The organism is Paenibacillus cremeus (assembly GCF_007786445.1).
In the GTDB taxonomy this organism is placed as follows: Bacteria; Bacillota; Bacilli; order Paenibacillales; family NBRC-103111; genus Paenibacillus_G; species Paenibacillus_G cremeus.
In genome coordinates this window covers 1-57671 of sequence record NZ_VNJI01000020.1, presented here as the reverse complement: position 1 = coordinate 57671, position 57671 = coordinate 1, and the positions used below count along the sequence as shown (strand labels likewise).

51 protein-coding genes and 1 other annotated feature (1 of these 52 running past the window's edge) are annotated in these 57671 nt (G+C 54.1%); of the genes, 10 read left to right on the top strand and 41 right to left on the bottom strand.

All coding sequences use genetic code 11. The features are described 5' to 3' along the window. From pknB to FPZ49_RS16850, 15 genes are all read right to left on the bottom strand, one after another. Positions 1-37, bottom strand: partial view of a Stk1 family PASTA domain-containing Ser/Thr kinase gene (gene pknB / locus FPZ49_RS16920; RefSeq protein WP_144848948.1) — the 5' portion only. 2153 nt of this gene lie to the left of the window's left edge; the window shows 37 of its 2190 coding nt (coding positions 1-37); it begins with the start codon at positions 35-37; its stop codon lies off the left edge, out of view. A gap of 7 nt (positions 38-44) precedes the next feature. Then, positions 45-815 carry a Stp1/IreP family PP2C-type Ser/Thr phosphatase gene (locus tag FPZ49_RS16915; RefSeq protein WP_144848945.1) on the bottom strand — a complete coding sequence of 257 codons (771 nt, stop codon included), beginning with the start codon at positions 813-815 and terminating at the stop codon, positions 45-47. A gap of 8 nt (positions 816-823) precedes the next feature. Beyond that, positions 824-1918: a 23S rRNA (adenine(2503)-C(2))-methyltransferase RlmN gene (gene rlmN / locus FPZ49_RS16910; RefSeq protein WP_261381458.1), complete on the bottom strand. Its 1095-nt coding sequence runs from the start codon at positions 1916-1918 to the stop codon at positions 824-826. A gap of 137 nt (positions 1919-2055) precedes the next feature. After that, a complete protein-coding gene (gene rsmB / locus FPZ49_RS16905) occupies positions 2056-3528 on the bottom strand; it encodes a 16S rRNA (cytosine(967)-C(5))-methyltransferase RsmB (RefSeq protein WP_144848940.1) in 1473 nt (490 codons plus the stop codon). Between the two features lie 23 nt (positions 3529-3551). Beyond that, positions 3552-4481, bottom strand: a complete 930-nt coding sequence (fmt, locus tag FPZ49_RS16900; RefSeq protein ID WP_144849135.1) for a methionyl-tRNA formyltransferase — start codon at positions 4479-4481, stop codon at positions 3552-3554. A gap of 20 nt (positions 4482-4501) precedes the next feature. Next, a complete protein-coding gene (gene def, locus FPZ49_RS16895; protein ID WP_144848938.1) occupies positions 4502-4984 on the bottom strand; it encodes a peptide deformylase in 483 nt (160 codons plus the stop codon). 182 nt (positions 4985-5166) lie between these two features. Then, positions 5167-7665 carry a primosomal protein N' gene (gene priA, locus FPZ49_RS16890; RefSeq protein WP_144848935.1) on the bottom strand — a complete coding sequence of 833 codons (2499 nt, stop codon included), beginning with the start codon at positions 7663-7665 and terminating at the stop codon, positions 5167-5169. Next, positions 7650-8876, bottom strand: coding sequence for a bifunctional phosphopantothenoylcysteine decarboxylase/phosphopantothenate--cysteine ligase CoaBC (gene coaBC / locus FPZ49_RS16885; RefSeq protein ID WP_144848932.1), 1227 nt, complete (start codon positions 8874-8876; stop codon positions 7650-7652). The genes priA and coaBC overlap by 16 nt, the downstream gene beginning before the upstream one ends. A gap of 68 nt (positions 8877-8944) precedes the next feature. Further along, positions 8945-9163, bottom strand: coding sequence for a DNA-directed RNA polymerase subunit omega (gene rpoZ / locus FPZ49_RS16880; protein WP_144848929.1), 219 nt, complete (start codon positions 9161-9163; stop codon positions 8945-8947). Continuing rightward, positions 9163-9804: a guanylate kinase gene (gene gmk, locus FPZ49_RS16875; RefSeq protein WP_144848927.1), complete on the bottom strand. Its 642-nt coding sequence runs from the start codon at positions 9802-9804 to the stop codon at positions 9163-9165. Before gmk ends, rpoZ begins: the two co-directional genes overlap by 1 nt. After that, entirely contained in the window at positions 9794-10054 is a 261-nt protein-coding gene (gene remA / locus FPZ49_RS16870; protein ID WP_009672664.1) for an extracellular matrix/biofilm regulator RemA, read from the bottom strand. Before remA ends, gmk begins: the two co-directional genes overlap by 11 nt. Positions 10055-10086: 32 nt before the next feature. Then, the gene (locus tag FPZ49_RS16865; protein WP_144848924.1) at positions 10087-10968 is read right to left on the bottom strand and encodes a YicC/YloC family endoribonuclease; all 882 of its coding nucleotides are present in this window, start codon (positions 10966-10968) and stop codon (positions 10087-10089) included. A 28-nt stretch (positions 10969-10996) separates the two neighbouring features. After that, the gene (locus FPZ49_RS16860; RefSeq protein WP_144848922.1) at positions 10997-12877 is read right to left on the bottom strand and encodes a bifunctional homocysteine S-methyltransferase/methylenetetrahydrofolate reductase; all 1881 of its coding nucleotides are present in this window, start codon (positions 12875-12877) and stop codon (positions 10997-10999) included. Between the two features lie 33 nt (positions 12878-12910). Then, complete coding sequence (dapF, locus tag FPZ49_RS16855) at positions 12911-13747, bottom strand: diaminopimelate epimerase (RefSeq protein WP_144849132.1); 837 nt, start codon at positions 13745-13747, stop codon at positions 12911-12913. Between the two features lie 186 nt (positions 13748-13933). Then, positions 13934-16720, bottom strand: a complete 2787-nt coding sequence (locus FPZ49_RS16850; RefSeq protein WP_144848919.1) for a calcium-translocating P-type ATPase, SERCA-type — start codon at positions 16718-16720, stop codon at positions 13934-13936. A gap of 268 nt (positions 16721-16988) precedes the next feature. On the opposite strand from FPZ49_RS16850, the gene FPZ49_RS16845 reads away from it, so the two are divergent. Beyond that, positions 16989-18785, top strand: coding sequence for an Rqc2 family fibronectin-binding protein (locus FPZ49_RS16845; protein WP_144848917.1), 1797 nt, complete (start codon positions 16989-16991; stop codon positions 18783-18785). A 74-nt stretch (positions 18786-18859) separates the two neighbouring features. Here the strand turns inward: FPZ49_RS16845 and FPZ49_RS16840 are convergent, their stop codons facing one another. From FPZ49_RS16840 to FPZ49_RS16815, 6 genes are all read right to left on the bottom strand, one after another. Beyond that, positions 18860-20173, bottom strand: coding sequence for a UDP-glucose dehydrogenase family protein (locus FPZ49_RS16840; protein WP_144848914.1), 1314 nt, complete (start codon positions 20171-20173; stop codon positions 18860-18862). An 8-nt stretch (positions 20174-20181) separates the two neighbouring features. Then, on the bottom strand, positions 20182-21057 hold the full coding sequence (gene galU, locus FPZ49_RS16835) for a UTP--glucose-1-phosphate uridylyltransferase GalU (RefSeq protein WP_144848911.1): 876 nt from the start codon (positions 21055-21057) through the stop codon (positions 20182-20184). Next, entirely contained in the window at positions 21044-21907 is an 864-nt protein-coding gene (locus FPZ49_RS16830) for a PHP domain-containing protein (RefSeq protein ID WP_144848908.1), read from the bottom strand. The genes galU and FPZ49_RS16830 overlap by 14 nt, the downstream gene beginning before the upstream one ends. Before the next feature lie 108 nt (positions 21908-22015). Then, on the bottom strand, positions 22016-22927 hold the full coding sequence (locus FPZ49_RS16825) for a selenium metabolism-associated LysR family transcriptional regulator (RefSeq protein WP_144848905.1): 912 nt from the start codon (positions 22925-22927) through the stop codon (positions 22016-22018). Between the two features lie 94 nt (positions 22928-23021). Continuing rightward, the gene (locus FPZ49_RS16820; protein ID WP_144848902.1) at positions 23022-23465 is read right to left on the bottom strand and encodes a hypothetical protein; all 444 of its coding nucleotides are present in this window, start codon (positions 23463-23465) and stop codon (positions 23022-23024) included. 189 nt (positions 23466-23654) lie between these two features. Beyond that, the gene (locus tag FPZ49_RS16815) at positions 23655-23921 is read right to left on the bottom strand and encodes a YlbG family protein (RefSeq protein ID WP_144848899.1); all 267 of its coding nucleotides are present in this window, start codon (positions 23919-23921) and stop codon (positions 23655-23657) included. Positions 23922-23971: 50 nt separating this feature from the next. Between FPZ49_RS16815 and FPZ49_RS16810 the strand changes: the two genes are divergently transcribed. Then, positions 23972-24997, top strand: a complete 1026-nt coding sequence (locus FPZ49_RS16810) for an asparaginase (RefSeq protein WP_144848896.1) — start codon at positions 23972-23974, stop codon at positions 24995-24997. Between the two features lie 16 nt (positions 24998-25013). Here the strand turns inward: FPZ49_RS16810 and FPZ49_RS16805 are convergent, their stop codons facing one another. From FPZ49_RS16805 to FPZ49_RS16795, 3 genes are all read right to left on the bottom strand, one after another. Next, a complete protein-coding gene (locus FPZ49_RS16805; RefSeq protein ID WP_144848893.1) occupies positions 25014-25460 on the bottom strand; it encodes a YlbF family regulator in 447 nt (148 codons plus the stop codon). 85 nt (positions 25461-25545) lie between these two features. Continuing rightward, a complete protein-coding gene (locus FPZ49_RS16800) occupies positions 25546-27585 on the bottom strand; it encodes a helicase-associated domain-containing protein (protein WP_144848890.1) in 2040 nt (679 codons plus the stop codon). Between the two features lie 27 nt (positions 27586-27612). Further along, entirely contained in the window at positions 27613-29301 is a 1689-nt protein-coding gene (locus FPZ49_RS16795) for a DNA repair helicase XPB (protein WP_144848887.1), read from the bottom strand. A 137-nt stretch (positions 29302-29438) separates the two neighbouring features. Here FPZ49_RS16795 and FPZ49_RS16790 point away from each other — a divergent pair, with 137 nt between their 5' ends. Then, positions 29439-29969 (top strand): thermonuclease family protein, encoded by a 531-nt coding sequence (locus FPZ49_RS16790; protein ID WP_144848885.1) that lies wholly within the window; start codon positions 29439-29441, stop codon positions 29967-29969. Between the two features lie 56 nt (positions 29970-30025). On the opposite strand, the gene FPZ49_RS16785 is transcribed toward FPZ49_RS16790, so the two are convergent. The 3 genes from FPZ49_RS16785 to FPZ49_RS16775 form a co-directional block, all read right to left on the bottom strand. Then, on the bottom strand, positions 30026-31189 hold the full coding sequence (locus FPZ49_RS16785) for a Gfo/Idh/MocA family protein (protein ID WP_144848882.1): 1164 nt from the start codon (positions 31187-31189) through the stop codon (positions 30026-30028). Between the two features lie 168 nt (positions 31190-31357). Further along, entirely contained in the window at positions 31358-31792 is a 435-nt protein-coding gene (locus FPZ49_RS16780) for a CBS domain-containing protein (protein ID WP_261381457.1), read from the bottom strand. A gap of 110 nt (positions 31793-31902) precedes the next feature. Further along, positions 31903-33090, bottom strand: a complete 1188-nt coding sequence (locus FPZ49_RS16775) for a M20 family metallopeptidase (protein WP_144848880.1) — start codon at positions 33088-33090, stop codon at positions 31903-31905. Positions 33091-33345: 255 nt separating this feature from the next. Between FPZ49_RS16775 and FPZ49_RS16770 the strand changes: the two genes are divergently transcribed. After that, positions 33346-33693 carry a YugN family protein gene (locus FPZ49_RS16770; RefSeq protein WP_144848877.1) on the top strand — a complete coding sequence of 116 codons (348 nt, stop codon included), beginning with the start codon at positions 33346-33348 and terminating at the stop codon, positions 33691-33693. 14 nt (positions 33694-33707) lie between these two features. Further along, a complete protein-coding gene (gene ftsW, locus FPZ49_RS16765) occupies positions 33708-34850 on the top strand; it encodes a putative lipid II flippase FtsW (RefSeq protein WP_144848874.1) in 1143 nt (380 codons plus the stop codon). A 37-nt stretch (positions 34851-34887) separates the two neighbouring features. Here ftsW and FPZ49_RS16760 read toward each other — a convergent pair whose 3' ends face one another. Then, positions 34888-35274, bottom strand: a complete 387-nt coding sequence (locus tag FPZ49_RS16760; protein WP_144848871.1) for an Asp23/Gls24 family envelope stress response protein — start codon at positions 35272-35274, stop codon at positions 34888-34890. Between the two features lie 298 nt (positions 35275-35572). On the opposite strand from FPZ49_RS16760, the gene cax reads away from it, so the two are divergent. After that, positions 35573-36625 carry a calcium/proton exchanger gene (gene cax, locus FPZ49_RS16755; protein WP_144848868.1) on the top strand — a complete coding sequence of 351 codons (1053 nt, stop codon included), beginning with the start codon at positions 35573-35575 and terminating at the stop codon, positions 36623-36625. A gap of 44 nt (positions 36626-36669) precedes the next feature. On the opposite strand, the gene FPZ49_RS16750 is transcribed toward cax, so the two are convergent. The 4 genes from FPZ49_RS16750 to FPZ49_RS16735 all read right to left on the bottom strand — a co-directional run bounded on the left by FPZ49_RS16750 (position 36670) and on the right by FPZ49_RS16735 (position 39263). After that, a complete protein-coding gene (locus FPZ49_RS16750) occupies positions 36670-36957 on the bottom strand; it encodes a YlaN family protein (protein WP_144848865.1) in 288 nt (95 codons plus the stop codon). A 209-nt stretch (positions 36958-37166) separates the two neighbouring features. After that, complete coding sequence (locus FPZ49_RS16745) at positions 37167-37415, bottom strand: HPr family phosphocarrier protein (RefSeq protein ID WP_144848862.1); 249 nt, start codon at positions 37413-37415, stop codon at positions 37167-37169. Positions 37416-37514: 99 nt separating this feature from the next. Continuing rightward, positions 37515-38633, bottom strand: coding sequence for an aminopeptidase (locus tag FPZ49_RS16740; protein WP_144848860.1), 1119 nt, complete (start codon positions 38631-38633; stop codon positions 37515-37517). Positions 38634-38687: 54 nt separating this feature from the next. Continuing rightward, positions 38688-39263, bottom strand: coding sequence for a TVP38/TMEM64 family protein (locus FPZ49_RS16735; protein WP_144848857.1), 576 nt, complete (start codon positions 39261-39263; stop codon positions 38688-38690). A 421-nt stretch (positions 39264-39684) separates the two neighbouring features. Between FPZ49_RS16735 and rpsD the strand changes: the two genes are divergently transcribed. Then, positions 39685-40284 (top strand): 30S ribosomal protein S4, encoded by a 600-nt coding sequence (rpsD, locus tag FPZ49_RS16730; protein ID WP_144848854.1) that lies wholly within the window; start codon positions 39685-39687, stop codon positions 40282-40284. Between the two features lie 80 nt (positions 40285-40364). Here rpsD and tyrS read toward each other — a convergent pair whose 3' ends face one another. Then, positions 40365-41624 carry a tyrosine--tRNA ligase gene (gene tyrS, locus FPZ49_RS16725; protein WP_144848851.1) on the bottom strand — a complete coding sequence of 420 codons (1260 nt, stop codon included), beginning with the start codon at positions 41622-41624 and terminating at the stop codon, positions 40365-40367. A gap of 63 nt (positions 41625-41687) precedes the next feature. Continuing rightward, positions 41688-41988, bottom strand: a binding site (T-box leader). Positions 41989-42177: 189 nt separating this feature from the next. On the opposite strand from tyrS, the gene FPZ49_RS16720 reads away from it, so the two are divergent. Further along, positions 42178-45336, top strand: coding sequence for a transglycosylase domain-containing protein (locus FPZ49_RS16720; protein WP_144848848.1), 3159 nt, complete (start codon positions 42178-42180; stop codon positions 45334-45336). 66 nt (positions 45337-45402) lie between these two features. Here FPZ49_RS16720 and acsA read toward each other — a convergent pair whose 3' ends face one another. Further along, positions 45403-47127 carry an acetate--CoA ligase gene (gene acsA, locus FPZ49_RS16715; RefSeq protein ID WP_144848845.1) on the bottom strand — a complete coding sequence of 575 codons (1725 nt, stop codon included), beginning with the start codon at positions 47125-47127 and terminating at the stop codon, positions 45403-45405. A gap of 166 nt (positions 47128-47293) precedes the next feature. Here acsA and FPZ49_RS16710 point away from each other — a divergent pair, with 166 nt between their 5' ends. Together FPZ49_RS16710 and FPZ49_RS16705 are read left to right on the top strand one after the other, a co-directional pair. Beyond that, complete coding sequence (locus FPZ49_RS16710; RefSeq protein ID WP_144848842.1) at positions 47294-47926, top strand: GNAT family N-acetyltransferase; 633 nt, start codon at positions 47294-47296, stop codon at positions 47924-47926. Positions 47927-48004: 78 nt separating this feature from the next. Beyond that, entirely contained in the window at positions 48005-49180 is a 1176-nt protein-coding gene (locus FPZ49_RS16705; RefSeq protein ID WP_144848839.1) for an acetoin utilization protein AcuC, read from the top strand. A gap of 61 nt (positions 49181-49241) precedes the next feature. On the opposite strand, the gene FPZ49_RS16700 is transcribed toward FPZ49_RS16705, so the two are convergent. The 7 genes from FPZ49_RS16700 to FPZ49_RS16670 all read right to left on the bottom strand — a co-directional run bounded on the left by FPZ49_RS16700 (position 49242) and on the right by FPZ49_RS16670 (position 57354). Further along, complete coding sequence (locus FPZ49_RS16700) at positions 49242-50627, bottom strand: glycine--tRNA ligase (RefSeq protein WP_144848836.1); 1386 nt, start codon at positions 50625-50627, stop codon at positions 49242-49244. Between the two features lie 84 nt (positions 50628-50711). After that, positions 50712-51413: a 5'-methylthioadenosine/adenosylhomocysteine nucleosidase gene (locus FPZ49_RS16695; protein WP_144848832.1), complete on the bottom strand. Its 702-nt coding sequence runs from the start codon at positions 51411-51413 to the stop codon at positions 50712-50714. Positions 51414-51450: 37 nt separating this feature from the next. Beyond that, positions 51451-52470 (bottom strand): catabolite control protein A, encoded by a 1020-nt coding sequence (gene ccpA / locus FPZ49_RS16690; RefSeq protein WP_144848829.1) that lies wholly within the window; start codon positions 52468-52470, stop codon positions 51451-51453. Between the two features lie 147 nt (positions 52471-52617). Continuing rightward, positions 52618-53034 (bottom strand): hypothetical protein, encoded by a 417-nt coding sequence (locus FPZ49_RS16685; RefSeq protein ID WP_144848826.1) that lies wholly within the window; start codon positions 53032-53034, stop codon positions 52618-52620. A gap of 108 nt (positions 53035-53142) precedes the next feature. Continuing rightward, entirely contained in the window at positions 53143-53676 is a 534-nt protein-coding gene (locus FPZ49_RS16680) for a type 1 glutamine amidotransferase domain-containing protein (protein ID WP_144848823.1), read from the bottom strand. A gap of 11 nt (positions 53677-53687) precedes the next feature. Further along, on the bottom strand, positions 53688-55472 hold the full coding sequence (gene ptsP / locus FPZ49_RS16675; RefSeq protein ID WP_144848820.1) for a phosphoenolpyruvate--protein phosphotransferase: 1785 nt from the start codon (positions 55470-55472) through the stop codon (positions 53688-53690). Then, positions 55465-57354 carry a glucose PTS transporter subunit IIA gene (locus FPZ49_RS16670; RefSeq protein ID WP_144848818.1) on the bottom strand — a complete coding sequence of 630 codons (1890 nt, stop codon included), beginning with the start codon at positions 57352-57354 and terminating at the stop codon, positions 55465-55467. Before FPZ49_RS16670 ends, ptsP begins: the two co-directional genes overlap by 8 nt. Positions 57355-57671: the final 317 nt, after the last annotated feature.

The following is a 57671-nucleotide window of genomic DNA, read 5'->3' as shown; positions in this document are numbered from 1 at the left end:
TAATCTCGTAACGTCCTCCAAGCTGTCTACCGATCATTCAATCCTCACCTCGCTTCTCCATCGTTATGTAGGTGGCCGCCCTCGACATTAGCGAGCAAAACGACCGTAATATTATCGTCGCCCCCGGCCTCGAGCGCATCATGAACAAGCCGCTGGACCTTAGGCTCCAGCTCCCCGCCGCCTGCGACCTGCTGCACCATCTGCGCCGGCTCAACCAAGTTGCTGAGCCCGTCGCTGCAAATCAGCAGCAGATCGCCGGACTGCCAGTTTATTTGCTGCACGTCCACTTCAATCGTAGGCTCTGTCCCGAGCGCACGCGTCAACACGTTGCGTCTCGGATGATGGATTGCTTCCTCACGGCTGATCTGACCGCTGCGAACGAGCTCATTGACGAGCGAATGGTCCTCCGTAATCTGCTCAATACTCTCGCCGCGAATCAAATACGCCCGGCTGTCGCCAATGTGGCCGATGACCGCATGCTCATCATCCGCCAGCACCGCCACCACCGTCGTGCCCATGCCGTGATAATTGTCCCGCTGGGCCGCAAATTCAAAAATTTTCTCGTTAGCGGTTTCGATCGTTTCCCGCAGCAGCGTTTGCCGCTCCTCCCACGGTACCTCAGGATGGAGAGACTGAAGCCCCTGCTCAATGAGTTCCACCGCCATACTGCTAGCCATGTCCCCGGCTTGATGCCCGCCCATCCCGTCTGCCACGATGGCGAGCGTGAGGCCGCTCAGATTTTCCTGAACGACCGCACGGTCCTCGTTAATCATTCGCACACGCCCGATATCCGTTTGGTAGGCCGCTCTCCGCATCCCTTGTTTCACCTCGCACCCGATTCCATATGCTTCGCCCGTAGCTGCCCGCAAGCGGCGGCAATATCGCTGCCCTGCTCCCGGCGTATCGTGGCGTTGACCTTACCCCGTTCCAATATGCGTTGGAAGGTAAAAATATCGTCCCGCTCCGTGCGCACAAAATTGCGTTCGGACACGAAGTTGACCGGGATCAAATTCACATGCGCATGGGGGAACACCTTCAGCACCTTCGCCAGCTCCTCCGCATGCTCCGGCTGATCGTTCACACCACCCATCAAGGCATATTCGAACGTAATCCGCCGCCCCGTCTTCGCAATGTAGTATTGGCAAGCCTCGATCAGATCCTTGAACGGGAACCTGCGGTTGACCGGCATCAACTTTGAGCGCAGTTCATCGTTCGGCGCATGAATCGAGATAGCCAGGTTAATTTGCGTATCTTCATCCGCAAATCGGTAAATGTTCGGCACGATCCCGCTCGTTGACACCGTAATGTGGCGCTGGCCGATGTTGAGTCCCTTCGGATGAATCATCACCTTGAGGAACTTCATCACCTCATCGTAGTTTTCGAACGGCTCGCCGATCCCCATGATGACGATGCTGCTGACCCGCTCCCCGGTTTGGTCCAGCATTTGCTGCGCCTTCACCACCTGAGCGATGATTTCCCCCGCCGACAGATTCCGCTTCAGTCCGCCTAGCGTCGAGGCGCAAAACGTACAGCCGATCCGGCAGCCCACTTGCGTGGTTACGCAAATGCTGTTGCCGTAGCTATGCTTCATCACGACGGTTTCGATCGCGTTCTTGTCGTTCAGCTCGAACAGAAACTTCACGGTACCGTCCTGCGACCGGTAATGCGCCACTTCCGTCAGCGTCACAAAATCAAACTGACCGACGAGCTTTTCCCGCAGCGACTTGGGCAGGTTCGACATTTGGTCGAAGCTTGAAACTCTTTTCACATACAGCCAATCAAAAATTTGGCCTGCCCGAAAGCCGGCCTCCCCATTGCCTTTAACCCATTCCTGCCAATCCTCCAGCGTCAAATCGTAAACATACGGCTTGCCGTTGTTGACCGGCGCTTTGCTTTTGGGCATGTCCTGTAATTCCATAATCCATATCACAACCTGTTTATATGCTATAGTGCAAAGATGGACCTTTCGCGAACGCTTTCGGCTCGGAAAAGGCCACATCTAGTTTACCACAATCTATGTCATTATGCTCGTTTCAGCGCCTGAATTCAGGCTTTTTATGCATGGCGGCGCTTGAGTCTGGCGATGAAAAATCCGTCGGAGCCAAACTCGTACGGTAAAATTTGCACGAACGCAGGTGCGTCACCGCTTGCCGACTGCTCCGGAACCCGCCTTGGCGGAGCGTCCAGCTCAAACTCGGGATGCCGCTGCAAAAACCCGCGAACCATCTCCTCATTCTCCGCCGCCTCGATGGTGCAAGTGCTGTAGACCAGCACCCCGCCCGGCTTCAGCAGCGGATAAACCGCCTCCAGCAAATCATGCTGAACCACGCAGATGTCAGAGAGCTCCTGCTCGGTTTTCTCCCACTTCATATCCGGCTTGCGCCGGATGACGCCAAGACCGGAGCAAGGTGCGTCCAGCAAAATGCGATCGAAGCTCGCAGGAGGAAAATGCTCCGCCAGCTTGCGGGCATCCGCTGTCAGCGTGCGAATGGACTTTAAGCCGAGCCGCTGCGCCTGGTCGCTAATCAGCTTCTGCTTATGCTCATGTACATCGCAAGCCACGATCTCGCCGCGGTCGCCCATCTTCTCCGCCAGATGCGCCGTCTTCCCGCCAGGCGCGGCGCAGCAATCCAGCACCCGCTCGCCCGGCTGCGGGTCCACCCATTCCGCGACGAGCATCGAGCTCTCGTCTTGCACCGAAAACAGGCCTGACGCATACTCCGGCGTCAGGGCCATATTGCCGCCGCCGCGCACGGTCACGCCGGCGGGGGCGACCTCGGAGGGCTCCGCATCGAGCCCTCCTTGGCGAAGCCGCTCGGCCAGCGCGTCGCGGCCGAGCATCAAGGCGTTCGCGCGCAGGCTGACGCGCGGCGGGGTGTTGTTCGCCGCGCAGATGCGTTCCGCCGTCTGCTCGCCGAACTGGCGGATCCAGCGCCGCACCAGCCATTCGGGGTGCGACTCGGCCAAAGCGATGCGCTGCGCCGCCGGCAAATCGGCGGGCAGCGTAAGCTCCGGCTTACGGCGGATCACACTGCGCAGCACGCCGTTGACCATGCCGGAGATGCCCTGGTGCCCGCGGCGCTTGGCGATGTTGACCGCTTCATTCACCGCAGCATGGTCGGGGATGCGGTCCAAGTAGTACAGCTGATAGAAGCTCAGCCGCAGCAAGGCCCGCACCCAAGGCTCCAGCTTGCGCAGCCCCTTAGTCACAAGCGGCTCCAGAAAGTAGTCAATTGTATTCAGCCGCTGAATCGTGCCGTAGACCAGCTCGGTCGCAAGCCCCGCGTCGGGCTTGTCCAGCTGATGCTTCTGCAGCGTCTGATTCAGCAGCAAGTTGCTGTACGCATGATCCTGCTCGATGCGGACCAGCACGTCCAGCGCGGCTTCCCTAGCCGATGGCGTCCTCTTCTTTGCAGCCGCGGCAGCAGAGACCGGTCCCCTAGCTTTTGATGAGGGACCCCCGCCGCTCTTGGGAGGCCTACCCGTCCGTCGAGCCGGTGCGGCACCTTGATGTTTTCCGTTCGTCACGATATGTCTTATCCTCCGATCCGTTATCCCAGCACCGTGCCGGGAGCCAGCTGTCCGCCACGGGCCAGCTGCGCCGCTTCCATCGCTTTTTTCCCTGCGGGCTGCAGCTCCTTGATCCACAGCAAGCCCTGGCCGGTCGCGACAGCAACGCCCTTGTCTCCGGCTTCCACCACAGCGCCAGGCTGCGCCTTCGCCGGCGCGGCTTCAGCTGCGTCCGGCTTTGCACATGTCCACACCTTCAGCACCTCGCCGTTCCACAGCGTAAACGCACCTGGACGCGGATGGAGTGCGCGTACCAGATGCCAGATCCGATCGGCTGGCTGCGTCCAATCGATCTGCTCCTGCTCCCGCTGAATATTGGGCGAATAGACGGCTTCCGCATCGTTTTGCGGCACGGCCTCCAGGTCGCCTGCCAGCAGCTTCGGCAGCGTATCCTCGAGCAGCTCAGCTCCGGCCACGCTCAGCTTCTCAAACATCGTGCCGGTCGTGTCCTCGTCGCCGATCGGAACCACGATCTTACTGAGCATGTCCCCGGTGTCGAGGCCCTCGGCCATGTACATGATCGTAACGCCGGTTTCGGCGTCCCCGTTCATCACGGCGTAATGGATCGGCGCGCCTCCGCGGTATTTCGGCAGCAGCGACGCGTGGATGTTAATACAGCCGAAGCGCGGCAAGTCCAGCACCGACTTCGGCAAAATTTGTCCATACGCCGCCGTAACGATCAAATCCGGCTGCAGCGCCCGCAGCGCTTCCACCGATTCCGGCCGGCGAAGCCGCTCCGGCTGAAGCACGGTCAGCCCGTGCTTCTCCGCTTCGACCTTCACCGGCGTAGGCGTCAGCACCCGCTTGCGTCCCACCGGACGATCCGGCTGGGTAACGACGGCCACAACCTCGACCTGCTCACTGCCGAGCAGCTTGTGCAAAGAAGGCACGGCGAAGTCCGGCGTGCCCATAAAGACGACTCTGACAACACTCATGCTTCACCACGGTCCCGCGGCTCATCCTTGTACATGGCTTCCGCCAGATCGGTATACAGCACGCCGTTCAAGTGATCCACCTCGTGCTGAATGCAGCGAGCGAGCAGCTCCGTTCCCTCGATGACGATCTCTTCGCCGTCGCGGTTCAATCCCTTCACCTTCACGCGGGCAGCGCGTCTGACATCGCCCGTAAAGCCCGGGATGCTAAGGCAGCCTTCCGGGCCAAGCATCTCGCCTTCCCGCTCAATGATCTCCGGATTGATCAGCTCGATCAGCCCATGCTCATCGCCTACGTCCATCACAATAACGCGCTTCAGAATACCGATTTGCGGCGCTGCGAGGCCTACGCCCGGCGCGTCGTACATCGTATCGGCCATGTCCTTCAGCAGCTTATGGATGTTCGGAGTAATTTTCGATACCGGCACGCATTTCTCGCGCAGCACCGGATCCGGATCTTTGACAATGATTTTAATCGCCATAATGTGGACACCATCCTTTTTGTTAAGCAACCCATGGGAATGAATGATTTCAGTAAAATGCTAATTCTATGTATATTCCAGCCGCTCTCACGATGACAACCGCCACCCTTGAGAAGCCGCTGCACCGGTACCGGCACCACCGTCTGCTAAAACAACCTTAACCATGACCGGCGGTAACCGTGTTACATCAGCAATTGAGGATCCACGTCGACCGAAACCGTCAGCTTCTGCTGCTTGACCGTCTCATCGAGCACAGCCGTGGCTTGCTCTACAATGGCCGTAATGTCCGTCTCTCCCCGATATTTTATCATGCATTGAAACCGATATCTATCTTTGATCCGTGAGATCGGCGAAGCGACGGGCCCCAGTACCTCGAGCTGTGCACCGGCCTCCTCGAGCGGCTTCGCGAGCTCCTTCAAGCGGGTGGCGAGCATCTCGCCCGCACGCAATAGCATCGGCACCTGTTCATGCGACAGTGTGACGAGCACGAGCCGATGGAACGGCGGATAATTATGAAAATGACGCAGCTGCATCTCTTTGCGCATGAAGCTCATGTAATCATGATGGCTGGCACTGATGATGCTGTAATGCTCTGGAGTATACGTCTGCACGAATACCTCACCGGGAAGCTGGTGCCTCCCGGCCCGCCCAGCCACCTGCGTAAGCAATTGGAACGTGCGCTCCGCTGCCCGAAAATCAGGCAGGTTCAGCACCGAATCGGCCGCCAACGCGCCCACGAGCGTCACCTGCGGAAAATCCAATCCCTTAGCCACCATCTGCGTCCCCAGCAGCACATCAGCTTGCTGGTTGCGGAACATCGTCAGCCATTTTTCGTGCGAGCCCTTTTCCGTCGTCGTATCGACGTCCATGCGGATGACGCGGATGCCGGGGAACAGCTTGCCCAGCTCCTCCTCCACCCGCTGCGTCCCAGTGCCGAAATGACGGATGTGCTCGCTGCCGCAATCCGGACAAAGCGTCAGCTCCCGTTCGGCGTAGCCGCAATAATGGCAGCGGACCGCCTTCGAGCTCTGGTGATACGTCAGCGAAATGTCGCAGTGCGGACAGTCCGCGACATAGCCGCAGCTCCGGCACATGACGAACGTGGCGTACCCGCGCCGATTCAGCAGCAAAACGGTCTGTTCTTTCTTGTGTAACCGTTCTTCGATCGCTTTATACAGCGCCCGGCTGAACATGGAGCGATTGCCGTTCTTCAGCTCCTCCCGCATGTCGACAATATTCACCCGAGGCAGCGGACGGCCTTCTACGCGAGTCGGCATCGACAGCAGCTCAAAAGCCGGGCGTTCCTCCGTCGCTTCCTCGACCGCTTGACGCATCGTGCGGTACATGCTTTCCAAGGATGGCGTTGCCGAACCGAGCACGACCGCGGCCCGATGCTCGAACGCTCTGGCGATCGCCACATCCCGTGCATGGTACTTCGGACTCTCTTCCTGCTTATAGGTTGTCTCGTGCTCTTCATCGATAATGATCAGACCGAGCCGCTCGAACGGGGCAAACATCGCCGAACGCGCCCCAATCACGAGGCTCACTTCCTTGCGGACGATTTTACGCCACTCATCATACCGCTCGCCATTGGAAAGCCGGCTGTGCAGCACCGCCACCCGATTGCCGAAGCGGCCTTTGAAGCGCTCGACCATCATGGGCGTTAGCGAAATCTCAGGCACCAGGACGATCGCTTCGCGTCCACGGTCGAGGCACTCTTGAATCGACTGCAGATACACTTCCGTCTTCCCGCTTCCCGTCACACCGTGCAGCAAAAAGACCCGCTGCTCGTGAGCGACCACCGCATCCCGGATCCGCCCGAACACCTGCTGCTGCTCCGGTGTGAGCGGCAGCGGCGAGGTCAGCTGAAACGTCCGCGAGGCATACGGATCCCGCTGCACCTCAACCTCCTCGATGCGCAGCCAGCCCCGCTCGGCCAATCCCTTGACCGTTCCCGCACTGATAGATAGCTGTGTCAGCAACTCGGTCAGCTTGATCGGCTCGGGACGCTCGATAAAATGCTGCAGCACTTCCTTCTGCTTGGCGGCTCTAGCCGGAAGCTCCGCCAACCATGCCTCCAGCTGATCCGGTTCATCTGGCGGGAAAACGGTCAGCGCTTTTTTGGCGGTCATGCGGTCCTTGACCAGTTGAACCTCCGACAGCAGGCCTTCACTCATGAGCTGCTTCACCAGCAGGCCGTCCGAAGCATACCGCTCCAGCAGCGCTTCCAGCTCCACCGATTCGCGTGACCGGACGTAGTCGACAATTTCCTGCTGCTTCGGGAGCAGCATCGCATGCTGACCCTCGCTCCCCTCCGCGTAAGCTTCGCTCACTTGAACGCGGCGCTCGTACTTCGCTTTGAGCGCGCCCGGGATCATCGCCTGCAGCGCCGTAATTTCGTGGCACATATACGTTCGGCTCATCCAGCGCGCCAGCTTCACCAGCTCCGGCGTCAGCGGCGGGGTCAAATCCAGCACTTGCTCAATCGGTTTGATCTTGCTGGTGTTCAGCTCGGTTCCTTCGTGCAGCTCCACGACAAAGCCTTGAAGCGTCCGCGGACCGAACGGCACGCTGACCCGGCTGCCAACGGCAATCCAATCGCGGAGCGCCTTCGGCACCGAATAATCAAACGCCCGGTTCGTTTGCTTGGCGGGGACATCGACGATTACTTTTGCGTACATTCGTCAGTGCCTTCCCCCTTTGCCAGCCGCTCTGCTGCAAGGGTCAGAAGCCGCTCGGCCACCTGCGCCTTCGTCATCATCGGCGGCGCTTCCAAGAGTCCATGTTGGTCAAAAATTTTCACCACATTCGTATCCGTTCCGAAGCCTGCGCCCTCCGCCGTTACATCGTTTGCCACGAGCAAGTCGCACTTTTTGCGCTTCAGCTTGTCCATGGCAAAGGCGTCCAGATTGTGCGTCTCCGCAGCAAATCCGATCACAAATTGCTTGGGCGTTTTTCGCTCGCCGACAGCCTGAAGGATGTCGGGGTTTTTCACCAGCGTCAGCGTGAGCTCCTCTTCTTTTTTCTTGATCTTCTGCTCCGCTCGCTCCACCGGCCGATAATCCGCCGGGGCCGCCGCTTTAATAATGAGATCCTGCTCCGGCAGCCGGGAAAGCACCGCCTCCATCATATCCAGCGTGGATTCCACTCGTACGATCTGCATTCCTGTCGGAATCGCAGCAGATGTCTTCGCAACGACCAGCGTCACATCGGCACCCATCAGCCTAGCCTGCTCGGCGATTGCGAAGCCCATTTTGCCGGACGAGTCGTTCGTCAAATAGCGAACCGGATCAATCCGCTCCACTGTCCCACCGGCCGTTACCAGCACCTTTTTCCCGCGAAGCAGCTGCTGTTGGGCAAAAAACTGCCCGATCGCTGCGACGATGTCTTCCGGCTCGGCAAGCCGGCCTTTGCCCACGTAACCGCAGGCCAGCAAACCGACCCCTGGCTCCACATACCGGACTCCGCGGTCCGCCAGCGTTTGCATATTGGCCTGAACTGCCGGGTGCGCATACATATGTACGTTCATGGCCGGGGCGATCATCACCGGAGCCTCCGTCGCAAGCAGCGTCGTGCTCAGCATATCGTCCGCGATCCCGTGCGCCAGCTTGCCGATCATGTTCGCTGTCGCCGGAGCGATGACGACCAGATCTGCGCTATCCGCCAGGTTAATGTGTGAAACGACGGACGGGTCCTTCTCATCGAACGTATCGATCGCCACCTCATGCCTCGACAGCGTTTGGAATGTCAGTGGAGCCACGAATTTGGCCGCCGATTCCGTCATAATGACGCGCACCTCGGCCCCTGCCTGAGCCAGCTTGCTGCACAGGGCAGCCGCTTTAAAGGCAGCAATGCCACCGCATACCCCGAGTATGATCGTTTTTCCTCTCATTCTGCACTTCCCCTCCTTCCAATCGCTGAAGAACCTTAACGAAAAAAATAACAACCGCTAAGGGTTGTTTATTTTTTGTCGGTTTCTTTGGTTTGCAGCTTCTCGTACGAAATGTGATCTTCATAAATCTCTTCCAAAGCTAAGCCCACGTGCTTATGCGATCTCTTTTGGCGAACCTCGGATTTCGCTCCGTCACGCAGCAAACGCGCGCGCTTCGCAGCCGCTACCACCAAAGAGTATTTGCTGTCTACTTTATCAAGCAAACGGTCAATCGAAGGATACAACATTATTTTTTCACCTCTGCCATCCAGTGTTGAATTTTGGAAACCATCCGATCTTTGCGGCAGCGTTCTGCTGTAAGAATGGACCGGATCCGCTGACAAGCTAGGTCGACCTGATCGTTCACGATCGCATAGTCGTAGTGCTCCATCAAGGCAATTTCTTCGACGGCTACGGACATGCGGCTTCGAATGACATCCTCTGTTTCCGTTCCACGGCCGACAATCCGGCTTTCCAGCTCGGTCAGGGACGGCGGTAGGAGGAATATAAAAACACCTTCCGGAAACTTCTGCTTTACCTTCAGTGCACCCTGAACTTCAATCTCCAGGATAATATCTTTTCCGGAAGCGAGTGTGTCTTCCACAAATTTACGCGGGGTGCCATAGTAGTTTCCTACATACTCCGCCCATTCTAGCATTTGGTCCTGCTCGATTAACTGCTGAAATTGTTCCCTGCTCTTGAAAAAATAATTCACGCCGTCGACTTCACCTTGTCTCGGCTCCCGAGTCGTGGCCGACACGGAGTAGATAATATCGCTCGAGCATTCGCGAAGCGCTTTGCACACGGTACCTTTACCGACACCGGAAGGTCCCGAAAGCACGATTAAAATTCCTTTTTCAGCAGAGGAAATACTGACATTACTCGTCATGATCATCGTCCTTATTGGAAAGTCGATGCGCCACCGTTTCCGGTTGGACCGCAGATAAAATAACATGGTCGCTGTCCGTAATAATTACGGCCCGCGTACGTCGTCCATACGTTGCATCAATCAGCATATGGCGGTCACGCGCTTCTTGAATAATCCGTTTGATTGGCGCCGATTCCGGGCTGACAATGGATATGATTCGATTCGCAGACACGATGTTCCCGAAACCGATGTTGATAAGTTTGATCGCCATGTATGGTTTCCCCCTGGAATGGTGTAGGTTCGTTACTCGATATTTTGGATCTGCTCGCGCATCTTCTCCAGCTCCGCCTTCATATCGACGACAAGAGCGGTCAGCGATGCGTGATTCGCCTTGGATCCGATCGTGTTCACTTCGCGATTCATTTCCTGAACGAGAAAATCCAGCTTGCGGCCCACCGGCTCCCGGCTGTGCAGCAAACCCTTGAACTGCCCGCAATGACTGTGCAGACGAGTCAATTCCTCGTCGATCGCGACGCGATCCGCGAATACCGCGACCTCCATGGCCAGACGGCTTTCATCCGGAGCTTCCTGCTGCAGCAGCTCTTGAATGCGCGTCCGCAGCTTCTCCGCATGCTCTTTCACGGCTTGTGGGGCTAATACAGCTGCTTCCTGACGCGAACGCTCCAGTCCAGCCAGCCGCTGCTCCAGATCCGCCAGCAAAAATGCGCCTTCACGCGCTCTCATCTCCAGGAGCTCTTGCGCTGCTTGCGTCGCGCAGGCGACAATCGCCTGCCGCATATGCTCATCGCCGGTATCAGGCAGCTCTTTCATAGCTACCAAATCCGGCAGGCTAAGAAGATCCTTCAGTGTCAGCTGGTCGGTTAGTCCGAACCGCTCCCGCAGCTGCTCCGCTGCTTGCATGTAGCCGGCAGCGAGGTCCCAGTCAATCTCGATGGCTTGAGAGGACTGCCGTTCCCGTTCGATGGTGACAAACGCATCCACACGGCCGCGTTTGACCAGCTGCAGCACCGCTTGCTTCACCGCATCCTCATAACGCGCCCATTCGCGAGGCATCCTTACGGCCACTTCGCAATAGCGGTGATTGACCGATTTCAGGTCGATTCGTAATTGGAATCCGGCGACGGAAACGGAAGCTTGTCCGAACCCGGTCATACTGAGAACCATGTCTCTCACCTTTCCAATCTATTCTAATTCATTTTGAAAGAGGGTACAAGTGGGAATCCTGCCGTCCGGTTTTCTCCCAAACGTAGTTTGTAAGCTGAACCGTCATCTCATAGGCGAGGAACGGCGTCATCAAATAAATGCCGTTAAAATAGCGCATCGCCGCATCAAGCAGCTCCTTAGCAATCGCCACGCCCATCGCTCGGCCCTCTTCCCCCTTCAGTCCGCTCATGCGCTGACGCACTTCATCGGAGAGCTGGATGCCCGGCACTTCATTGTGCAGATACTCCGCGTTATTCCCGCTGGCCAGCGGCATGATGCCGAGGAAGATCGGAACATTCAGATGCTTGGTCGCTTCATGAATTTTCTCGATCAGCTCCGTATTATAAACCGGCTGTGTCATGATATAGTCCGCGCCCGCTTCAATCTTGCGCTCCAGGCGCTGCACCGCTTTGTCCAAATATTTGACGTTCGGATTAAACGCTGCACCGACGATGAAGTTCGCTTTCTTCTTCAGCGGCTTCCCTGAGAAAGCCACCCCGTCATTGAGCTGCTTGATCATGCGGATCATCTCAAAGGACGTCATGTCGTACACGGAGCTTGAGCCCGGCAAATCGCCGAAGCGCGCCGGATCTCCGGTAACGGCAAGCACGTGATCGATGTCCAGCGCGTGGAGTCCCATCATATGCGACTGCGTGCCGATCGAGTTGCGGTCGCGGCAAGCGATATGAATCAGCGGGCGAATGCCTACTTTTTCCTTCACCAGACTGCCCAGTGCCAGATTGCTCATCCGCGTCACGGCAAGCGAGTTATCCGCCATCGTGAGCGCGTCGACTCCCGCATCCTTAAGCGCCTGCGCGCCTTCGAGGAATTTGGCGATATCGAGGTCCCGGGGCGGGTCCAGCTCGACGATGACCGTATGCCGCTCTTTCGCCAGATCGACGACCGACGGCTGGACCGAAGCCTTTAAGTCAGGGACAGCCGGTGCAGTAACCGATTCGAGTACGCCCGTGCTCACCGGGCTGATCGCCTGTGGATTCGGGATATACCGCTCCAGCGACTTGGCAATGGCTGCGATGTGCTCCGGCGTCGTGCCGCAGCAGCCTCCGACAATCTTCGCGCCAAGGTCGGCAAACTTCCGCGCGGTTTCACCGAAATACTGCGGTGTCGCCGCATACGTATATCGGCCGTCCACATAATCCGGGATCCCCGCATTCGGAAAAATCGAGAACGCAGGCGCACCTTCCATCCCCGCTACCTTCTCCAGCGATCGGAGCAGGCCGTTCGGACCGCTGCGGCAGTTGAAGCCGACCACATCCGCGCCGCTGTCTACCAGCATGCGGAATGCCTCCGGCAGCGCTGTGCCATCCTGCGTCGTGCCTGCGCCTTCCGTTGCGAATTGGCAGATAACCGGCAGCGAGCTGGTTTTTCGAATCAGCTTCAAGGCGATGAGCATCTCCTCCAAATCGTAAAACGATTCGAGCAGCAGCCCGTCCACCGGCGTATCCAGCAGCACCTCGATTTGCTGGCGCAAATCTTCTTTGACCTTCGCCGTGCGGATATTTTTCCGCCTTCCAGCCCGGATGGAGCCGATCGCTCCCACGACATAGGCGTCGTATCCGACTGCCTTGCGGGCAAGCGCAACCCCAGCCCGGTTGATCGCTTCCACTTCATGCTCCAAGCCGTATTTGGACAGCTTCTCCCGGTTGGCCGAGAACGTGTTCGTTTCAATAAGACGGGCACCCGCATCAAAGTATCGGCGATGCACACTCTCGATGACATCCGGCTTCAGCAAATTCAATTCTTCATATGAAATGCCGACGGGAAAACCCATTTGGTACAAGAACGTACCCATGGCGCCGTCTCCTACCAATACCTGCCGCCTAAGCGCGTCCCTCAAATCAGGCAACAAACGGGGCTCCCCCTTTCTATCCCATGATAAACATTAAAGCGTTCCTTTAAACACCGTCGCCGCAGGTCCGGTCATATAAACATGATTGTCGGACTCGTCCCATTCGATCAGCAGGTCGCCGCCCTTGAGCGACACGGTGCCCTTCCGATCCATCCGGTCGTTCAGCACCCCTGCCACCAGCGTAGCGCAAGCACCTGTACCGCAGGCCAGCGTCGGTCCCGCACCGCGTTCCCATACGCGCATATCGGCGTAATCCCTGCTTTTCACCGTCACAAACTCCACATTGATCCGGCGAGGAAACAGCTCGTGATGCTCCAGCTTCGGGCCCCATGCGAACAAGTCCATCTGAACCGCATCCTCGACGAAAATGACGCAATGCGGGTTGCCCATCGACACCGCAGTAAACCGGAACTCGCGTCCTTCCACCTCTACCGGGTGAGCGACAACCGGATTGGCATCGACCGTCGTAGGAACTTGCAGCCCGTTCAAGATCGGAGCGCCCATATCAACGCGAACCTTCGTGACCTCCCCGTTCTCCACCGTCAACTGTACCGGCTGCGAACCCGCGCCGATCGTCTCGATGACGAGGCTGGTTCGTGCTTGATTGATCATACCGTGATCGTATATATATTTGGCCGCGCAGCGGATGGCGTTGCCGCACTGCTCCGCCTCCGAGCCGTCCGAATTGATGATGCGCATCATATAATCCGCTTGCTCCGAAGGAAGCAAGTAAACCATTCCGTCCGCGCCGATCCCGAAGTGGCGGTCACAATAACGAACAGCCAGCTCCGCGGCGTTCTCCGGCAGCTTCTGGTGTCCAGACAGAACGATAAAATCGTTGCCCAAGCCCTGCATCTTTGTAAAATTCATCATCAAAACTCCCGCTTGAACGTGTTTTATCCCATATCATAGCGTAAAACGCCTGATATGCATAGTAATTCCGCAAAATTTTACCCGAAACGGCGATAAATTGCAATAAAAAAATAAAAGGACCATTCCACAAAGTAGACACTCTACCCTTGGAACCGTCCTCACAGCTATTCGATGTGGATAACTTTATCGTACGATAGGCTTCATCTTCTTGCTTCCGCCGCCATGGGAGATCGGTTTATGCTTGGCAGGCTTGCTCATCACACTCCCAAGACCCATCAGGAACGTCGGAATCCCGGCAAACACCAGAACCAGTACCCAATCCTTCAGCCCCAGCGGCACTGTTTTAAAAATCGGCTGAAGCTGCTCGACATACAGCACTGGCAGCATTAAGAGCAGAGACGACAACACGGCCAGCACGAGCCAAACGTTCTGCAGCGGATTGCGATGGAAAATGGACCTCGAGCTGCGGCAGTCGAAGACGTGAATCAGCTGCGCCATGACCAATGTCACGAAGGCGACGGTTTGCGCCTTGATCAGGGTATCCTTGCTGTCCCCTCCCTGCAGCAGCGCAATGTAGAACGCCGCCAGCGTGCAGAGGCCGATCAGGATGCCTCGGCTGATGATTTTCCAGCCCAGCCGGCGGGCAAAAATATTTTCACGCGCCGAGCGCGGTCTGTGCTGCATTAAATCCTTCTCCGCCTGGTCTACGCCGAGTGCCATGGCCGGCAGCCCGTCGGTCACCAGGTTGACCCACAAAATTTGAATCGGTACCAGCGGCAGCGGCAGCCCGGCCATCATGGCGAGAAACATCGTCAAAATTTCGCCGACATTGGACGCCAGCAAATACCGGATAAATTTGCGGATATTTTCATAGATGCCCCGGCCTTCTTCGATGGCAGCCACGATGGTCGCGAAGTTGTCATCGCTCAGTACGAGCGCTGACGCTTCCTTGGACACATCCGTGCCGGTCTTGCCCATAGAAATACCGATATCGGCGGCTTTAATGGCCGGGGCGTCGTTGACTCCATCCCCTGTCATGGCCACCGTATGGCCTTGACGCTGCAGCGCCTTCACAATGCGCAGCTTATGCTCCGGAGATACCCTAGCGTACACGTATATATCATCGACGCGGCTGTCGAGGTCTTCGTCGCTCATCGAGCTGAGCTGCTGTCCGTTCACAGCCAATCCATCCGCTGGCAGAATCCCAAGCTGCTTCGCAATGGCTTCCGCGGTCGTTTGGTGGTCACCGGTGATCATGACCGTCTTGATGCCCGCCCTGCGGCATTTGACGATCGCCTCCCGTACCTCCCGGCGCGGCGGATCGATCATCCCCGTCAGTCCGACAAAGACGAGCTGGTTTTCCACCTCGGTCTCCGAGTCGCCCCGTTCACTCGACTTCAAGTCGCGGTAGGCCAGCCCTAGTACGCGCAGCGCATTTTTCGCCATGCCTTCGTTCGCTGCCAGCACCTTTTGCTTAAGCGTCGGGGTGAACGGGATCACCTTCTCGTCCCATAACACGTACGAGCACTGCTGAAGCAGCACATCCGGCGCACCTTTGGTGCAAACCATACGCCCGCCCTGATGCGTTACGACGACCGACATCCGCTTCCGCTCGGAGTCAAATGGCAGCTCGTTCACACGGCTGTACAAGCCTTCCAGCGTTTGGTGCGTAACTCCGGCCTTTGCTCCTAGCACAATCAGCGCGCCTTCCGTCGGGTCGCCCTTAATATTCCATGCGCCAGCCAGCTCCTCGGCTTTCTTCTTTTTCGTCTCGGACCGCTCTTCATGCAAACTCGCGTTGTTGCACAAGACGGAAATTTGCAGCATGCGGCGCAGCATTTGATTTTTACGGATGTCCACGGGCTGTCCTTGCTTCAAAATATCGCCTCGAGGATCGTAGCCGTCCCCGGTAACCTCCAGCAGATCTCCGCCGACCCACAGATGCGTGACGGACATTTTGTTTTGCGTCAGCGTGCCTGTCTTATCCGAGCAGATCACAGAGGCGCAGCCGAGCGTTTCGACGGACGGCAGCTTGCGTACGATTGCTTTTCGCTGAATCATCCGCTGAACCCCAAGCGCGAGAGCAATGGTTACGATGGCCGGCAGTCCTTCCGGGATCGCCGCAACCGCAAGGCTGACGCCCGCCAGGAACATGCCGTACGGTTCTTGTCCGTGCAGAATGCCGGCGACTACGACGAGCACCGTCAGCATGAGCGCCACGATGATGAGGATTTTGCCGAGCTGCTCCAAGCGGTGCTGCAGCGGCGTTTCCATAGCATCCGTGCTTTGGATGAGGTCGGCGATTTTGCCCATTTCCGTCTCCATCCCAGTGCGAATAACGACCCCTTTGGCCGTACCGCGGGTCAGCATCGTCCCCATAAACCCCAGATTGCGCTGATCGCCCAGCGGAACTTCCTCGTCAACTAGGGGCTCCGTATGCTTAGCCACCGGAACGGACTCCCCGGTCAGGGCAGACTCCTCCACATAAGCGCTGAACGCCTCGATAAACCGTATATCCGCCGGAACCCGGTCCCCGCTTTCCAACACGACGACATCGCCAGGCACCAGCTCACGCGCTGGAACAAGCTCTATACTTCCGCCTCGAAGCACCTTCGCATGCGGCGCCGATAGCTCCTTGAGCGCCCGCAGCGAGCGTTCCGCCCGAAACTCCTGCACGAAGCCGAGGATCCCGTTCATAATAATAATGGCGATAATCGTCACGGCATCGAGATATTCACCCAGCAGCCCTGAAACCAGTGTCGCACCAGCGAGCACAAGCACCATAAAGTCCTTAAATTGATTCAAAAACAGCGTGATTGGCGAAATGCCCTGCCCTTCCGCCAGCTCATTTTTTCCGTGAACCGCACGCCGCTGTTCCACCTCATCCGTAGTCAGTCCTTTGGCAGGCTCCGTCCTCATCTGCTCCAAGATTTCTTCCGACGACATATGGTACCACTTTTTCGAACTCATCCGCTTTCTCCCTCCCAAACGTCTGCACCGCCGGTGCGCCAACTTGACCACTTGGGTGTTGTCCAGCGTGATGTAATTGCAGCCGTTGGACAGACACCTAGGGTAAATGTATTCAGACAAGCCGCAAATTAGCACGCCGAGGTACAAGTTTTGCCTCAAGGCATCGGCAGCACTTTTCGTTATAACGAAAAATGCCCTTAAGTTTTTGGTGAAAATATGGCATCATAGAGGGTAGCGTTTTGACTTGTTAGAAATGGAGTTGTACATCATGTCTTTAGACGGACTCGTCGTATACAGCCTTGTACGTGAGCTTCAGAGCTGCGTCGGCGGTAGAATCAATAAAATTCAGATGCCCTCTGAAAATGATATCGTTTTATCCCTGCGGGCGGGCGGCAGCAGCGTAAAGCTGCTTTTATCCGCCAATCCCACGTACCCGCGCGTGCATTTGACGGAGCAAAGCTTCATTAACCCAATGGAAGCGCCGATGTTCTGCATGCTGCTTCGCAAGCACTGTGAGAGCGGTGTGATCGAAGCAATCGAGCAGCCTGGGCTGGAGCGGATGATCCACATCAAAATTCGGCAGCGGGATGAGCTTGGGGATCTCAGCGTAAAAACCATCGTTGTTGAAATTATGGGACGGCACAGCAATATTATTTTGATGGACCCGGCGGCGGGAACGATTGTGGATGGAATTCACCACGTAACCCCGGCTATCAGCAGCTACCGCATCGTCATGCCGGGCAGCAAGTATACCGACCCGCCGGAGCAGCATAAGGAGCTCCCTTTTGCGGCTACTAAGGTGCGGTTTATATCGGCTATGGAGGAAGCACTCGCCTCTTCCGAGCAGAACGCCTCCTCTGCACGCGCCTGGGAGCAGGCACTGGTCCAGCGGTACAGCGGCTTCAGCCCGCTAGTTGCCAAGGAATTGGTCTATCGCGCCGCGATGAGGCTTGAGGATGGTTCGATGGAAGATGCACTGGCCAGCCCTGGCAGCTTTGCTGAAGTGCTGTGGGAGCCGTTCCATGAGCTGATCTCGAAGCTGCAGGCCGGTGTGATCGATCCGGTCATCTCCGAGCAGGCGAACACGGGCAAAACGTTCTTCTCGATCCTGGAGCTCAGCCACGTGCAGGGTGAGGCGGTCCGGTATGACACCGTGAGTGTCTGCCTGGAGGCGTTTTACGGAGATAAAGCGGAACGGGATACGGTCAAGCAGCGGGTGTCCGATTTAATCCGGCTGCTGTCCAACGAGCGCTCTAAAAACATCAAGAAGCTGGAGAAGCTGGAGGAAACGATGGAGGATGCGCAGCAGGCTGACCGGTTCCGCATACAGGGCGAGCTGCTGACCGCTTCCATGCATTTGTACGCCAAGGGCGATAAGCACATTGAGGTAACAAATTACTACGATGAAGAGCAGCGCCTGATCAAAATCGAGCTGGACCCTCTGTTAACACCTTCGGAAAATGCACAACGTTATTTCAAAAGGTATACCAAAAGCAAGAACAGCCTGATTGCCGTCCGCGAGCAAATGGATCAAGCGCACGAGGAAATCCGCTACCTCGACAACCTGCTGCAGCAGCTGGCGAGCGCCGGATTAACGGATATTGAGGAAATTCGCGAGGAGCTGGTCGAGCAGGGCTACCTGAGAGACCGCGGCAAAAAGGGACGCAAAAAGAAGCCGAACCAAAAGCCGGTTCTGGCTTGCTACACGTCCAGCGAAGGCATCCCGATCTACGTCGGCAAAAACAATACGCAGAACGAATATTTAACGAACCGGCTCGCGCATCCGGCCGACACTTGGCTGCACACCAAGGACATTCCCGGCTCGCATGTCGTCATCCGCAGTCAGGAATATGGCGACGCGACGCTGAATGAAGCGGCACAGCTGGCTGCCTTTTACAGCCAGGCCAAAGAGTCCAGCCAGGTGCCCGTGGACTTCACGCTCATCAAGCACGTCCGAAAGCCCAGCGGCGCCAAGCCCGGGTTCGTTATCTATGACCATCAGAAGACGCTCTTCATCACTCCGGAAACCGAGCGTATCAAGCAGCTGCCGGTGCAGGTGAAGTGAAACTGACTTGAAGGTAAAAAAGACCGACCTCCATTTTCAAACGAGGTCGGTCTTTCTTTCTATTAGGCGGCGATTCACGCCCTTCCCACCGATACATACCGGAACCCCAGCTCCGCCATGGCGGCAGGCTCCAAGCAGTTGCGGCCGTCAATCAACAGCCGCTGGGACAAGAGCCGGGCTACTTCGCCGAAATCGAGCGATTTGACCGCCTCCCACTCCGTTGTAATCACCATCGCGTCTGCCCCGGCCACCGCCTCGTATGGATCCGCATGAAACGTCACCAGCTCGTGGCGGCCCATGTGCGCGGACGCTTTCTCCAACGCGACCGGGTCGTATGCGCGCACCTGGACGCCGCTCGTCGTCAGCGCTTCGATGATATCCAAGGCAGGCGCATCGCGCAGATCATCCGTGTTCGGCTTAAACGCAAGGCCCATGACGGCAACAGCCTTGCCCCCGCCAGCCTCCGTCAGCTCCTGAATGATCCGGTCCGCAAACCGTTCCCGCTGCAGGGCATTAACCTCGATCACCGACCGGAGAATTTTAAAATCATAGTCCACATCCTCCGCGATGCGCAGCTGAGCCTTTGTGTCCTTGGGAAAGCAGGAACCGCCATAGCCGATCCCGGCTTGTAAGAAGTGCGATCCGATCCGCTTATCCATCCCCATCCCCTGCGCCACCAGCGCGATGTCAGCACCGACCTTCTCGCACACATTCGCCATCTCGTTAATGAAGGAGATTTTAGCCGCTAGGAAAGCGTTGGAGGCGTACTTGATGAGCTCCGCACTCGCACGGTCGGTGAACAGCACGGGAGCCTGAAGCGGCGCGTGAAGCGCTGCGATCCGCTCAGCAGCCTGCTGATCTTCGGCTCCAATGACAATACGATCCGAGTGAAACGTATCATGAATGGCCGAGCCTTCCCGCAAAAATTCCGGGTTGGAGACAATGTCGAACCTTCCTTCCTCGACGCCTTCCTCCCGCAGCCAACCTTCCGCCATGGCCGCTGTTCCGACCGGTACCGTACTCTTGATTACAATCAGCTTGTAGCGATCCACCGCTGCCGCCAGCTGCCGGAAGGCGCTTTCCAAGTAGCTCAAGTCCACTTCGCCGCCGGGCATCGACGGTGTCCCGACAGCCAGAAACAAAATATCGGACCTCCGAACCGCCTCTTGCAGCTCCGAAGTAAACGAAAGGCGGCCCGCCTCCATGTTGCTGCGCACCAGCGCTTCCAGACCCGGCTCATAAATCGGAATGTCCGCCTGCCGGAGCCGCTCGATTTTGGACTGATCGCGGTCCACTGCAATGGCCTGATGCCCGATTTCCGCGAAGCACGTCCCCGAAACTAGACCGACGTAGCCGGTACCGATCACCGCAATGTTTTCTCGCCGCATAGCGCCTCCTACAATCTGTCCATCAATTTGAGCAAATACATCTTGAGGGGCTCCCGCAAATCCTCTCTGGCAAGCGCCATCTCAATGGTCGCCTCGACGAAGCCCAGCTTGTCACCGACGTCATAGCGCGTCCCTTGAATGGAATAGGCGACCATTTGCCTCATCCGATTTAAGATACATAAGGCGTCCGTCAGCTGAATTTCGCCTCCGCGCCCAGGTGTCGAGCTCTCCAGGATGCCGAAAATCTCTGGTGTAATAATATACCGGCCGATGACAGCCAAATTCGACGGAGCATGTGTACGGTCCGGCTTCTCGACCAAGTCGTCGATATAACAATGGCCTTCGTATTGAAGAACACGGTTGGGCGATACGATACCATATTTGTCTACATCGTTCCACGGCACTTCTTGTACCGCAATCACCGAGGTTTGCGTCTGCTCGTATAGGTCGATCATTTGCTTCAAGCATGGAGGCTCCGATTGAATAATATCGTCTCCCAGCAGCACGGCGAACGGCTCGTCGCCGATAAACTTACGGGCACACAGCACCGCGTGCCCCAGCCCCAGCGGCTGCTTCTGCCGGATATAGTGAACATCCGCCAAGCTCGACACGGAGCGAACGAGCGCCAGCAGCTCCTCGTTCCCTTTTTCCTCCAGCACCATCTCCAGCTCTATCGACTTGTCAAAATGATCCTCAATCGCGCGCTTATTCCGACCGGTGACGATCATAATGTCTTCGATGCCGCTGGAGATCGCCTCCTCGACGATATACTGAATGGCCGGCTTGTCGACAATCGGCAGCATTTCCTTCGGCTGCGCTTTGGTCGCCGGCAAAAAACGGGTTCCCAAACCGGCCGCCGGGATGATCGCTTTACGAATTTTCATCGCTGCTTTGAGCTCCCCTCCGTTCAAAAAGCCGCTCTACCACAGAAGCATCAATCTTGCGAGCTCCGATCGGAGCATGGAACACGACGCCGCCCCGCTCCCCGTGAAAATCGGATCCGGCCGTTACCAGCAATCCGTGCTCTTCGGCCAGTCGGACATAATGTGCCTCTTGCTCCGGCGTATGATCGGAGTGATACGCTTCCAATCCAACTAGTCCTACCGACTTCAGCAGCGGAATCAGATCATCCTGCTCATACAAGCCGGGATGCGCCAAGACAGGCGTACCTCCAGCCTCCAGAACCCAACGAACGCCAACAGCCGGTTCAATCCGCGGGGTATTGACATAGGCAGCAGCTCCCTGAGCCAAGTAGCGGTCAAACGCTTCCTTCATCGACGAAACATAGCCCTTGCGCACCATCGCATCCGCAATATGGGGACGGCCGATCGTTTCCTCCGCTTTTTTGGACACTAAGAGCGATTCCTGCACATCTTCCATCGTAATATGTACTCCGAGCTCCTGGAGCTTAGCGAGCAGCAGCTCATTGCGGCGATCCCTAACTCGTCTCATCTCCGCTAAACGGGAGAGAAACAGCTCATTCGTATAATCGATCCAATAGCCCAGCACATGAATGTCCTTGCCCTCATGCACGGTGCTGATTTCTACCCCAGGAACGACGGTAATTCCGTACTTCCGTCCCGCTTCGATCGCTTCCGTAAGGCCGGCCACTGTATCGTGATCCGTGACGGCCATGGCGGCGAGGCCCGCTTCCGCGGCTAATCTCACGTTCTCCGACGGTGCCTGCGTCCCATCCGAGGCTAAAGTATGTGAATGCAAATCGGCAAAAGCCATCGCTGCTCCCCCTTAACTGTACGTTTCCAATGTTAACCCTGTATTAACTGCACTTGACGTTCTCGTAATAAAAGTGAGGTCTTGTCTTGTCTACGTCCTGTCCGATGGCTACAGCCACTGGCTCAAATCCTTCTCCCGCAAAAAGGTCAGGAACGTTACCGCCGAAATTGGCAGCAGCGTGGAGCTGAGATAGATAGCGCGGAAGCTGCGGGAGAAACTGACGCCTTCCACGCTCTTGACATGCAGCACGCCCAAAGCGGCTTCATGCTTTACGGACGATTGCGATAAAACGGAGATGCCGAGTCCCGCTTCGACAGCCGATTTGACGGCACCGGTGCTTCCGAGCTCCATGACGATCTTGATCGCACGCGGATCGCAGCCCGCTTTCGCCAGCTCCTCCTCCATCACGCGGCGGGTTCCCGACCCTTGCTCACGCAAGACGAATGGATACAGCAGCATATCCTCAATTGTGATCCGCTCTTTACTCGCCAGCGGATGATTGCGCGGCACAATAAGCTTCAGCTCATCGCTCAGCACAGCCTCCGTATGCACGTCGGGATGGCTGACTTCCGCCTCAATCAAGCCGAAGGTCAGCTGATGCGCCAGCACCTCTTCTAGAATCTGCTTCGTATTGATAACCTTCATGCTCACCGAAATATTCGGGTATTCCGCACTGAACGGCCCCAAAAGCCGCGGCAAAATATATTCGCCGACCGTAAGACTCGCCCCGAGATGCAGACGGTCCTCCAGCATATGCGTAAATCTGGACATGCCGATGTCCGTTTCCTTAATCAGCTCGATGCTCTGCTTCGCGTACGGCAGCAGCGTTCGGCCCGCTTCCGTCAGCTCCACCCGCTTGGTGGAACGCACGAACAGCTTGGTGCCGAAATAATCCTCTAATGACTGAACCTGCATGGTGACGGCCGGCTGGGTCATGTGAAGCGCTTGCGCCGCGTGTGAGAAGCTCCCTTTTTCTGCAACGGTATAAAAGATATGTAGCTGATGAAAGTTAAGCGCCATGACGTTTCCTCCGATAGGCCATAAATATATTTTATTATATCAAAAAAGAAACAGGCATGCCGCTATTTCGGCACACCTGTCGGTAAAAGGCACATTATCTGCGTTTGCGGCTGTTTTTGATTAGCGTCATCCGGCGTGAATGCCGAAGCCAAGAATAGTAGGAGCGCAAATCTCTCAACTCCATGGTCTCGGACATACGGCCAAGGAACGTGACGACGATCAGCTTATACTTGGTCGGACCGATCGCGTCTTTGCTTCGCTCGATCGGAGCGAACTCCGCCACCATCACCAGATCCTCATCGATTAAGAACACATCTTGATCATTTTTGTAGTAAGTACGGACCGAATCCGCTTTCAATTTGCTCCATAAGAAGGCGGTGATATCTTGGAAACCGGTTTTTTCCGATTCCACCCGATCCGCCCAACGGCTTCGGGCATGGTGGGTAATGATGATCTCAGCGACGACCTTGTTGCTTAACAGCACCGGATTGGCAACTTGTTTATCGATATTTTCAATACTGTTACTGCTTGAGCCCATAACCCGCCCCTCTTCCGCGAAAAATAGAACTAAAACCCTATATACTTTCACCTGCTTATCCTATATTGTAGATTATTTTACTGCAGAATCAACTTAAGAAATCTTTAGAAACCTGCTAGGTTTTCGGGAAAACAAAAAAAGCTTCTGCGAACAGAAGCTTAGTGCCGGGCGTATGCTGTATCAGCACCCTTAGAGGGTGTAGAATCTTGTCTTATCAGGAATATTACTGGTATACTCTGTTTTGATTTCATTGCGGTAAGAGCGCTCCACCTTTTTGACAAAAGGAAGCTTCTGCAGCTGCTTGACCGTCTCATCCAGCCGGCTCGCGTATACATACATGGCTGCGTAATGAAGCTTTTTGGAAATGAAATGGACGTTTCCGTACTTTTCCAGGTGCTTGCCAGCCGCTTTCAAATCATTGACCCAAACAATAATGCCGCTTCGCTCGGTAAACATGGGGATAACCTTCTTTCTTGAGCCTGAATTTTGGAGAGGACCGATCTATTATGCCTTCATCATGTGTGTCAGAACTTTTAATCGAAGTAACTCGCGGCAAGCTGACGGAGTGTGTACACCGCGGTCATATCGCCGTGGTCGATATCCAAGGACGATTGCTGGGCTCCGCCGGAAATCCGGAGTTTTATACGTTTGCTCGCTCCACCGCTAAGCTGGTGCAGGCCATTCCATTGCTGGAGGCCGGGGGTGCCGAACGCTTCACGCTCACCCCTGAAGAAACCGCCTTATGCTGCGCTTCCCATAACGGAGAACCGGAGCACGCAGACACGGCATTGGCAATCTTGCACAAGCTAGGTCTTGACGAAAGCGCATTGCACTGCGGCTGCCACGAACCGTTCTATAAGCCGGCCGCGGATGCCTTAAAGCGTTCGGGACAACCGCTGACACAGCTTCATAACAATTGCTCCGGCAAGCATGCCGGTATGCTGGCATTATGCGCTTGCATGGAGGCGTCTATTCAAGAGTATACCTCACCCGCTCATCCTGTCCAGCAAAAAATGCTGCACACCGTCGCCGAAATGTGCGGTGTATCGCCTGATAGCATCCAGCTCGGGACAGACGGGTGCGGGGTGCCTGTCTTCGCCGTTCCGCTGTCCGCACTGGCCTTGGCCTATGCCCGATTGGGATGCCCCGATCAGCTGCCTGAGCGCCGCGCAGAGGCTTGCCGAGCCATCGTTCAAGCGATCCGGAAGGCTCCGTATTATGTAGCAGGTACCGAACGCTTCGATACCCGTCTGGTGGAAGTCACGCAAGGAAGAATCATCGGTAAAATGGGGGCCGAAGGCGTTTACGCCCTCACCGTTCCGGAGCGAGGCATCGGCCTTGCGCTAAAAATCGAGGACGGTGCGGAGCGTGCGCTGTATCCGACCGCTGTCGAAGCGCTGCTTCAGATGGAGCTGCTATCCGTGGAAGAAGCGGCGCAGCTGGCCGGATTCCATCAGCCCATCGTTCCCAATCGAAGAGATGAGGCTGTCGGGGTCATCCGGCCCGCCTTCCGATTGAAGCGCGCCGAGTAATACGGCTTCAGCTTGCTTAGCCGCACTTACCGCTGCAGCTGCCGCCCGAGGAGCAGCCTCCGCTGCTGGCCAGCGGGTCGTTGCTAGGAACTTTGATTGTGTCAGACACCGCATAAGCGATCGATTGCGACACTTGATACAGCAGGTCATCGAGCCGCTGCTCCGCTTCTTTAAAGCGTCGTACGCTTTCAATCGCATCGAGCTGCGCGACAATCGCATTCACTTGATCCAGCGCTTCGTGGTAATTCGGATGGTAATGCCCGAAGCGCTGTGTTTCCTCGAACAGCACTTTCTTCTTATCCAGAGCGCGAACCAGCTGTTGAACTTGCTCATCCGTATCCTTGCGGTGCTTCCAATATAAGTAATCCGCGGTTTCTGCGGAATGGGTGATCATATCTGAGAGTTCATAGGCTCCCATCAGGACAGCAGACATATCCAGCGACTGCGGTTCCATAATTGCCATAAAGCACACCTGCCTTCTCGCCGATAAACTTAAATTCTTAGTCGGACAAGTCTATCATACCATAATTCCGGGCAGCGGCGCTTGTTTAATATTTATCATTTATGCCAGGAAGAATGAGCTTCATTTCCTGCCATTCGTCTGCCAAAAGCCGAACTTCCCCGGTGATTTCGGGCGCTGCACCGCTTTCCTCCATCCGGCTAATTCCGGTCATGCTCCACGTTCCCCGCGTTTCCTGCACCTTCTGGGGCACGATCCGATAATCACTGCCATCCTTTCGAATCTGCAGCGCCGTCTTCATCCGAATTGCCCGTTCGACGATTTCTTTGCGCGTAGAAGCGTGATAAGCGCGATAGTCACGAAGCCACACCGCCGGTATGTCCTGCAGCTCAGGATACAGGTCAGCCGTTGAAGGTATTTGCGCCTCCATTTCAAAATAACCGACCGAGGTGCGCGAGTAAATCAGTCCCTTCTCCGACGACCATACTGAAGGAAAACCGAACATAGACCTAGACAATGCTTCGCTATGGCCTTGGAACTCAGGATAACTCGCATGTCCCATCTCCGCCTGCTCATCGCTCGTTCCACTCCATAGCGGAAGCTGACCCGGCATAAAGCCGGCTTTTTCCAGCGCAGCCGTGAGTGGCTTTACCCCTTCGGGGGAAACAATAAAGTCACGCTCGCCGAGCTTTTCTTGCCCGTACTTCCCTGCTTCCAGCAATCGCTCCACAATGCGAACCGTCTCTTCATCGGCGCAACGAAGTAGCACCGCTTGCATGAACCGCGTTTTGCCAAACGGCTTCGCCCACTGCTCTACACCGAGCCGGACATGCTCAGGTACGCCGTACAAGGCATGCCGCTCCAAAAACTGTACGATGCCCTCAGCCGTTCTTCCATGCTCCAAAGCCCGTCGAACACTGCTTTTGGTCAGCTTGTAAACGCAAACCTGATCCTGCTGCACCAGATCCGCCAAGCAGCACAGCTCCCAGACGACCGTAGACGGTACATCCGGCGGGACGAGAATATCAAAATCCGGCTGAACAATAAGCCCTCCGTCTCCGTCTTTTACAATGCCACTGCCTTTGGCCAGCGGATCACGGCTCCAGCGATACCACACTCCGGCCCCGCCGTGCTCTCTGCCCTCTTCCATCCACCCCAAGCCCACCAGAGGCTGCAGCCACTGCCCCTCCAGCTGACTGGCGATGTCCGCCGGCGGGTCATCCGTTAACAAATCGTGCGCTGCAAGCCAGGCGATCATATCCTCTGCCTTAAACCACTCAGCGCATTCAGCCATGCGCTCCACGATGAGCGCCGCATGCTGCATCCAGGCCACGGCAGGACACGTCAGCTGCTTCCAGATGAGGTACAATCGATGCGTTCTCTCCGCCGCAGGAAGCAAGAGCCACGCCTGCAGCATCTCGGTTTGGAGCATGAACTGATCCTCTTCCTGTCCTATGAGCTGAAGCCGAAGCAGCATGTCGAGCACCACAGCCGCTTTGAGCGGATAGCTGTCCGCGTAGGCATATTTGATGGCCGCCCCATGAAGACGATGCTCATCCAATCGGATCAGCTCCAGCAGCTTTTGAAGCTGCTTTTTGGTCAGCGTTCCGTTTTTCGTCAGCTTAAGTCCTTGTTGTGCCGTCAGCACCAACGTCTGAAGCAGATCGTCTTGCAGCTCGCTCGATCGGCTGTCCCAGCTTTCCACGTGTGCTGAATCCGCGGTCACCATAGGGCCTTCGGGAAATAACAGCCGCTGCCATAGCCTGAACCCGTCCTCAGGTAGCAAATAGACATATTCCCCCCACGATTTCCGGAAAGCAAACACAAACCCTTTTCTAAGCAAGCCCACAAACCCCAGCCTCGCTTCTGCTCCGGACAAGTCGGATGCGGCCGCCTTTTCCAGTCGCCCATAATCAAACGGCTCGCAGCCGATCCGCCTCACCAGCAAGCGAAGCACAGTGCGCTCGGCGGGATTCATCCGGTTATAGACCGTCTCGATCACCACCGGATTCGCCCAGATGCGCTCCAGTGTTTCACCCCTCTCAAGCCATGGGGCATATGCCTCCTCCTCCTCCAAGCTGCTCTGCAGCGCTGCGGGCATTCGTCTCAGCAGCTCCGAGTAGTTCATATCGATTTCCTCCTTTGGATGTGTGGATCACACTTGTGATAGCAGCTTGTCGGCAAACTCAATCCGGTACTGATAGCCCTGCTCGATCAAAAATAGCTGCCGATTCAGCGCAAACTCCTGCTCCTTCGTATCCTCACTGACGATGGAGTAGAAGTACGCACGGTTCGCCCCCGGCTTCGGCCGCAGAATACGCCCCAGCCGCTGAGCCTCCTCTTGTCTCGAGCCGAAGCTGCCCGATACCTGCACGGCGACCGCCGCATCCGGCAAATCCACCGCAAAATTGGCCACCTTCGAAACGATGAGCACACGAACTTCTCCCGACCGAAACGCGCCGTAGAGCGTCTCCCTCTTATCATGAGCCATCTCGCCGCTAATCATTGGCGCCCCAATCCGCTCGGCGATTTGATGAAGCTGCTCTAAATATTGGCCGATAATGAGCACCTGTTCGTCTTTGTGCAGGTTCAGCAGCTTGTCCAAAGCATCCAGCTTGGCTGGATTGGTGCTGGCGCAGCGCATTTTATGGCGAGGCTCCGCCGCTTGGTACTGCTCCATCTCACCGGCCGGCATCGGAACACGCAGTTCCACGCATTCGACCGCGGCGATCCATCCTTGCGTCTCCAGCTCTCGCCAGGCGATATCGTACCGCTTTGGCCCAATGAGCGAGAACACATCCTCCTCGCGTCCGTCCTCGCGGATCAGGGTAGCCGTCAAGCCGAGCCGCCTCGTCGCCTGAATGTCCGCCGTTACGCGAAACACCGGAGCGGGAAGCAGGTGCACCTCGTCGTACACAATCAGCCCCCAGTCCCGTTTATTAAACAAATCCATATGTACAAAAGGCTCATCCTTCGACTTTCGATAAGTCAATATTTGATAAGTGGCAATCGTGATCGGACGCACTTCCTTGTGCATGCCGGTGTACTCCCCGACCATGTCCTCCGTGACCTCCGTTTTTTGCAAAATCTCCCGCTTCCACTGACGTACGGACGTACTATTGGAGGTTAAGATCAACGTAGCACAATTAAGCCGCCCCATCGCCGCGATGCCGATCACCGTCTTCCCTGCCCCGCAAGGAAGCACCAGCACGCCGCTGCCGCCATGAAACGACCCTTCCCGGTAAAAGGACTCCACCGCCGAATGCTGATAATCCCGCAGTTCAAAGGTGCGCTCGCTCGTATCTTCATTTTTAAGCCGGATGGGCAGGTTCTCGCCTTGACTGTAGCCCGCCAAATCCTCCACTGGGTAGCCCAGCTTGATAAGCTCCTGCTTCATCAGCCCGCGGTACGCCGAGGAAAAACGCAGCGTTTGCGTATCCACCTGGCACAGCCCATATGAGCGGAGCGATTTGAAAGAGACCATCTCTTTGATCACTTCGACATCTTCGGAGATGAGCAGCAAATCCTCGCCGAGCCGTTCCATCCGAACAAGGCCGTATCGCTCCACAAAGCGCTTAATGTCCTGCTTAACGGTTGCCGGAACACCGAACTTCGCCCACCGCTCCAAAAATCCGGTGACCTCCTCCGTCGTCATCCCCGCCGCTGCCGCATTCCAGAGCGACAAAGAGGTCATTCGGTACGTATGTATATTGTCCGGCGACTTCACCAGGTCTGCAAAACGGATTAAACCGGTCCGTACTTCATCAAAATTCGGATGCCGCGTCTCCAGCAAAATGCAGAAATCGCTCTGCACCACCAGCGGCCGATCTTTGTGCATTTGCATGGGCTGTCCTCCTCATCTTTATTAACAACAATTTTTAGTATGAGAGGAAGACGCCGGATTTAAACATGTTCATTTACAACGCAGGCAGGTACGCACTACAATGGGGAAGCAATACATACGGGAGAGTGAATGCATTCATGAAAAAAGCGGTGGTACTTCTGCTGATGCTGGTGTTTATCGCAGCTTGCGGAGGAAAAACAGGGGATTCTCAGGCGAGCAGCCCACTGGTAAAAGACATTGTTCAAAAATATCCCGCGCTGAAGGACCGAAAAATGACGGCCACCGAAGTGAAACGGGTCGTCGATGGGGATACGTTCGAAACCAAGGAAGGGGAAAAAGTGCGGCTGATCGGGGTCAATACACCGGAGACGGTTAAACCGAATAGCCCCGTCGAAAAATTCGGCAAGGAAGCCAGCAATTTCACCAAATCGAAGCTGACGGGCAAGAAGGTTTATTTATTCAGCGACGCTGGGGACAAAGACAAGTATGGCCGTCTGCTGCGCTATGTGTTTATTGAGGGGGACCCGGTCATGTTTAACGAAACGCTAGTCCGGGATGGGTACGCCAATACAATGTCGGTGCCGCCGAATGTCATGTTCCAAGACCTGTTTCGAATGCTGGAGCGGGAAGCCAGAGAGAAGAAAAAAGGACTGTGGGCCTACGAATAAGAAACAACAAAAAAGAGGGGAATCCAATCCCCTCTTTTTCGTGTCTTTTGCAACTATTAATGCGTGCCGCTTACGTCCATATTCTCCAGCGAGCGAGTCACTTTATTGAACTTGGAGTTTGCGATGCGGTCTTGAAGGTGCGAGTAGTACAGCTCCTCATTGATCGGCAGGTCAACCCAGTTGTCTGTCCATGCCGACAGGTGCATTGCGTTGGACAAGGTCAAGCCTTTGATGCCCTCTTCGCCTGGTGCGAGCAGTTTCGTGCCCTTCAGGATATGATCGACAAAGTTTTGCGTGATCTCCTTGTGGGAGCCTTCCGACTTAGGAACCGGAATTTCGCATTTCCAGCACTCCGGCTGACCGAAGCCGCCTTTGTACTCTGCATTGAACTGCGGCTCAGGCACAGTCAAACGCCAGAACGTCAGCTTGCCGTCTTCGATGACGATTTTGCCGCGGTCGCCTGTAATTTCAAAGCGGTTCGTACCCGGTGCTTCGCCCGTCGTAGTTACGAACAAGCCTGTCGCACCGTTCTCATACTCGACATAAGCGGTTACGTCGTCTTCAACCTCAATGTTGCGGTATTTGCCAAAGTGGCAAAATGCGCGAACACGCTTCGGCATCATATCGATTGTCCACTGCCACAGGTCCAGCTGGTGCGGGTCTTGGTTGATCAGCACGCCGCCGCCTTCGCCAGCCCAAGTTGCGCGCCAGCCGCCCGAATCGTAATAGCTTTGGGAGCGGTACCAGTTCGTGATGATCCAGTTCGTACGGCGAATTTCGCCGAGCTCTCCGGAAGTAATAAGTTCACGAAGCTTTTGGTACAGCGGGTTTGTCCGTTGGTTATACATGATTCCGAAGGCTTTGCCGGACTTGGCTGCCGCTTCGTTCATTTCACGTACTTGTTTGGTATACACGCCAGCAGGCTTTTCAACCAGGACATGGTAACCATGCTTGAAGGCTGCGATAGCAACAGTTGGATGATCATAGTGAGGAGTGCAGATCAGCACTGCATCAAACGCTTTCGAAGCAAAGAATGCCTCCAAGCTGTCAAACAATTGAAAGCGGTCTCCGTAATTCTCGCGAACCCAATCCAAACGAGCCGGATCCGTGTCGACAATCGCCGTCAGTTCTCCGCCTTTCACTTCATTCTTGCTTAAGTAATTCGTATGGCCTTTCCCCATATTGCCGATACCGACAATCCCGATGCGTACTTTGTCCATCCGTTTCCCCTGCTTTCCTCAGACATGATAAATGGTTGAAAGCAACCATATTTTGTTCTCACTCATTATACCTTGCACACGTGAACAATACAATACATAAGCGATACTCAAATTGTAAAAAAATCGTTCCCCCGAGGAGATCCGGAAGAACGATCGGTCTTTTAAAAGCTATACCTTTTGCGTTTCTTTCTCGGAAATTACACTCAGCGCTTCCCCGGCTTCATTCTCAAAGATCGTCCGGACAGCTAAGTCGCCGATCGAAACAATCCCGACCAGCTCCCCGTTTTCTACCACAGGCAGACGCCGTATTTGCTCCTTGGCCATCACCTTGGCCGCCTCGTCTACGGTCATATCCGGAGGAACGGAAACCACCTTGTCACTCATTACGACTTTAATCGCTGTAGAGCCCTCATGCTTCTCGGCAAAGCCGCGAATGACCAAATCCCGGTCTGTAATGACGCCGATCAGCTTCTTGCCTTCAACGACAGGAATAAAGCCGGTGTCTTCCTTCTTCATTTTTACCGCTACTTCATATACATTATCCAGCAAGGTTACCGTCGAAACGTCTGTTGTCATAATTTCACGCAACGTTCTTTTAGCCAAAGGATGATCCCTCCCGAAAAAATCTTGCAGCTTTGCGCCAAACGTAGCAAGCTGCTGCAGGAATAGAATTTCCCCTTTAGCCCCTTTCCATGCGCCTGAACGGTTTACACTTAACGGGAACCCGCTGCCTCATTCATGTAGTCCTCCACCATCCGGATAAAAAGCTTAGCCGCATGCAGCATAGCGCTTTCGTCGATATCGAACCTGGGATGATGATGCGGATGAATGATGCCCCGTTCCTTGCTGCCCGCCCCAACGAACATGAAACAGCCAGGCACCTTTTCCAAGTAGTAGGCAAAATCCTCTCCGGCCATAATCAGCGGCGAGGTCAGTGCGCCTTGCTCACCATACACCTGGGCGGCGGCGCGATAAAATCGGTCCGTTTCCCCCTGATGATTGCATACCGGAGGATAGCCGAGCTTATAATCCAGCTTGCACTCAGCACCGTGCATACGACAGGTTTGCTCAGCCAGCTCTTCGAGCCGAGCTTTAACCTGCATCCGCAGCACTTCATTAAAGGTACGAACCGTTCCCTTCAGAAGCGCCGTCTCTGCAATCACGTTGAAGCTAGTTCCGCTATGAAACGAACCGACCGAAACGACGCAAGGCTCCGTCGGATCCGCATTCCGGCTAACAATGCCCTGTAGATTGATCACGAGCTGGGAAGCGACATATACGCTGTCGATTGTATTATGGGGCAATCCTCCGTGACCGCCCTTGCCTCTGACTTCGATGCTGAACTCGTCCGCTGCGGCCATGAACGGCCCCGGCTTGCTGTAAGCAGTCCCTGTCTCAAATGGTGTCCAGAGGTGAATCCCGTATACGACATCGACGCCTTCAAGCGCTCCCTCTGCAATCATCCCCAATGCTCCGCCGGGCGACATTTCTTCCGCTGGCTGGAATATAAACACAATTTGACCTTGAAGCCGGTCTTTATTTTGGCTAAACAGCTTAGCTACTCCCAGCAATGTCGCCGTATGCGCATCATGCCCGCAGGCATGCATGACGCCCGGGACTTGGGACGCGTATTCGCAGCTTTTTTCGTCTTGAATCGGAAGGGCGTCCATATCCGCGCGCAGCGCGATCGTAGGACCGGGCGCAGCGCCGCTAATCTTAGCAACGACCCCATGACCGCCAACCCCCGTCCGGACCTCCAGCCCCCACTCGCGCAGCAGCCCGGCTACAAAAGCAGCCGTTTGGGATTCATGATAGGACAGCTCCGGATGCGCATGCAGGTATCTTCGCCACCCGACAATCTCGGCCAATACGGTTTCCGCCGAATCGCTTAATGTTCTCATTTTTTCTACCTCCGATCCTTCTCTTAAACGCGTTTGGCGCTCGATTCCTTCTATTTTATCAAATCTTCACTCCCGATTCATCTTCTGTTTTCACAAGAATTTCAAACTTTCCTCGAAACGATTTAACTCGGATTGCATTAGGCTTGCACAAGTAAGGGAAACATACTATCATGAAAAAAGGATTTATCTACTTGAAAAATGCAATCCGTCCGTTTGACGGCACGATTGCGGGATACATATCAGGGAGGGCTTGCTGTGATTATTGAAAACAGTGGATTAAAAGGAATGAGTAGCGACCTCGCCCATTTGGACGAGTCGATGGAGCAGCTCGGTTTCGTACGCTGGCAATGGGAATACTACCGCGCAACTTACGATCTGAAAATTGAAGATAAAGCGAATCGTGAAGATTATTTTCTTCGCATCAATACCCGTGCGGAATCCGGGAAGCTCGAATCCCCTCACGCTGTTCTGAGCGTCGAAGCCGTATATATCGGAAGAGCAACGTTCCCTCACGGGCTGGATTACAATTCCGCTATTCCGGACAGCATTTTGAAAGCGGCGAACGGGAAACTGGCAGAACTGAAAAGCAAACTGTCGCACTAGGCGGAGAACAAATTATGACCCCCCAGCGACGAGGAACGCCTGATTTTTTGTTGTTGTTTCTGACGTTTTCCTTAGTTTGCTTCGGCTTGGCATTTGTGTTTAGCGCAAGCATGGCTTTTAAACCGAGCAGCCCCTGGTATCTGGCTATCCGCCAATCGTTAGCCATCGCCTTGGGGACGGTGGCCATGTTTTTTTGCATGAACGTAGATTACCGCAAATTTCAAAAATGGGTAGCCCCCTTCTTGATCTTCGTCGTCGGATTGCTTTTCTTGGTGCCGCTCATCGGCGCGGAAAGCAAAGGGGCCAAGAGCTGGATCAATATCGGCAGCTTCAGCCTCCAGCCGACGGAGTTCGCCAAGCTCGCCGTCATCATTTATCTGGCTGCGATCATTAGCAAAAAGGGTGAGAAGTTCCGCGAATTCAAGCGTGGGCTGCTGCCGCCGCTATTCGTCGTGGGCTTCGTCTGTGCACTGATCATGCTTCAGCCCGATTTCGGCTCTACCATGATTTTAGCGATGGTTGCGGCCTTGGTTATCATTGTGGGCGGCGCCAACCTGAAGCACATCTTTCTCTTGGCTGCCGGCGGTGGTTCAGTAGGTGCGCTAGGCATCGCCATCTGGCTACTCAAAACGGGCGGAGACAATTACCGTGTCGGTCGCTTCTCGGCTTTTCTCGATCCTTGGGCGGACCCAACGGGCTCCGGCATGCAGCTGATTCAATCGCTGTACGCCTTCGGGCATGGCGGCCTCACCGGCGCCGGCTTCGGGCAGAGCATCCAGAAGCTTCACTACTTGCCGGAAGCGCATAACGATTTCATTTTCTCCATCATCGGCGAAGAGCTCGGATTTATCGGCACCTCGCTATTCTTGCTTCTCTACCTGGCTTTCCTGTGGCGCGGCTTGATCGTTGCGCTCCGCTGCCAAGATACGTTTGGCACCTTGACGGGGGTAGGCATTGTAGGCATGATCGGGGTTCAAGCGCTGATCAATATTGGAGGCGTTACCAACAGCATTCCGCTCACCGGTGTAACGCTGCCGCTGATCAGCTATGGCGGTTCTTCCATCCTTGTGACCTTGATCAGTCTAGGAGTCTTGCTCAGCATTTCGCGAGAGCAGAATAAGCCGGAGAAAGAAAAAGATACCAAAAAGAGAGCCTAGGACATCCTGTCCAGGCTCTCTCTTTCATTCCAGCAGCTTACTTCACGCGATGCGATTCCTCGATCAACGCTGCCTCTTCCTCGCGGAAGGCCACGCCTTCGACTTTCACGTTCACTTCGACGACAGTAAGTCCGGTCATATTTTCCACCGCTTCGCGGACATTCTCCTGCAAATCGCGGCAAACCTCTTGGATGCGCGAACCGTAGTTCACAATGACCCGCAGATCAATAGCCGCTTCCACTTGGCCTACTTCGACAGACACGCCCTTTTGTACGTTCTTACCGCTTAAACGCTTGGCCAGCCCCTCAGAAATGCCTCCCGACATGGCGGCGATCCCCGGAGTCTCGAGTGCAGCTAATCCTGCTATCGTCGCTACAACATCATCTGAAATGCGGATAAGACCAGTATGTATTTCTTCGCTCATGAGGATCACTCCATTTCGATATTGGACGGGTCTTCGAATACCGAAAGTACCGTCACAATAGGATATAACTCTATTGTAATAAGTTCCAACGAGGAAAGCAACTGACATTATTCGATCTTAATCGACAACAACCTTCTGCCCTCGCAAGCTGATCCGCGATCTCTCTATTCCATTCATTTCCTTTCTTCGTTTTACTTTATCCTAAAAACTGGGTATAGTTAAGTAGGCTTAATCATGGCAAATACCCCGATTTGATCTGGCCAACGTCAGTAATTCTTTACCATATGAGGTGATTGTTTTGAAACGTTACGGCTTTACGATCGGACTGATCGGGAGCTTCCTGCTAAGCGGCGTTGCTCATTATGTCGGCGCCCCCGTCTTCAACTCCACGGTGCAATTTATCATTGCAGCCATAGCGATTATTTTTGTCGCCGGTTTTTTGGGCAAAGCGACGGAGAGTGTCGCACATTACGCCGGAGAGCGGCTCGGAGGCTTTCTTAACGCGACCTTCGGCAATGCCGCAGAGCTGATCATCGCGATCTTTTTAGTCAAGGATGGCCTTTTCGAGGTAGTGAAGGCCAGTATCACCGGCTCCATCATCGGCAACATGCTGCTCGTGCTTGGGCTCAGTGTCCTGCTGGGCGGCCTGAAGTACAAGGAGCAGCACTTTAACATCAAGCTGGCGGGCCATAACGCATCACTCATGCTGCTGGCTGTGATCGCGCTGTTCGTTCCAGCGACCTTTGCCAGAAGCTTCACTACCCATGAAACGGCGAATCTAAGCGTTATCGTTTCGGTCATACTGATCGTCGCTTATTTGCTCTGGCTCTTTTTCTCGATGGTCACGCATAAGAATGAGCTCGCCGATGAAGTGGTAGAGCAAGGAGAAGCCGCATGGTCCAAAGGAACCTCGATTCTGTTTCTCGTCGTGGCTACCGCTATGGTCGCCTTCGACAGTGAATGGCTGGTAAGCACGCTCGAATCGTTCAGTCACCAGTACGGCTTATCCGAGCTGTTCGTCGGTGCATTCCTGATCGCCATCGTCGGCAATGCCGCCGAGCACAGTGCTGCCGTTATGATGGCTCGGAAAAACAAAATGGGCGCCGCCGTCGAGATCGCCATCGGCAGCAGCTTGCAAATTTCACTTTTCGTCGCACCGCTGCTCGTTCTGCTGTCGCTCATATTCGGCAATACGATGGACCTGGTGTTCTCCAATTTCGAGATTGTCGCGATCGCGGTCGCGGCATTTATCGCCAAATCCATCTCCCAAGACGGCTCAACCAACTGGTTTGAGGGTGTTCTGCTGTTAGTAGTCTATCTGATTCTAGGCATCGCATTTTTTCTTGTCTAGTACATACCATTACTCAAAAAAAGAGCAGCCTTCTGAATCGGAGGCTACTCTTTCTTTTGGTTCAACGCTTCATAGAGCTGGGCAAGGTTACGTTCCAGCTTCACCATGATCTGCTTACCGGCCACTTCCGTGATGAGCTCCGCACGAATCGCAAAATCGATCTCCCGGGATAACCCGTACATCTGGGTATCTAATACCTCTTCATACAGAGGACATTGGCGCGTAGTTAAGTTTTCCATTTGTACTTCGATCAGCTTCTCGATCTTGTTGGCATCCTCTTGAATCAAATGAAGCGCCTTCTGCGATAAGCTGAGCAGCACATCCGACGACATGGTGCTTTCCCCCCTGTAGTACACCCTTTGGACAATTGACGGAAGCGCTCACGCTGTCGATCCTCTCCCGGACCCTGAGCGGCCTTTCCGATAATCAATTTTCCCTGATAGCTTTATATTAGACGAAAACACCGTAATACACAAGTCATATGGCACAACAAAGGGCATCTTCGCTATGCGAAAATGCCCTGTACGTTTAAGATACCCTATTAATCTTGGATGCTGTTAATTTTGAGGCCGTGCTTCTCGAATACATCCGACATTGCTTTCTTCGCATCTTCCGCATCCGGACCATGCACGTGAAGATCGTAGTTGCTGGATGTAAGCAGCGTAGTAAACAGCCCGAGGATGCTCTTGACATCGATAAACTTGTTGTCGTACTGAAGCACGATGGACGATCTGAATTTGTTAGCAGTTTGGGAAATTTCCACAATGGCAGCGTTATTCGCGTTTGGCATACAAAATCCCTCCAGGCGTCTAGTGACCGATAAATAAATTAAACTAACGATCTCACGCTTTATGATACATTGGAAAAGAATAACACGCAACAGTTTTTATTACTTTAGATGTTCTGGGTTTAGTCCCTCGAGCTCCGGAATAACAAAACGTCCATCTTTACGGATTAATCGGTCGTCGAAGTAAATTTCCCCTCCGCCGAATTCCGGACGCTGAATCAGCACCAGATCCCAGTGCACTCCGGAACGGTTCCCATTGTCGGCTTGCTCGTAGGCTTGACCTGGTGTGAAATGCAGGCTGCCGTCGATTTTCTCATCAAATAAAGTATCCTTCATCGGATATAAAATATGCGGGTTAAAGCCCAGGCTAAACTCACCAATATAACGAGCGCCTTCATCCGTGTCGAGAATTTGATTCAACCGCTCCGTATCGTTCGCTGTTGCTTCTACAATCTTTCCATTCTCGAAGCGGAACGTAATGTTCTCGAACGTCACGCCCGAGTTCACGGAAGGCGTATTGTAGGCGATCGTTCCGTTCACGGAATCGCGAACTGGCGCGCTGTACAGCTCCCCGTCCGGAATGTTGCGGCGGCCGCAGCATTTAACCGAGCCGATCCCTTTGATCGAGAACGAAATATCGGTGGCCCCCGGGCCTATAATGCGCACCTTATCCGTGCGGTTCATCAGCTGCTGCAGCGGATCCATCGCCTCGGACATTTGAGCGTAATTCAAATTGCAGACATCGAAATAAAAGTCCTCGAACTTATCCGTGCTCATGCTCGCCAGCTGCGCCATCGAAGCATTCGGGTAGCGAAGTACAACCCATCTCGTATGCTTAATCCGGCGTTCCAGATGCACCTTTTTGCGGTAGATGGAATTGTACAGCTTATTCTTATTGTCCGGCACATCGGACATTTCATTCACGTTCTCGCCCGCGCGAATCGCGACATAGCAGTTCATGTCCTTCATCCGCTGGTAATCCATTTCGGCCCAGTGCTCCAACTGTTCAGGAGTCGCCGAACGAAGCACAGCTGCACGCACCGCATTATCCACCAGCTCTACATATGGATAACCGCCGCGGGCATGTACCTCCTCCACGAGGAGCTTCACGATTTCACGTTCGGAGCCCACCATTTCAATAAGTACTTTTTCTCCCGGCTGTACATCGAGCGAGTATGTTACGATGTTTCGAGCCAGCTTTTGTAGACGAGGATCACGCATAGGAATCTCTTCTCCTTTTAATCGTAGATGTCTGACCATTCTTGGTGAGAGCTCTTACTTGGTAAACCATTTCTTCTTGTAGTAGTTCCCAATCAGCAGCGTTATAAGGAAAATGCCAACTAAGATGAGCAAGCGTCCCTTATATTTATGAAAATGCAGCAGATCGTGTCCGATCATCGACTCGAGCCAGATCATCGGAAACTTGCCAATGATGGAGCCGATAATAAAATCCCGCCGCCGAACCTTCAATACCGCCGAGATCAGATTGATGGCAAAGGACGGGACTACCGGGATCACCCGGCTGAGGAGTATGTACAGAAGGCCGTGCCTCTCCAGCTTCTCGTTAATTACTTCGAGGTGACTGTACTTGGACAGCTTATTCTGGACCCAGGTCTGCCCATAGTTTCTCGCAACAAAGAATGCAATAATCGCGCCTAAACAGGAAAATATATAGTTGACGATAAAGCCGCCCCAAAATCCGAACAGCAGCACATTCGCGCCAGCTACGACAACGAAAGGCACGAACGGTACGATGGTCTGCAGCACCACGAGCAATGCGCCGACGACATGGCCGTACCAGCCGAACGAATTCAGCTCATCGGATAGATGTCTGATGTTCCATAAGAACAATGCCTAACCCCCTCTCCTTGTTGCAACTTTTATCGTTGTTTCGACGATAGAAAGTTGTCAACTTGGCGAAACGATCCCGCTCTCTCTTTTTCAGGGCCGCCGCCTCATCCATTGTACCAGAAAAATTGAGAGATCACGAATGTTCTTCAAGCCGTGTCAGCGCAGTAGTTTGAGCACTTTTAGAACTTCGAAATTGTAAGCCGATTCGCTTGACATTTGTATGCAGGATCTTATAGAATTAGAAGTCGAGAATAAGCGTGCGTTTCTAAGTGAAACCGCACCTTGATCGTGGAAGGTTGTGTCACCCTCTACAAGGTTTTGCTGCCGACAGGACCGCGGCTGGTTCTTCTTGCACGGCATCTGCAAAATCGGGCACAGGCTTCGCGCGTTACAAACTTAAACCCAAAGGAGCCAACCATACATGTCACGTTACACAGGTCCTAAATTTAAATTAAGCCGCCGTCTGGGTATTTCCCTGAGCGGTACAGGTAAAGAACTGAAGCGCCCATTCCCTCCAGGCCAACACGGTCCAGGACAACGCAAAAAAATGAGCGGCTACGGTATTCAACTGCAAGAGAAGCAAAAGCTTCGCCACATGTACGGTATGAACGAGAAACAATTCCGCAACCTGTTCAACAGAGCGGCTAAATTGCAAGGTATCGCTGGTGAAAACTTCATGTTCTTGCTTGAAAGCCGTTTGGACAACCTCGTATATCGTCTGGGTCTGTCTAACTCCCGTGCAGGCGCACGTCAGCTCGTTTCCCACGGTCACGTTACAGTGAACGGCAAGAAAGTAGACATCGCTTCCTACACTGTAAGCACAGGCGACGTAATCGGTCTTCGCGAGAAGAGCCGCAATCTGACAGCTGTTAAAGAAGCATTGGCTAACCGCAACTACCTGCCAGGCTACCTTGAGTTCAACGACGCAGCACTGGAAGGCAAATTCGTTCGTTTGCCAGAGCGCTCCGAGCTTGCTCAAGAAATCGATGAGAAGCAAATCGTCGAGTTCTACAGCCGTTAATCTTAAGTCACTAAAAAACCTTGGTTCCTTTCGGAACCAAGGTTTTTTTGCTTGCTCGTGGTCGCCGTCATTAGCAAAAGCTAAACAAACTTCACCAGGTAATAGTTGCGCTTGCCGCGACGAATGACAACATAACGGCCTTCAAGTCGGTCCCCTTCTTGCAGCACTTTGTCCAGCTCGGTCACCTTCGTGCCGTTGATCGAAACCGCCCCGCTCTCGATGTCTTGACGAGCTTGACGCTTCGATGGCGCCGCTTTGACTTCGAGGAGCAGGTCGATCAAGCCGATCTCCGCACTGCCGGATACTTCTGTAGAAGGCACGTCCTTGAACGCTTCCTCAATTTCGCTTCCGGACAAGGTTTGCACGTTGCCGCTGAAGAGCACTTCGGAAATTTTGATCGCGCTGAGTGCCGCTTCTTCCCCGTGGACCAGCTGCGTTACCGCTTTGGCCAACACGCGTTGAGCTTCACGCTTCTCCGGAGCTTCCTTTACCTGACGCTCCAGCTCCTCAATTTCGCTTGGCGACATGAACGTAAAGTATTTCAGGAATTTCACGACATCGTTATCGTCCGTGTTAATCCAGAATTGGTAGAACTGGTACGGCGAGGTCTTCGTAGCGTCGAGCCAGATCGTTCCGCCTTCGGTCTTGCCGAACTTCGTACCATCGCTCTTCGTAACCAGCGGCATCGTTAAACCGAAGGCTTGACGTTCGGTCGTTTTGCCGATCAGCTCCAGACCTGCGGTGATGTTCCCCCATTGATCGCTGCCGCCGATTTGCAAGGAGCAGCCCCGATCCTCACTCAGTCGAAGGAAGTCGTAGGCCTGCAGAATCATGTAGCTGAATTCCGTGAAGGAGATCCCTTTTTCCAGACGCGAGTCAACCGAATCTTTGGCCAGCATGTAGTTGACGGTAAAATTTTTGCCGATGTCGCGCAAGAAGCCGATGACGTTCAGATCCCCCAGCCAATCATAGTTGTTGACCATCTGCGCCGGATTACCCGCTGCCTCAAAGTCCAAGAAACGCGACAGCTGAAGCTTCAGCTTCTCGCTCCACTGGGCCACCACATCGCTGGTATTGAGCGTCCGTTCATTCGCTTTACCGCTTGGATCACCGATGAGGCCTGTCCCTCCGCCTACCAACGCGATAGGCTTATGGCCGGCGAGTTGAAACCGTCGAAGCACTAGAATTGGGAGCAAGCTGCCGATATGCAGGCTGTCCGCCGTCGGGTCAAAGCCCACGTAGAGGGAAATCGGCTCCTCCGCTAATTTTTTCGTCAGTCCCTCGCGATCCGTCATCTGATTTACCAAACCGCGGAATTCCAAATCTTTGATCAAATCCATTGCTGCAGCTTCCTTCCTACTCATGAGATTAAGTTTAGAAAATACAAAAAAGCCCTCTTATCCCCAAGGGACGAGAAGACTTTGACTCGCGGTACCACCCTAATTAAAGCCGGAGCAACGAACAACATAAGGCGGATGCCTATGTACTTGTGCTTCACGAGCTTTCACTTTGACGGATAAGGGCCGTTAACCCGATCAGAGACTACTGGCCACGCTATGCCTTCTAACGTTCTGGCTAGCGAACGGTGTTCCTCTCCTCTGCTCCGGACGGTAATTCGGATGAAGGTCAAGCACCGGTTTGCACCCTTCCACCGGCTCTCTAAAGCATGGCTCCCTACCCTACTAAGTCCATCAACGCATTTGCGGTATTTTCATTAAAGCTATTTATACCATAACCCCATTTCAGTTGTCAAACCATGCAGGCCCGCATCACAGCGATCGCGCAATATCGGGCAATCGTCAGCGTTCGTATGCAGAACATCGGTGTCTCCCTAGGCACCTTTATGCTATAATGTTAAGGAATGTTTTTCTAGGTCAGGAGGAACCTGCTTTCATGGAGACGGAGACGAAACAGAGAAATTATAAACGCATTCTTTTTAAAACGGGAAAATACATACTGATTACTATTAAATGGTTTTTTATCGCTGGGATTATAGGCGCATTCCTTGGCGGAGGCGTAGCCTTCGGTTACGTCAGCGCGCTGGTCAAGGACGACCCGGTCCGAAGCAAACAGATGATGATGGAGCAAATGTCCGTCAATGCGCTAACCGGATTCGTATATTTCAGAGATGATACCGTAGTGGGGCAGCTGCGTACCGAAGAGGATCGGCGGCTGGCCGGCATGAACGATATTCCTCAACTGGTGCTCGATGCTGTGTTCTCGATTGAGGACAACGATTTTTACAACCATCCGGGGATCGACATTAAAGGCACCGTCCGCGCGGTTGTCCAAAAGCTGCTGAATGAGGATGTGCAAACCGGCGGCAGTACGATTACCCAGCAAATTGCCCGCCGCGTCTTTCTGACGCTCGAGAAGGCGGACAGCCGTAAAGCGAAGGAAATCTTCCTCTCGCTGCGCATGGAGCGCTTGATGTCCAAAGAGGAGATACTGCTGGCCTATTTGAACAAAATTCCTTATGGCAACGGCTCGTCCGGTTATAACCTGTATGGAATTAAGGCCGCGGCCAAGGGCATTTTTAACATCGATGATTTGAAAAAGATGAATTTGGCGCAAGCTGCCTACTTAGCCGGACTTCCGCAGCAACCGAGCAATTATTCGGCGTTTACGAGCAAGGGTCAATTTGACGGCGCAGCGTTCAAACGAGCGGTAACACGCCAGCAGCTGGTGCTTCGCCGCATGGTGGAAGAGAACAAAATCACCGAGGCGCAGTACGATGAGGCTATGCAGTTCGATTTAAAGTCATCGCTGGCCGAGCCGGCGAAAAAGGCGTATAACACCTACCCGTATTTAATGATCGAGGTCGAAAAAGAAGCTGCCAAGGCGCTGCTCAAAGTACAGCAGCCGAAGCTGAACGCACAGACGAATCCCGATGCTTATAATGAAGCGCTCAAAAATATGCAAGCTCAGCTCAGCCGCGGCGGCTATCATGTGTACACGACGATCGACAAAGAAATTTACGACGGCCTGCGCGATATCGCCAAGGATAACAACAATTTTTCACCGCGTGACCCGGTCAAGGGCGATGAGCAGATCGGTGCGGTGATGATGGACAGCAAAACCGGAGCGATTCTCGGCATGATCGAGGGCCGCGACTTTCTAACGGAGCAGCTCAACCATGCCACTCAGGCATACCGTCAGCCAGGCTCCACCATGAAGCCGATTGCTGCGTACATCCCAGCGATCGAGAAGGGCGCCATCGGCCCGGCTTCCATCATTGACGACGCGCCGGTTATTCTCAAGGACGGCACCAAGGTCGGATATCACATTCCGGAAAACTGGGACGACGGCTTCCACGGCTTAATTACGGCCAGACGAGCGCTCAATCAGTCGTACAATATTCCGGCGATCAAGCTGTTCCTTGACGTGGTCGGCATAAAAGAAGCATGGGATTTTGCCAAAAAGATGGGGATCAACTCCATTACGAAGGAAGATTATGTCGCACAAACCGGGGTAATCGGAGGGCTGAAATACGGCGTTTCCGTGAAGGAAATGACGAATGCTTACGCCACCATTGGCAATAAAGGCCAGTTCAATGAAGCCTACTTGATTCGCAAGATTACAGATTCGGAAGGCAAAGTGATTTTCGAGCATGAATCGAAGCCCAGCACGGTGTTTTCCGAGCAAACCGCGTATCTGATGACCGACATGATGCGTACCGTCATTACGGCAGGTACTGCCACCGATTTGATGAGCAATTTTAAGCACTATAAGAAAGTGCCGATCGTCGGCAAAACCGGCTCCACCCAAGATGACGCCGACGCTTGGTTTATGGGCTACACCCCGGATATCACTATGGGCGTGTGGGCGGGCTACGAGCTGCCAATCAACAAGCTGAGCAAAAAGACAGGCGGCACAAACCGCGCCAAAAATATATGGGCGATGTCCATGGATATGGCGATCGACAAGCACCCGGAGCTGTTTCAGACGAAGGAATTTAAGCGACCGGACGATATCGTCGAAATGACGGTCTCCAGTCTCTCCGGCAAGCTGCCGAGCGAAGCTACCACAAAAGCAGGCAAGCTCGTCACCGACATCTTCAACAAAAAGTATGTGCCTACTGAAGAAGATAACGTGCTTGTGCGGCTGCCCATTATTAATTTCAACGGCATCAATTACATCGCACAGTCTGGGACGCCATCCGACTTCGTTGAAGAAAAAACGGTTATTCGACGGGAAAAATCGCTTGGGCAGCTCTTTAAAGAGCTGCAGGCCATTATGGACAAATTGCCGGAGGACCGCAGACATTCCCTCAGCTTTTATAAGCCGCAGGATTACGATGAGGATGCTCCTTCGGAGAACGACCCACGCGTAGATGACGGCAAACCGCCGGTACCGCCTACGACGACGGTAGCCACGAACTCGGGAGATACGAGCACTATCACCTTCCAAGCGAGCAGCAGTGCGGATACCGTGGGCTATCGATTATACCGTTCCGTGAACGGAGGCTCGTTCCAGCGCGTCAACGGGAAAGTAGTTATGGCTGGCGAAGAAACGAAGTTTACGGACGCGGCAGGAGGCGGCCTCTATGGCTACTACGTCACCGCGGTCGATGTGGCCGGCAAAGAATCGGCGCCGAGCAAAGCCGCCTACACCGACGGATCGACAATGGACTTATTGTTCCTGACACCACCGGATCCTAATGCTCCGCTTCCTTCCCCGTCTCCATCGCCGCCCCCAGGTGCCGGTGGTGCGAATGGGAATGGAACTGGTGCCACGACAGGTACTGGAAACGGGAAGCCGCAGCCTCCTGTGAAGCAAGCGCCAGTGGTACCAACGGGACTTACAGCGAAGTCCAGTGGCGGAGGTGTCGAGCTGCAGTGGAATTTGAATCCGGATAAGGATGTTGTGAAGCAGTACACGATTTATTACAGCGACAAAGAAAACGGCAGCTACACGAAGATTGGTACGGTCACTGGCGGTGCCAGCCAATTCCGTTACTATGCCGTCTCCTACGAGGGCTTCTACAAAATTTCAGCCACCAACGACGCAGGCGAATCCAAGCCTTCGGGTCCAGTGAAATTCAAGAAATAACGCAAAAAGCCATGAGCTCAGGCAATCTGAGTCATGGCTTTTTTATATGCATCGAGCCCTTCAGGATTAGTCCTCGATCGTGGACAAATCCCCTGTCGGCAGGTTCAATTCCCAAGCTTTCAAGACACGGCGCATAATTTTACCGCTTCGGGTCTTCGGCAGTTTGTCTTTGAATTCGATCTCTCTTGGAGCCGCATGCGCAGACAAGCCCTCTTTGACGAATTTGGCAATTTCGGCTTTCAGTTCATCCGATGGCGTAAAGCCTTCACGGAGCGCGATAAACGCTTTGATGATCTCTCCGCGCATAGGGTCCGGCTTCCCGATCACGCCCGCTTCAGCGACCGCCGGATGCTCAACCAGCTTGCTTTCGACCTCGAACGGACCTACCCGTTCTCCAGCCGTATTAATAACGTCATCGATCCGGCCTTGGAACCAGAAGTAGCCGTCCTCGTCCATATAAGCGGAGTCGCCGGAAATATACCAGCCGGAAATGCGGAAGTATTCTTCGTACTTCGCCGGATTGTTCCAAATTTTACGCATCATGGACGGCCACGGGGTCTTAATGGCAAGATTGCCCATCCGGTAAGGAGGCAAAATGTTGCCCGCATCATCGATAATGGCTGCATCCACTCCTGGAAGCGGCTTGCCCATCGAGCCCGGACGAATCGCCATACATGGATAGTTACAGATCAGCTGACCGCCTGTCTCTGTCATCCACCAAGTATCATGTATGCGTTGACCGTACACCTTCAAGCCCCAGCGAACAACCTCTGGATTCAGCGGCTCGCCGACACTGAGTACGTGACGCAGCGTAGACAGATCTGCCGCCTTGACAGCCTCATCCCCTGCACCCATCAGCATCCGGAATGCCGTTGGCGCGCTGTACCATACGGTTACTTTATATTTTTCAATCGTTTTGTACCAATCTTGAGGGCTGAAGCGGCCGCCGCGGATCACGTTCGTAGCCCCATTCAGCCACGGAGCGAAGATCCCGTAAGAGGTGCCTGTTACCCAGCCTGGGTCCGCCGTACACCAATAAACATCGTGCTCCTGCAGATCCAGCACAACCCGCCCAGTATAATAATGCTGCAGCATGGCGTTATGAACGTGGAACACACCTTTTGGCTTGCCCGTAGAACCGGAAGTATAGTGAATGAGCAATCCGTCCTCGCGGTCCACCCATTCGATATCCAGCTCTTCTGAAGCGCCAGCCATCTCTTTATGAAAATCGACTTGCCCCTCGGACAGCGTCAGATTGTCGCCTACTAGAATAATATGCTTCAAATGCGGCAGCTCGCTAACCGGCACACGCGGCAGCTGGGAAGGCGTCGTTACGATCGCTACAGCCTCGCTGTCTGCCAAGCGGTCTTTGACTGCGGTTTCCATAAATGCTTCGAACAGCGGCCCTACCACGGCGCCGACTTTAATTGCACCAAGCAAGGAGAAATAAAGCTCAGGTGTTCTAGGCATAAAAATAAACATGCGATCGCCCTTGCCGATTCCGAGCTTACGAAGCACGTTACCGAACCGGTTGGAGTTCGTTTTCATCTCATGGAAGGTATACTTTTCGTCACGGCGCTCATCGCTGTAGTACAAAGCGATCTTGTCGCGGCGCTCCGAATTGGCGTGACGGTCGATTGCTTCATACGCCATGTTCACTTTTCCGGACTGTGCCCAGCTGAAGGATTCTTCAATGGCTTTCCAGCTGAAATTCGCACGTTCCTCTTCGTAATTTTTCATATTGGCCGATGTTGATACGGGTGCAATGCTTTCTACATTTGTGTGATCCATGCCGATTGCCTCCTAAACCGTCCTTAGTTTTTTGTCTAAAACGCTTACATTCCGCTGTGAATCCCCTTACTATTACGTCACGTTGTATTATACCACAACCCTTTTTATCCGACTATTTTTTTGTTATGCTAGGAATGCAGCACCTTGGAAGGGAGAAAGTCTGCTCATGGAGCACCTTAAAATATATCAGTCCTTGCGCTATTCTCACTCGGACTACGAGTTGATCCTGGAGGGTCCCGTCCCTCCGGAGCAGCTGCGAACGTATACGATGCATGCGGATTTGGATGCTTTTCGGCGTCCCAAAGAGCAATTTGAAGCATTAGTCGAAATCGCCGAGCTTCCGGAAGGCCGAATCATCGTGGCTCGAGACGGCTTACAGATCGTAGGCTACGTCACGTTTCATTACCCGGACGAGCTGGAGCGCTGGTCTGAAGGCGGCATGATCGATTTGATCGAGCTGGGTGCGATTGAGGTGGCTGACGCGTATCGGGGACTTGGCCTAGGCAAAAAAATGATTCAGCTCGCCTTCGAGCAAGAGCAGATGGAGAATGTGATCACCTTTACTACCGAGTACTATTGGCACTGGGACCTGGAACAATCTGGCCTTTCCGTCTGGCAGTACCGGGACATGATGGAAAAGCTGATGAAATGCGTAGATATGGTCTGGTTTGCGACCGACGACCCGGAGATTTGTTCGCATCCGGCCAACTGCCTGATGGTTCGCATCGGCAAAAATGTACCGTTGTCTTCGGTCGAGCAATTTGATCGGGTCCGATTTCGTCAGCGGTTCATGTATTAGCGTAGCGCTGTTTAACTGCATCCCGCACATCTTGGATATTGGAGGCAGTGATCTACCATCAGGGGGCATTGGGGAGACATGAATTCTAACGTATTGTTCATTTATGATGAGAATGAAACGGGCTACCGCTTTAATGAAAGCCATCCGTTTAATCAGAAGCGGCTCGTGCTGACGGTGGACCTGCTGCGCTCCATCGGAGCACTCCCGGATTCCTATCTACGAGCCCCGCAGCTGGCTACTGAGGAGCTGCTGCTGCTCAACCATACGCCATCGTATATTGAAGCGGTCAAAGCGCTCAGCGAGACTACTCCAGCTGAGGAATGGCTTAAGCAAGCTGGGAAATACGGACTCGATACGGAGGATACGCCGTTCTTTCCCTGTATGCATCAAGTGACTTCGCTCGTTGTAGGCGGGTCTGTGCTGGCCACCGAAGCGGTGATGTCCGGTGACAAGGAGCACGCCCTACACTTAGGCGGAGGATTGCATCACGCGCTGGCGAATAAAGGCGCCGGCTTCTGCGTCTACAACGATGCGGCGATCGCCATCGAATATGCCAAGCGTAATTACGGTGCCCGCGTGCTCTACATCGACACCGATGTCCATCATGGGGACGGCGTGCAGTGGAGCTTTTATACCGACCCGGACGTCTGTACGTTCTCCATCCATGAGACGGGCAAATACTTGTTCCCCGGCACCGGCGCCGTCAGCGAACGCGGGGATGGAACCGGTTTCGGGACGGTGGTGAATGTCCCCGTGGAGCCCTATACCGAAGACGACTCCTGGCTGGAGTGCTTCGAGGAGGTCTTAACCAAGGTCGCGGCGCAATTTCGCCCGGACTTGATCGTCTCGCAGCATGGCTGTGATGCTCATGCCTTTGATCCGCTAGCGCATGTCCACTGCAGCATGGAGGTGTACCGCGCGATGCCGCGCCTGATCCATAGGCTAGCGCACGAGCATTGCGGCGGACGCTGGGTCGCACTCGGCGGCGGAGGCTATGACATCTGGCGCGTCGTCCCGCGGGCGTGGAGCCTGCTCTGGCTGGAGATGAGCGAGCATCCGCTCATCCAGGAGCTGGCCGCGGCGCAGGAGCTGCCGCTGCCGGCATCGTGGCTGCAGCAGTGGCAGCCGCATAGCCCAGTCGAGCTGCCGGCTGCGTGGCTCGATCCGACGGCGACGTGGACGCCCATGCCCCGCCGCCAGGAGATTACGCTGAAGAACCGGCAAACGAAGGAAGCCGCGATGGTGTACTTGTAAAGGATCGATATAAGTTAAAAGCCCGTGACCACAGTTGGTCACGGGCTTATTAGCTATTGTATTAAAACTTGATTTTCGACTCGATGAAGGCTCTCAGCTCGCTGATTGGCATCCGCGTTTGCTCCATCGTATCGCGGTCGCGGACCGTCACTTGGCCATCCTGCTCGGATTCAAAGTCATACGTGATGCAGAACGGCGTACCGATCTCATCATGGCGGCGGTACCGCTTGCCGATCGAACCGGACTCATCGTAATCGACGAGGAAGTGCTTCGACAGCTCGGCAAATACGTTGTTCGCGCCCTCAGAAAGCTTCTTCGACAGCGGGAAAATCGCCGCTTTGTAAGGCGCCAGCGCCGGGTGCAAATGCAGCACGGTACGGCTGTCATCTCCCTCCAGCTGCTGCTCTTCGTAAGCGTCGACCAGGAACGCCAGCGTTACGCGGTCTGCGCCCAAGGAAGGCTCGATGCAATAAGGAATATAGCGCTCGTTCGATTCTTGATCGATATAGTTGAAATCTTCACCGGAATGCTCCATATGCTGCTTGAGGTCGAAGTCGGTCCGATCCGCGATGCCCCACAGCTCGCCCCAGCCAAACGGGAACTTGTACTCAATATCGGTAGTCGCGTTGCTATAGTGGGACAGCTCATCATCGGAATGATCGCGCAGACGAATGCTGGTTTCTTTCATGTTCAGCCCCAGCAGCCAATCGCGGCAAAATGCCCGCCAGTATTCGAACCACTGCATGTCCTCGCCCGGCTTGCAGAAAAACTCCAGCTCCATTTGCTCAAATTCCCGTGTACGGAACGTGAAATTGCCCGGTGTAATTTCATTCCGGAAGCTCTTACCAATTTGGCCGATACCAAATGGAAGCTTTTTGCGCATCGTGCGCTGTACATTTTTGAAATTGACGAAAATGCCCTGCGCCGTCTCCGGACGCATATAAACGACGTTCGCGCTCGATTCGGTTACGCCTTGGAACGTCTTGAACATCAGGTTAAACTGGCGGATGTCCGTATAATCGAATGCGCCGCAATCCGGGCAAACGATATGATGCTCTTGAATCAAGCCCATCATTTGATCGAACGTCAACCCGTCGACTACCATCTCGATGCCTTTGTCAGACAACGCGTTCTCGATAATTTTATCCGCGCGGTGACGAGCTTTACATTGCTTACAGTCGATCATTGGATCGTTGAAGTTGCCTACATGACCGGAAGCAACCCAAGCCTGCGGGTTCATCAAAATCGCAGCATCCAAGCCTACGTTGTATGGGGATTGCTGGATGAATTTTTTCCACCACGCGCGCTTCACATTGTTTTTCAATTCTACACCCAGTGGACCGTAGTCCCAAGTGTTTGCAAGTCCGCCGTAAATTTCAGAGCCGGGGAAAATAAAGCCTCTGTGTTTCGCCAGTGCGACGATCTGATCCATCGTTACGGATGCCATATGTATATTCCTCTCCTTCAATAGGTAAAAAGTTCAGCGTTGTTGTAGAGCAATTGTCTGCGATGTATAGTTAAAAATTGCTCTCTAGAGCTGCTTGAGCATCTGGTCTACAATGCGGTAGGAGTTTTCGGAAGCCTGAACGGTAAATTCGGCAAAATTCACTTCAGCCGAGCCATCGGCCTTATCGGACATGGAACGGATAATTACGAACGGGATCTCGTTCATCGAGCATACCTGTGCCACGGCTGCCCCTTCCATCTCGGTGCAGGCGCCGTTCAACTCCGTATACAGCTTCCCTACCGTTTCGCGGCTGGCAATGAACTGATCGCCCGAAAGCACACGACCTTCCTTCACTCGACCGCCAAAAATCTCAGCGCTCACCTGCGAAGCCAAATGACGCAGCCGTTCATCGGAGACGAACAGCGACGTTTTCTCGTAAGGGATCGTTCCCCGCGGAAAACCAAGCGCTGTCACATCCATGTCATGCTGCAAGCATTCGGTCGAAACGACGATGTCCCCAACGTTCAACTCCGGGTCCACCGCTCCAGCTACTCCGGTAAAAATGATCGCATCCACGCCAAACGTGTCGATCAAAATTTGCGTTGTGACCGCCGCGTTAACTTTGCCGACGCCGGATTTGCAGAGTACGATGTTCTTCCCGTGAAACCCGCCTGCATAAAACGTGATTCCCGCTCTCACCGTTTCCGTCACTTGCTCCATATGCTCATGGAACTGCTCAATTTCTTCTTTCATCGCGCCGATGACGCCGATTGTTTGATACGACAAAGCTTATATCCCCCTCTACAAAAGAAAGAGGCTCACGCTAGCGTTGAGCCACCGAATTTCTATGAATAACTTCATGCGGCAATACGACCTGTGAGAGCTCTGAAGCATCCTTCGTTTCTTTGTTCATCAGCTTCGTCAGCAGTCGCATCGCAACAGCACCGATATCATACATCGGCTGAGCTACTGTAGTAAGCTCAGGACGCACCATGGACGCCATCCGGATATTGTCGACGGAAATCACGGACATGTCATCCGGCACTTTCAGCCCGCTGTCCTGCAGCGTATGAATCGCGCCGATCGCCATTTCGTCATTCGCCGCGAAGATGGCCGTAGGACGCTCGTCCAATGATAAGAAGTACTTCGTCACTTCCAAGCCGGATTCATATCGATAGTTGCCGACGCGCACATAATCTTCGTTCAGCGGAATGCCTGCTTCTTCAAGCGCTCTCCTATAGCCTTGGTAGCGGGCAAACCCGTTGGCCGGATCCTGCAGCGTTCCGGAAATCATGGCAATGTTGCGGTGTCCGTTTTGGATTAACACGTTGACCGAATCGTAAGCTGCCTTCTCATGATCGATATCGACCGATGGAATGATATGCTTCTCATCCGCTGTGGCGCACAGAACCACCGGAACCGACGAAGTTTTGAATGCTTGGATGTGGTCTTCCGTTACTACGCCGCCCATGAACAGAAGTCCATCCACTTGCTTCTCCAGCAAGGTATTGATAACGCGGATTTCTTTCTCTTTCTTCTTATCTGCGTTACATAGAATGATATTGTAGTGATACATGTTGGCAATATCTTCGATTCCCCGGGCCACCTCGGAAAAGATCGGATTGGAAATGTCGGGAATGACAACGCCAACCGTGGTTGTCTTCTTGCTGGCGAGTCCTCTTGCAACCGCATTCGGGCGGTAGCCCAAACGTTCGATCGCCTCGAACACCTTCTTCCGCGTCTGCGGCTTCACGTTCGGGTTGTTGTTGACAACACGTGATACGGTTGCCATGGAAACGCCTGCTTCTCTGGCTACATCATAAATTGTCACAGTCACGGCCATTCTCTCCAATGTTTTAAAAAGTATAATGCGATCAGGACATTTAGCCTTATCATACGACAAAATGCTCGGTTTCGCAATGAATTGGGCTTCTCTTACATTACATAGTATCAAAAAATGCCAAAAAAGCCAACTGCGGGGGCAGTGGCTCTAAAAATCTTGCACGGCTAGCGAATGTTTGGCGATTTGCGCTAGCCGTTTTCTTACATCCTCGACCCAGACCGCGTCATCCAATGATTGGGCAAGAAGCAGCAGATCCAGCAGCTCGTTAATACGGTCTTCAATAATCATTTCGACCGGATCGGCGGCTCGTTTCTTCTCCGTCACTTTGACCATCAAATGGGCAATTTCGCTGACTTCTGCAAATTGCAGCATTTGTTTATCCGGCTTGCTGCCCAGCTTACCGATCAATCCGGTCAAATCGGGCTTCACTTCGGCAAACACTTCGCTGCGGTTACAGGAATCACATGAGAAGATCGGAACATTCTCAATTTCGACTTTGTTTTGATAAATGACTGTACGAAGGCGGATACTCATAGGTTTCCCGCATTTGCACTGCTTTTGCAACTCATTCACTCCTTTGGCAAGAAATCGACCTGTTAGGTAGAGTAATTCTACTTTTTAAGCCGTTTTCCTGCCTCCAGATGGCTAGTAATATTTAGCACCGCAGGTGCTCTATTTGCTGATGAATTTGGCTAACACATCAACGAATGCCTTGGTGAATGCGGGCAAATCCGGCGGTCTGCGCCCGGAAACGATATGGCGGTCGACCACCGCTTCCTGGTCCACCCAGATCGCACCCGCATTTTCCAGATCGTCCTTGATGCCTGGCGTAGAAGTCATGGTGTAGCCTTTGCAAATTTTCGCTGACGCTAACACCCAGCCGGCATGGCAAATGTGAGCGATCGGCTTCTCTGCTTCATGAAATTCCCGCGTCAGACGAAGCACGGATTCATACCGCCGCAGCTTGTCCGGAGCCCAGCCGCCTGGTACGTACAGTCCAATGTAATCCTCGGACTTCACCTCATCTACCGCATGATCCGTCGTCAGTGGAACGCCATATTTTCCATGATACACAGTACCTGCCTTCGGACCGGCGAGATGCACCTCCGCGCCTGCTTCGCGAAGACGCAGCACCGGATACCACATTTCCAAATCCTCAAACTCTTCATCTACAAACGCGAGTACCTTATAGCCCTTCAATTCCATTGATGCTCCTCCTAAACAATTCGACTAGCCGGTTTGGCTGGATTGGTCGTTTGAGACGGCTGGGTCTGCTCCGCCAAATCCGCTTGGATGTACTTGCTGAGCACCTCAACGACACTGCTGCTGTTCGGACATCGGGAGAGCTCCTCCCAAATGGTCGAGCTTTCGCTCTGGCGGCTTTGCAGCAAGCTGTTTTTGACACGTAAAATGGATTGGACCGACATGCTGAGCTCCGTAATGCCAAGTGCAATCCAAATTGGCAGCGCACGAATGTCGCCCGCAAGCTCCCCGCAGACGCTGACATGCTTGCCATACCGCTGCGCATTCTGGGCGGTCAGCCGGAGCATACGCAGCACGGCCGGATGAAACGGATCATACAGGTGGGCCACCGTTTCATTCATGCGATCCACCGCCAGCACGTACTGCACCAGGTCGTTCGTGCCAATGCTGAAGAAATCGACTTCCTGCGCAAGCAGCTCCGAAATCATAACCGCCGCGGGCAGCTCGATCATGATGCCCACTTCCAAATTCGAGTTAAAAGGCATATTCATCGCAGTAAGCTCTCTTTTGACCTCAGCCAAAATTTCATTCGCCTTTCGCAGCTCATCGAGCGATGAAATCATCGGATACATGATTTGAATGTTGCCATAATGGCTGGCCCGCAGGATGGCTCGCAGCTGAGTTTTAAACAGATCGGTCCGGTCCAGCGAGATGCGGATGGCCCGATAGCCCAGTGAAGGATTCTCTTCCTCCGGCAGCGCCAAATAGTCCAGATGCTTGTCTCCGCCAATATCCAGCGTACGAATGACAACGCGCTTGCCCTCCATCCGTACCGCCACTTCCTTATACACGGCAAATTGCTCTTCCTCCAGGGGGAAGCTGTTGCGATCCATGTATAAAAATTCCGTCCGGAATAACCCTACGCCGGAAGCACCGTTCTTGATCACCTGGTCCAATTCCTTGACCGAGCTAATATTCGCGGCCAGCTGAAACTGCAAGCCGTCTTCCGTTTCCGATGGCAAATGGGCCAGCTTCTGCAGCTGCTCATGCAAGGCGTTCCAATTCGCTTTGCGCGCTTCATACCGCTCAATGATGTCTTCAGAAGGGTTTACGAACACGACCCCTTCATCGCCGTCGATTATCAGGTAGTCCCCGCTTTGGATCGGGGTTTGCAGCTTCCCCTCGATGCCGAGCACATACGGTACATTCATCGCTCTTGCCATAATGGCTACGTGGGAGGTTTTGCCGCCGAGCATGGTCACCAGACCCAGCGCAAGATTTACATCCAGATGCACCATCTGCGATGGCGACAGCTCCTTGGCCACCAGAATGTACTGCTGATCCTTCGGAGGCAGTGTTTCCTCCAGCGCCCCCAATAAATGCTTCAGCAGCCTATTGCCGACATCCTTGATATCCAGCGCTCGCTCCTGCATGTAGGTGTCGTCCAGCAAGTCGAACATGTTGACGAACTTTTCAATCGCTTCTTTCACAGCCACTTCCGCCGCTTTATATTGACGCTGCATGATGCCCTGGACCTCGTTCATAAAGATCGGGTCCTCCAAAATGGCTAGATGCGCATCGAAAATCTGAGTCTGCTCTTCCCCAAGCACGCTGACGAATTCCTGCTTAATTTGCTCGATTTCATTCTTGGAGTGCCGAATTCCGTCGTATAACCGTTCAAATTCGAATGCCAAGTCCGTAACATCGATCAATTTCTCTGGAAAGTCCCATTCCCAGGTTGGAATAACGAAGGCTTTGCCCATCGCAATACCGGATGAAGCTCCGATCCCCTCAACCAAGTGCGTTCCCTCCCCCTGTGACGGCATTTTTTAGTACAACCGACATAACGGATGCCTGCCCTTTTTTCACCGCTTTATACGGTGCGAAGCTCCATGATCTGACCGCATCGGTATTGGTAATCAGCATCGGGGTGGCAAGCGATTTACTGTTTTGCTTCACCTTCTGCAGATTAAATCGGACCAGCAGCTGGCCCGCCTCTACCTGATCCCCTTCTTTTACATGCGCGGTAAAATATTTTCCCTGCAGCATCGCCGTATCGATTCCTATGTGAAGGAGCACCTGCAGCCCTTCCTTGGTCTCAATGCCAAGCGCGTGCAAGGAGGGATAGACGTGAATGATTTTGCCGGCTACAGGAGCGACCAGCTCCCCCTTCTCAGGCAGAAAAGCAACGCCATTGCCGACCAGCTTATCCGCGAATATTTTATCCGGAACCTCTTCCAAGGGAATCATCCTCCCCTGCATAGGAGAGCTGAACAACACTTGAGTGATGTCCTTCCGCGTGGTCTTGATGATTTCCTCCCGGATCAGCTCGGAATACGTCCCAAAGACGACTTGAACGTTCCCGCCGCCGAGCCGAATGACCCCTGCCGCACCCAAATGCTTCAGCGCTGTGATATCCAGAAGACGATCGTTGACAAGGGTTAAGCGAAGCCGCGTGATGCAAGCCTCGATATTCTTGATATTTTCCTTGCCGCCCAGTGCCTGCAAAATTAATGGAGAGCGGTAAGGGATATCACCCGCCCATTCCTCCAGCTGAGAGCCTTCTTCACGGCCTGGGGTAGGGATTTGGAAGCGACGAATCGCCCAGCGGAACATGAAATAATATACAAACCCGTAGGCAAGTCCAATCGGAATCAGCAGCATGCCGTTATGGGCCAAGTGAAGGTTAATCAAAAAGTCAATCGCGCCCGCAGAATACGAAAATCCGTGGTGAATGTCCAAGGCATAGGCGAGCCACATGGACAATCCGGACAAAATAGCATGGCCGATGAACATGTAAGGTGCCACAAATAAGAACGCAAATTCGATTGGCTCCGTAACCCCTGTCAAAAAGCAGCTAACCGCTGCAATCATAAAGGTCGCACGAATCTTGGGCTTTAAATCTTCACGGGACTCGTGAATAATCGCCAGTGCGATCGCCGGAAGCGCGAACATCATAATCGGGTACAAGCCCGCCATGTAAATGCCTGCCGTCGGGTCGCCGGCAAAAAAACGAGGCAAATCGCCAAACACAGGTTGTCCGTTTTCTTTGTAGGCACCAAGCTGAAACCAGAAAAAGTTATTAAATACATGATGAAGTCCGGAAGGCACCAATAGTCGATGAATCACACCATACAAAAATGTGCCGAAGCCGCCAAGGCCTAGGATCATATTCGTGAGCGCTTGCATCCCGGATTCCAGCATAGGGCCGATCTGAATCATGACGATGATAAGAAAAAAAATCGTCAGCCCCATAAACAGCGGGACCATCCGGGGTCCTCCGAAAAACTGTATGTATTCCGGCAGCTGAATATGCTTTACGCGATGATATATCACGGCAGCGATCAGCCCGATTAGGATACCTCCGGGTACGCCCAATTGAAACGTCTCGCCTAAATACCGCTGCAGCGATTCATTGAACATGTAATGTCCAATTAATGCGGAAACTCCAACGATACCTGCGCTTTCCGTTAAGCCCAGCGCCACACCGACAGCAAAAATCAGCGGCAAATAATTAAAGATGGTAGAACCGCATAGGAGCAAAATCTCCCCTATTCGGGGCATATGCATCGAATCCCATGGTAGGCTTCCCAGCCGCAGCAAAAACGCCGCTACAGGAAGCGTGATGGTCGGCAGCATCAGCGACCGGCCAAGCTGCTGCAAATTGCCCATCCAATTCAAAAGAGCCGTTCCCCCTTTCCTATATACGATGGTAAGCGGTGTTCCGTTTTTTGTCAAACTTGCCGAAGCCTGCTGAAATAGTAGGGTAAGACGGGGAATTACTTCCCCGGACTCCCCGTCAAACCGTGCATGCGGATTTCCCGCACACGGCTTTCCTTCGTCAGTTCCCCATCTTCAGGAGTGAGTTGTCTTCGCCCGTCACCGGGCTGCATATTTCACTACTGAATTAGAAACGTGTGGTGAGTAAGTTTGTTAGAAATACCATGCCCGCCGCTTCCAACGCTTTGTTTGGAATGAGCGAGTTAGAGACCGTTGAC

Coding starts and splice junctions, on each gene's coding strand:
- FPZ49_RS16915 (WP_144848945.1), bottom strand. CDS start 815: ATGCGGAGAGCGGCCTACCAAACGGATATCGGGCGTGTGCGAATGATT.
- rlmN (WP_261381458.1), bottom strand. CDS start 1,918: ATGGAATTACAGGACATGCCCAAAAGCAAAGCGCCGGTCAACAACGGC.
- fmt (WP_144849135.1), bottom strand. CDS start 4,481: ATGGGCACGCCGGACTTCGCCGTGCCTTCTTTGCACAAGCTGCTCGGC.
- def (WP_144848938.1), bottom strand. CDS start 4,984: ATGGCGATTAAAATCATTGTCAAAGATCCGGATCCGGTGCTGCGCGAG.
- priA (WP_144848935.1), bottom strand. CDS start 7,665: ATGTACGCAAAAGTAATCGTCGATGTCCCCGCCAAGCAAACGAACCGG.
- coaBC (WP_144848932.1), bottom strand. CDS start 8,876: ATGAGAGGAAAAACGATCATACTCGGGGTATGCGGTGGCATTGCTGCC.
- rpoZ (WP_144848929.1), bottom strand. CDS start 9,163: ATGTTGTATCCTTCGATTGACCGTTTGCTTGATAAAGTAGACAGCAAA.
- gmk (WP_144848927.1), bottom strand. CDS start 9,804: ATGACGAGTAATGTCAGTATTTCCTCTGCTGAAAAAGGAATTTTAATC.
- remA (WP_009672664.1), bottom strand. CDS start 10,054: ATGGCGATCAAACTTATCAACATCGGTTTCGGGAACATCGTGTCTGCG.
- FPZ49_RS16865 (WP_144848924.1), bottom strand. CDS start 10,968: ATGGTTCTCAGTATGACCGGGTTCGGACAAGCTTCCGTTTCCGTCGCC.
- dapF (WP_144849132.1), bottom strand. CDS start 13,747: ATGAATTTTACAAAGATGCAGGGCTTGGGCAACGATTTTATCGTTCTG.
- FPZ49_RS16850 (WP_144848919.1), bottom strand. CDS start 16,720: ATGAGTTCGAAAAAGTGGTACCATATGTCGTCGGAAGAAATCTTGGAG.
- FPZ49_RS16845 (WP_144848917.1), top strand. CDS start 16,989: ATGTCTTTAGACGGACTCGTCGTATACAGCCTTGTACGTGAGCTTCAG.
- FPZ49_RS16840 (WP_144848914.1), bottom strand. CDS start 20,173: ATGCGGCGAGAAAACATTGCGGTGATCGGTACCGGCTACGTCGGTCTA.
- galU (WP_144848911.1), bottom strand. CDS start 21,057: ATGAAAATTCGTAAAGCGATCATCCCGGCGGCCGGTTTGGGAACCCGT.
- FPZ49_RS16830 (WP_144848908.1), bottom strand. CDS start 21,907: ATGGCTTTTGCCGATTTGCATTCACATACTTTAGCCTCGGATGGGACG.
- FPZ49_RS16825 (WP_144848905.1), bottom strand. CDS start 22,927: ATGGCGCTTAACTTTCATCAGCTACATATCTTTTATACCGTTGCAGAA.
- FPZ49_RS16820 (WP_144848902.1), bottom strand. CDS start 23,465: ATGGGCTCAAGCAGTAACAGTATTGAAAATATCGATAAACAAGTTGCC.
- FPZ49_RS16815 (WP_144848899.1), bottom strand. CDS start 23,921: ATGTTTACCGAGCGAAGCGGCATTATTGTTTGGGTCAATGATTTGAAA.
- FPZ49_RS16810 (WP_144848896.1), top strand. CDS start 23,972: ATGCCTTCATCATGTGTGTCAGAACTTTTAATCGAAGTAACTCGCGGC.
- FPZ49_RS16805 (WP_144848893.1), bottom strand. CDS start 25,460: ATGGCAATTATGGAACCGCAGTCGCTGGATATGTCTGCTGTCCTGATG.
- FPZ49_RS16800 (WP_144848890.1), bottom strand. CDS start 27,585: ATGAACTACTCGGAGCTGCTGAGACGAATGCCCGCAGCGCTGCAGAGC.
- FPZ49_RS16795 (WP_144848887.1), bottom strand. CDS start 29,301: ATGCAAATGCACAAAGATCGGCCGCTGGTGGTGCAGAGCGATTTCTGC.
- FPZ49_RS16790 (WP_144848885.1), top strand. CDS start 29,439: ATGAAAAAAGCGGTGGTACTTCTGCTGATGCTGGTGTTTATCGCAGCT.
- FPZ49_RS16785 (WP_144848882.1), bottom strand. CDS start 31,189: ATGGACAAAGTACGCATCGGGATTGTCGGTATCGGCAATATGGGGAAA.
- FPZ49_RS16775 (WP_144848880.1), bottom strand. CDS start 33,090: ATGAGAACATTAAGCGATTCGGCGGAAACCGTATTGGCCGAGATTGTC.
- ftsW (WP_144848874.1), top strand. CDS start 33,708: ATGACCCCCCAGCGACGAGGAACGCCTGATTTTTTGTTGTTGTTTCTG.
- FPZ49_RS16760 (WP_144848871.1), bottom strand. CDS start 35,274: ATGAGCGAAGAAATACATACTGGTCTTATCCGCATTTCAGATGATGTT.
- FPZ49_RS16750 (WP_144848865.1), bottom strand. CDS start 36,957: ATGTCGTCGGATGTGCTGCTCAGCTTATCGCAGAAGGCGCTTCATTTG.
- FPZ49_RS16745 (WP_144848862.1), bottom strand. CDS start 37,415: ATGCCAAACGCGAATAACGCTGCCATTGTGGAAATTTCCCAAACTGCT.
- FPZ49_RS16740 (WP_144848860.1), bottom strand. CDS start 38,633: ATGCGTGATCCTCGTCTACAAAAGCTGGCTCGAAACATCGTAACATAC.
- rpsD (WP_144848854.1), top strand. CDS start 39,685: ATGTCACGTTACACAGGTCCTAAATTTAAATTAAGCCGCCGTCTGGGT.
- tyrS (WP_144848851.1), bottom strand. CDS start 41,624: ATGGATTTGATCAAAGATTTGGAATTCCGCGGTTTGGTAAATCAGATG.
- FPZ49_RS16720 (WP_144848848.1), top strand. CDS start 42,178: ATGGAGACGGAGACGAAACAGAGAAATTATAAACGCATTCTTTTTAAA.
- acsA (WP_144848845.1), bottom strand. CDS start 47,127: ATGGATCACACAAATGTAGAAAGCATTGCACCCGTATCAACATCGGCC.
- FPZ49_RS16710 (WP_144848842.1), top strand. CDS start 47,294: ATGGAGCACCTTAAAATATATCAGTCCTTGCGCTATTCTCACTCGGAC.
- FPZ49_RS16705 (WP_144848839.1), top strand. CDS start 48,005: ATGAATTCTAACGTATTGTTCATTTATGATGAGAATGAAACGGGCTAC.
- FPZ49_RS16700 (WP_144848836.1), bottom strand. CDS start 50,627: ATGGCATCCGTAACGATGGATCAGATCGTCGCACTGGCGAAACACAGA.
- ccpA (WP_144848829.1), bottom strand. CDS start 52,470: ATGGCCGTGACTGTGACAATTTATGATGTAGCCAGAGAAGCAGGCGTT.
- FPZ49_RS16680 (WP_144848823.1), bottom strand. CDS start 53,676: ATGGAATTGAAGGGCTATAAGGTACTCGCGTTTGTAGATGAAGAGTTT.